The sequence below is a fragment of the Paenibacillus flagellatus genome (assembly GCF_003217775.1).
GTDB lineage: Bacteria > Bacillota > Bacilli > Paenibacillales > NBRC-103111 > Paenibacillus_AB > Paenibacillus_AB flagellatus.
On the sequence record NZ_QJVJ01000015.1, the window covers coordinates 115,344 to 162,180 of the forward strand.

Genomic DNA, 46,837 nt, shown 5'->3' on the forward strand with positions numbered 1-46,837 from the left:
ATTTACCACGGTCTCGAAACGAAAAAAGGAAAGGGCGAGCTCGCGATCCGCTGGATGAGGGAGGACGACCGGCTCGTGTACGAGGTGGCCGACAACGGCGTCGGCATCGAGCCCGCCAAGCTCGCGGAAATCCGCGAGTCGCTCGGCAGCCCGGAGCTGATCGGCGGCGACGAGGGCTGCTTCGCGCTGAAAAATATTCACTCCCAGCTGAAGCTCGCTTACGGCGAAGGGCACGGCCCACATATCGAGAGCGAGCGCGGGACGGGCACGGTCGTCCGGTTGACCGTACCGCTGCGAAAGTGACAAAAATAGCACACAATATCCAAATTCCGGAACGTACCGTCCTTGACATGGAAGCGGATACAATGGGGGTGTCGATCCAAATCCATGTCAAGGGAGGAACGGAGATGAACGAAGAGCGCGGCGCAAAGCGGCGAATCGGCCCCCGGTGGCTCGTCCCGGCCGTCGCGGCGGCGGTATTGCTGTCGACGGTGATGGCCGGGTGCAGCAAGGGGAGCGAGACGACGGCGGGTACGAAGGAAGGGGGGAACAGCGGCGAAGGAAGCGGGAGCCCGGTGACGATCGACTTTTGGTTCCCGTGGGGCGGGGACTACCAGAAAGATTTCAAGGCGAACGTCGTGGACCCGTTCGAGAAGAAGTATCCGAACATCAAGGTGAAAATGACGTTCGTCGAGACGACCGGCAGCACGCAGGCGTCCGACAAGCTGCTGACCGCCATCGCGGGCGGCAATCCGCCGGATGCGGCGCTGTTCGACCGGTTCTTGATCGGCCAATGGGCGGCGAAAGGCTCGCTCGAGGACTTGACCCCGTTCGTCAAAGCCGACGGCATCCAAGAGAGCGACTATTACCCCGGTCTCTGGGCGGAAGCCGTCTATAAGGGCAAAGTGTACTGTCTGCCTTGGGGGACGGACAACCGGGCGATGTATTACAACAAGACGCTGATGAAGGAGGCGGGTCTCGACCCGAACGCTCCGCCGAAGACGATCGAGGAGCTGGACGCGGCGGCCGCCAAAATATTCAAGAAAGGCGGCAATGGCAAATACGAGACGATCGGCCTCATCCCGTGGATGAACCAGGGCTATCTGTATACGCACGCGTGGAACTTCGGCGGGAAGTGGGAAGCGAACGGGCAGCTGACGCCGAACGATCCGCAAAACGTCAAGGCGCTCGAATGGATGGCCGGCTACGCGAAGAAGTACGACATCGCCAACCTGCAAAGCTTCTCCGACTCGATGGGGCAAACCGGCATGAACCCGTTCTGGACCGGGAAGGTCGGCTTCGTGTTCGACGGCAACTGGATTCTGAACGACTTGGCGAAATACAAGCTGAACTTCGAATGGGGCGTCGCCCCGATGCCTTCCGCGGCGGGGCAGCCGCAGGTGACGTGGGCGGGCGGATGGTCGTACGTCATTCCGAAAGGGGCCAAGCACGTCAAGGAAGCGTGGGAGTTCGTCAAATTCGTCGCGCATAAGGAAGGGACGCTGCTGTGGGCGAAGCGGACGAACGCCGGCAACGACATTACGGCGATGCCGGCCGTCAACGAGGAGCTGAAGCTGGCCGAGAAGCCGGCGCTGAAAGTGTTCCTCGACCTGATGCCGAAGGCGTATACGCGGCCGGTGACGCCGGTGGGCGGCTACATGTGGAACGAGGCGATCCGGGTGCAGGATTTGGCCATCAACGGCAAGGGCGAGCCGAAGGCGCTGCTCGACGAGGTGAAGAAAAACGTGGATGCGGAGCTAGCCAAGTCGCAGCCTTGATCCGAAGCCGCGGCCAAGGAGCGGGAGACGGAGCGGCGGAAGCTCCGCCCCCTCCGGGTCCGGGGCGCAACCATCATTAGCAGAACGGAGGGAGACGATTGGCCGAACCGCGTACCGCGTCCGTCCCGGCTTATGCCGATTCGCGGACGTCGCGAAAGACGAAATTCGAGAAAAAACTGCGGCTGTTCGGCGTCCTGTTCGCCCTGCCGTGGATCGCCGGCCTGCTGCTGTTCCATCTGTACCCGCTGGCCGCTTCGCTGTACTACAGCTTTACGAGCTACAGCATTTTGGAGCCCGGTCAATGGGTCGGCTTGGACAATTACCGGGAGCTGCTGCATGACGGCACGTTTCGCACGAGCATCTACAATACGCTGTATTACACGTTTCTGTTCGTCCCCTTGAGCATCGTCTTCGGCGTGGCGATCGCCCTGGTGCTGAATATGAAAATCCGCGGCCAAGGGGTGTACCGGACGCTGTTCTTCATCCCGAGCCTCGTGCCGCCGGTGGCGACGACGATCATATGGCTGTGGCTGCTCAACCCGCAGTTCGGGCTCGTCAACTATTGGCTGGAGCAGATCGGCATTCCGGGCCCGCCTTGGCTCGGGAGCGAGCATTGGTCCAAGCCGTCGCTCATCCTGATGAGCCTGTGGGGGATCGGACAGGCGATCGTCATTTATTTGGCCGGGCTGCAGGACGTTCCGCAGGACTATTACGACGCCGCGGAGGTGGACGGAGCCGGCACGCTGCTGCGCTTTCGCCATATTACGCTGCCGCTGATCACGCCGGTCATCTTCTTCAACCTGATCATGGGAATGATCGGGGCGCTGCAAAATTTCGCTTTGCCTTATACGCTCACGAACGGCAAAGGGACGCCGGCCAACTCGATGATGTTCATGGTCATGTACTTGTATACGAACGGCTTCGGCTACTTGAAAATGGGCTACGCCTCGGCGATGGCCTGGGTGCTGTTCCTGATCGTCATTACGCTGACCGCCGTCCTGTTCGCGACGCAGCGGCGATGGGTGTTTTACCAAGGCAAAGAGTGAAGGAGGCTGCGGCATGAACACGTGGAGCGGCGGACGCATGGTCCGTTCCGTACTGGCGCATACGTTTTTGATCGGGATGGGGGCGTTTTTCCTGTCGCCGTTTCTATGGATGGTGTCCACTTCGCTCAAGTCGGACGCCGAGCTGTTCCTGTGGCCGCCGAGATGGATTCCGTCGGTGCTGGAATGGCGCAACTATCCGGACGCGATCGACTATATTCCGTTTTTCACGTACCTGGGCAATTCGGTTCTGATCGCGGTATTGGCGACGGCGGGCGTGCTCGTCTCGTGCCCGCTCGTCGGCTACAGCCTCGCGCGCATTCCGTGGAGAGGCTCGAAGGCGCTGTTCGCGGCGACGCTGGCGGTCATGATGATTCCGGGACAGGTGACGATGATCCCGATCTTCATTACGTTCAAGCATCTCGGCTGGGTGAATACGAACATTCCGCTGTGGCTGCCGGCGTTTTTCGGCGCCCCGTTTTATATCTTTTTGCTGAAGCAGTTTTTCATGGGTTTGCCTAAGGAGCTGGAGGACGCGGCCCGGATCGACGGAGCGTCGGAATTCCGCATCTATGCGCAGATCATGCTGCCGCTGTGCCGGCCCGCCCTGCTCTCGGTGGCGCTGTTCCAATTCCTCGGCAGCTGGACGGATTACCAGGGGCCGCTCATCTACTTGGCCGAGGAGTCGCAATATACGATGATGGTCGGCGTAGCGGCGTTCCGCTCGCAGCACGGCGCGGAGTGGCAGATGATGATGGCGACGCTCGTCATGATTACGCTTCCGGTCATCCTGCTTTATTTTTTGGTGCAGAAGGCGTTTATTCGAGGCATAACGTTCTCCGGTATCAAGTAAGGTGGGAGTAGGACGATAGTCGAGAGGGAGGCGTCGGGCGAATGGGGAAACTGCGCTTCGGCATGATCGGTACGGGCAACATATCGCAATGGCACGGCAGGCAGCTTCTGGAGCTGGACGGCGAGGTCGAGCTGGCGGCGCTGGCCGATCCGGACGAGGGCGGACGGGAACGGTTTATCGGCAAATTCAGCCTGGGCGGCATCACGGCGTACGACGATTACCGCGACATGCTGGAAGCGGAAGAGCTGGACGCGGTCGTCATCTGCTCGCCGCATACGCTCCATTACCGGCAGGCGTCGGATGCGATGAAGGCGGGCTGTCACGTGCTCGTGGAGAAGCCGATGACGTGCTCGTCGCGGGAAGCCGAGGCGCTTCTCGACGTCGCCCGGGAGACGGGCAAGCTGCTGCAGGTGTCGTACCAGCGGCATTTCCAGCCGTCGTTCCGGTATATCCGCGACGCGATCCGGGACGGCCTCATCGGCCGGCTGACGTCGGTCACCGCCTCGCTGTACCAGGATTGGAGGCAGCTGACGGTGGGGACGTGGAGAGTCGACCCGCGGCTGTCCGGGGGCGGCATGCTGATGGATTCCGGCAGCCATATCGCCGACGTCCTGCTCTGGACGACCGGGCTGACGCCCGCGGAGGTAAAACCCGTCATGCACCGCCAAGGCTCGCCGGTCGAGATCGACTCGTTCACGGCGATCCGGTTCGAGGAAGGGCCGGTCGCCGGTCTGAACATCGTCGGCCATGCGCCGTGCTGGCACGAGACGTACGTGTTTTGCGGGGAGGAGGGAGGCCTGTTCTACGACAACGGGCGGATAACGGTCCGGAAGCCGGGGGAGGACCCGTTCGTCCCCGAGCTGCCCGAAGCGACGACGAATCAGGCTAAAAGCTTCGTCGACGCCATCCGGGGGCGGCAGGACGTGGCCGTGCCCGGCGAATTCGCGCTCCGGGTCGTCCGGCTGACCGAGATGATCTACGAGGCGGCGGGCTGCGAGCCGCTGCGGGAGGCGGAAGGGGAGCGAGCGGAGTAGCCGGCGGGGAGCGGGTGCTTGCCGCCTAACAATCACGAACCGTCCGATCCATGTCGGGCGGTTCGCTGCATCAGGGGGGGCCGGATGGCGGAAGGCTTCACACGAATCGCCCTGAAATCCCGATAGGGTGCTGTAGGCTCAATGCCCGCAGCACCCTATCTTTGTTTGTCGGATTTTTGCCGTTCCGCGATCATGCGCGGAGCCGTAAGGCCCGGGCTCCCGCAATCAAGCGAGCGGGAACTGCAGCGGATTCCACTCGCGCAGCTCGAGCGTGCGCGCGCCTTCGGCCACGACCGGGTCGGCTTCGGCCAGCTTTTGCGCTTCTTCCGCCGAATCGGCGCGGTAGATGACCATGCCGCCTTTTTTGTCGGCGAACGGACCGGCCATGACCACTTTATTTTCCTTGTACAGCTTGTCCAGGTAGTCGAGATGGGCGGGGCGGACTTTGGCGTTCAAGTCGGCGTCGACGATCGTGAGCAGGGCGACGTAATGCATGCGGGATGCACTCCTTTCGATTGGGCGTTTCGTTTTCTCTTGCATTGTACCTTGCCGGCCGCCCGCTGAAAAGGGCGAATCGGCCCCGATTACGGGCTCCGGTCCGGACGGGAGGGCGGGAGCGCTTTGGCGAGCTGGGTCCGGTTTTTCAGCCCGTACTTTTGCAGCATGGCTTTGACGTGCTTCTTGACGGTCGGCACGCTCATATAGAGAGCGGCGGCGATATCCGCGTTCGTAAAGCCTTGCGCCAGCAGGGCGGCCACCTCGCTCTCGCGCGGGGTCAGGACGGGCTCTTCGGACGGCGGCTCGGCGTCGGCGGGCGCGGCGAACGCGGGGAAGGCGCCCCCGCTCGATCCGGTTACGCGGGCGAGGAACGCGAGCATCCGCTCGCCGCGCGTATCGAGCGCGTATGTGGGCGCCGGACCGGCCCCGTCGTAGTCGGTATGCTCCGCGCCGGGAACCGGCTCGAAGCCGAGGCTGAGGTGCCCCTCCTCGTAGTACGGGAACGGCGGCGGCGAAGCGATCAGCAGCGCTCCGCCGAGCATATGCTCCAGCTTCAGCCGCACGAGATCGCTTCTCAGCTCCTCCCGCTCGTAGTCGTCCGCGTCCGCGATGTACAAATATCGCACGTCGCTGTCGCGGGGCGGCTTGCGCAGCGCTTGCAGCCGCTGCGGCGGCAGCGCGCGGAAGTAAGCGCGGGAGACGGGCGCTTGCGCCAAAAAGTCGAGCGTGCCCTCGTGAACCGGCACGATGGCGACGAGCCCGACCGCTTCCCCGTCGGGATTGCGCAGCAGCGTGACCGCCTGCTCGCCTCCGCGCTCGACCAGCTCGCGGATCGGCAGCCGGGTCAGCGCCAGCAGGCTGTGGCCGGCGGCGAGGGCGAACCGGAACGGCTCCCCGGTCTCCGGATCGGAGCAGCGGATGTTGAAGTCGCGCGCGCGGGACAGCCGGCGGCGGACGTAGGCCTCTGCGTCGGCGACGTTGTGCGGGCCGACGGTTTCCCAATAATTGCGGGAAGCCCGGGAGTGGCGGAAATGCGCGCGCACGATCGGGTTGCCGATATGGCCGAGCAGCTCCGCCGCCTCGCGGGACATGTCCCGGCCGTCCCGAAGCGCGGCCGTAATCCGGTCGCGCAGCGAGCGGATCGTCGACGCCCGGTACTCGGCGAACCGGTCGGGCAGCCGCTCGCGGAACGACTGGCGCACCGTCTCCCGGGCGAGCTCGTGCATGTGCCACCCGCCGGCGCTCCGCTCGACGAACGACAGCCGGACGAGCCGCTCGAACAGGGAGGGCGCGATCGGCCGTCCGATCAAGGCGGAGAGGCTCTCCTGATGGAACGTGCGAGGCACGGACGCCGCCATGACGAGGTCGCGCAGCTCGTCGTCGGGCGCTTCGCGCAGCCAATGGCGGACGAGCTCCTCGAAGCGGACGTCGAGCCGCTCCGGCAGCGAGGCGGCCGACCGTCCCGCGCCCGGCGCGGCGGCGGACGCGGCCATCGACAGCGAGAGCGGATGGCCGAGCGTCTGCATCCAGAGCCGGTCGGCGAGCGGCTCGTCGGTGACGCCGCAGCGCGTCAAATACGTTTTGGCGTCGTCGTAGCTCCACTCGGACACCGGGAGCGCGACGACCAGCTTGCGCCACGCGGGCGACAGCCGCCAAGGGCCTTCGAGCGGGTAGCGGCCGGCGATGACGACGAGGACGTTCGCGTGCAGCTTCGGCAGAAACGTTTCCCGCAGCCAAGCGTCGAGCGGGCCGACCTCTTCGTAATGGTCGAAGGCGAGGACGACCCGCCGGGACGCGGCGATCCGGTTGAGCGCCGCGGCGGCGGCGTCTGCGGCCTGGCCGGCCGGCGCGGCGGGGGCGTCATCGGCCTCGGCGGCGTCCGCGTCGGCGGTCTGCGAGCGGACGATCGCGGCGATGTGCCCGGGGTCGCCGGACACGTCGCGCAGGTCGACGAGCGCGAAGCGGGCTCCGAAGCGGACGGCGATGGCGCGGAACCGCTCGAGCAGGACGGTTTTGCCCATGCCGCCCGTCCCGTGCACGTTCACGATCCGCTCCGTCCGCTCCGGCAGCCGGGTCAAGTAATCTTCGAAAAAGCGCAGCTCGAACGTGCGGCCGACGAAGTCGTCGCCGCGAAGCCGGTCGAGCCGCTCTCCGATCGTATCCGGCGCGTCATGGCGCCGTTCGTCTTCCGGTGCCGCATTCATCGGCGATGCTCCTTTCCGTTTAGGATGGTGTAGGGCGGGGATGCGGAGATAAGGTGCGTTTGTACGTGATGGGGCGCTCCGCCGCCGTCGGCGGACGAAATTGTGTACCAACGTACCTTATTTCCACGGTCCCCCTCACCGATCGAGCCGGATAGTGTACAAACGTACCTTATTTCCGTGAAAAATCGGCCGGGCAGGGCTAATCCAGACAAAATAGTGTACAAACGTACCTTATTTGTGCCAATCCCTCGCCGATCGAGCCGGATAGTGTACAAACGTACGTTATTATTGCAAAACCTCAGTCAGACGGGGCTAGTGCAGACGGAATCGTGTAAAAAACGCACCTTATTTGCGGCCGACTACGGGATTCGGCCGTCGCCTTCGCCGCCACGCCCGCTTCAGTCGCCGCACCGCACCGTGCCCGCGCCGGTAACTTTTTATCACAAAGTATACTATCAAAGTAACCCAAAGGATAGTACATCGTCCCCCGCGGACATGGTACCGTTACGGTAAACGATCCGAAAGGGGAACGACCGCATGAACGATTCAACGCTTCAACGGGGGGCCGCCGCGGCTGCCGCCGCCGAACGGGAAGGCGGAGGCGACCGTCATCCGTCGGCCGGGGGAGGGAGCACGTTCTCCGCCGCCCCGATCGCCGATCCCGCATTTCGCGAAAAGCTGCTACAGCCGGACCGGGTATCCGGGTCCGAAATTTTGCTGCGCTCGCTGCTGCTCGAAGGAGTCGAATGTGTATTCGGCTACCCGGGCGGCGCCGTTCTGTACATTTACGACGCGATGCACGGCAACGAAGGCTTCCGGCATCTGCTGACGCGCCACGAGCAGGGCGCGATCCACGCCGCCGACGGGTACGCCCGCTCAACCGGCAAAACCGGCGTCTGCATCGCCACGTCGGGACCGGGGGCGACGAACCTCGTCACCGGCATCGCCACCGCGCACATGGATTCGGTGCCGCTCGTCGTCGTGACCGGCAACGTCGCGACGTCGCTCATCGGCACCGACTCGTTCCAGGAAGCGGACATCGTCGGCATTACGCAGCCGATTACGAAGCACAGCTTCTTCGTCCGGCGCGTCGAAGATTTGGCGCGCATCGTCCGCGAGGCGTTCCATATCGCCGGTACGGGACGCAAGGGGCCGGTGCTCATCGACATTCCGAAGGACGTGTCCGCCGAGGAGACCGAATTCCGCTGGCCCGAGACGATCTCGATCCCCGGCTACGCGCCGGAGGCTCAAGTGCGGCACCCCGGGCTGCCGGAGCAAATCGGGAAGCTGCTCGCGGCGCTGGAGACGGCGGAGCGGCCGCTCCTGCTCGCGGGGGGAGGCGTCGTCGCCGCCGACGGCTCCGCCGAGCTGATCGCCTTCGCCGAGCGCGCGAACGTGCCCGTGACGACGACGCTGCTCGGGCTCGGCGGCTTCCCGAGCGGACATCTGTTATGGCTCGGCATGCCGGGCATGCACGGCACCGTGGCGGCGAACCGCGCGCTGCTCGAATGCGACCTGCTCATCTCGGCGGGAGCTCGGTTCGACGACCGCGTCACGATGCGCCTCGACGGCTTCGCGCCGCAGGCGACGATCGCGCACATCGATATTGACGCCGCCGAGATCGGCAAGCTGGTGCCGACGTCGATCCCCGTCCAGGGCGACGTCAAGGACGTGCTCGCGTCCGCGCTCGCCCGGATGGGGAGCCGGAAGGCGGGCGTCGGACGGACCGCCGAATGGCTGGGGCGGCTGGCGGCGCTCGCCCGCGAGCATCCGCTCCGGTACGCCGACGCCGAGAAGCCGCTCAAGCCGCAATACGTCATCGAGATGATCTCCGAGACGACGAACGGCGAGGCCATCGTGACGACCGACGTCGGTCAGCACCAGATGTGGACGGCGCAATTTTACAAATTCAAGCGTCCGCGTTCCCTGCTCACGTCCGGCGGACTCGGCACGATGGGCTTCGGCTTTCCTTCGGCGATCGGCGCGCAAGTAGGCAACCCGGACCGGCTCGTCGTCTCGATCAACGGCGACGGAGGAATGCAGATGTGCGCTCAGGAGCTGGCCGTATGCGCCATCCATAACATTCCGGTCAAAATCGTCGTCATCAACAACCGGACGCTCGGCATGATCAAGCAGTGGCAGGAGCTCATCTACGACGGCCGATACAGCCATATCGACCTGTCGGGCAGCCCGGATTTCGTCAAGCTGGCGGAAGCTTACGGCGTGAAAGGGCTTCGGGCGGACAACAGGCGGGACGCGCAGCTCGTCTGGCGCGAAGCGATGGAGACGCCGGGGCCGGTGCTCATCGATTTCGTCGTCTCGAAGGACGAGCTCGTCTTCCCGATGGTTCCGCAAGGAAAAGCGCTGAGCGACATCATCACGGGGGAGGCGTAACCGCAGTGGAAAAGCATACGATATCCGTCCTCGTGCGCAATCAGCCGGGGGTGCTGCAGCGCATCTCCGGCCTGTTCGGACGCCGGGGCTACAACATGGAGAGCATTACGGTCGGCGCCTCCGAGCGGGAAGGCTTGTCCCGCATTACGATTACGACGGCCGGGGACGACCGGGCGGCGGAGCAAATTTGCAAGCAGCTCGACAAGCTCGTCGACGTCGTGCGCGTGGCGCTTCTGCCGCGCCGCACCGTCATCGCGCGCGAGCTGATGCTCGTCAAGCTGCGGGCCGAGCCGCAGGCGCGTCCCGATATTTTCGCCGTCGTCGATACGTTCCGCTGTTCGACCGTCGACGTCGGGCCTCATTCCGTCGTCATTCAAGTCGTAGGCGATCCGGACAAAAACGACGCCCTGCTCCACCTGCTCGGCTCGTACGGCATACTCGAGCTGACGCGCACGGGGGAGACGGCGATGCTGCGGGGCGATTAAGACGCCGCGGCGGCGGCGAAAGTAGGGGAAGGGATTCCGTTTATGCTACAATGGCATAAAGACGGAATCCCTTTTTCCGCTGTGTACGAGAGGGGAGAGTGAACCGCATGACCGACGGACATAACGACGAGAAGCTCAAGCTGGAGCGGGCCGCCGTCCGCGACTTCATCCGGCTGTACAACGCGCGCCACGACGTCAAGCTGCGCCTGCTGTATCAGCACGACCGTCCCGACGCGGTGCTGCAAACGTCTCGCGGCGGCAAGCTCGGCGTGGAGATCACGCACTTGTTCTACGACGCCGCGGAAGCGAAGGCGCTGCTCGGCCGGCCGGACGGCACCGTATCGGGCCCCGTCACGTTGGCCCATCTGATCGCCCAGCTGAACGAGCTGGTCCGCCGCAAGGAATCGAAAAGACAAGCCTACGACCCCGCTTATCCGATCTCGCTGCTCATTCGCAATTCGTCGCCTACGTTCCGGCTGACCGAGATTTGGGCGGCCCGCGAGCATATCCATAAGCCGAACGACGTGTTTGTGGATACGTGGTTTTTGACGCGAGACGGTACGCCGGATTGGAAGCTGGTCAATTTGGACGACATATAGAGCGCCTTTAAGGGAAAAGATCCGCCCGGTGCAAGCGCGCCGCCGGCGGAGATAGACCCGGTAAACGAGCCGCGGAGCGCCATGCTTCGCGGCCGGCGGCGCTGGAACTCTTGCTTTATGTCGGGAGAGGGGGCCGGATGAGCCCAATCGATCATGCGGACGGCGGGAAGGAGCTGATATAATAGATTTGCTGGAGCAAGGGGAGGTGATAACGATTTACTTGGAAGCGCTTTCCTTGTGCGCACAAGCGGAAAGCGAGGAAACGCTTCGTCAAGAACGGCGAGAAATGCAGGTTTGCCGAACTCGCGAAACCCGTAAATTTCGTAAAAACGCGGAACTCGCAAAATCGCGCAAACCGGGTAACCCGTGCAGCGGATTCGAAGATTTTGAACGGTAAACGGTCCCAGACTCGCGGATTTGCAGATTCGAAGGCTTTGCACACTCGCAGACTTGCACACTCGCAGACTTGCACACTCGCAGACTTGCAGACTTGCAGACTTGCAGACCCTAGGACCCACCCAATCGCGTTACCCACAGAACCCGGAATCCGGCCCTCGGGCCCCCGGAAACCTCACCTCGCCGCGTCGCAAGTCCAGCAACCGATGCCGGCGATCGGAACGTCCCGAATCAACGCAGACTCGATCAACCAGAAGATGGAGGAATCCGAAATGAAACGCGATTCGCGTCTCCGCCCTGCCAGGGGCTTCTTTGCCCTCCGATTGACCGTCCTGATCGCCATGATTCTCTCGCTTCTGCCCATTCCCGCTTATGCGGCGAAAGACCGGAAAGCCCCCTCCGCCCCGACCGGGCTTCGCGTCGTCCAAAAGACGGACGTCTCGGCTACGCTCGCCTGGACTCCGTCGACCGACAACGTGGGCGTCGCCTCTTATCTCGTTTACAAAAACGCAGCGTTAGCCGGAACGTCGTCCACCCCCGGCTTCGCCGTCACGTCGTTGTCCCCGTCTACGACGTATACATTCACCGTAAAAGCGAAAGACGCCGCAGGCAACGTATCTTCCGCCAGCACGCCGATTTCCGTCACGACGTCCGCCCCGACAGCGCCCGCTCCGACACCGGCTCCGGGTGCCGCTCCCAAGCTGATCGGCTACTACGGAGGCTGGTCGACTTATACGGGCAGCCAAATCGCCGACGTCGACGGCTCGAAGCTGACGCATCTGTTCTATGCATTCGCCAACATCGGCGACGATTGGAAGGTGCAGGTCGGCGATCCGTATGCCGATACGGAGAAAACGTTCCCGGGCGATACCGGCTCCGAACCGTTCTGCGGCAACTTCAATCAGCTGCTCAAGCTGAAGCAGCGTTATCCGCATTTGAAAACGTACATATCGGTCGGCGGCTGGTCGTGGTCGGCGAAATTTTCCGACGCCGCGGCTTCCGACGCCGCCCGAACGGCCTTCGCGGACAGCGCGGTAGCCTTTGCCGCGAAATACGGCTTTGACGGCGTCGACATCGACTGGGAATATCCCGTATCGGGCGGCATGGCGGGCAATACGCACCGTCCGGAGGACAAGACGAATTTTACGCTGCTTATGCAAAAGCTTCGCGAAAAGCTGGACGCCCAGTCGACCCGGGACGGCAAAACGTACGGCCTCAGCTTCGCCGGCGCGGCCGGCGCGTATTATGCGGCCAATACGGAGCTCGGCAAGCTGCAGGCCGTTTGCGATATCGTCGGCATCATGACGTACGACATTCACGGGACGTGGGACGGGATAACGGGCTTGAACGCGCCGCTGTACCGCGATCCGAACAGCGGCTTCGCCTCGGATTGGAGCGTCCATGACGCGGTTCGGCTGTACGTCGGACAAGGCGTGCCCGCGAGCAAAATCGTGCTCGGCGTTCCGTTCTACGGCTACAAGTACGACAACGTCGCCGGGACGGCCCGAGGCGGCTTGTACCAGCCGTTTTCCGGCGGCAAATCGGTAAGCTACGCGACGATCGCCGCTTCCTACGCTCCGGCCGGATCCGGCTATGCCCGGTCGTTCCATGCCGATTCCAAGGTGCCGTCTTTGTTCAACGGGACCAGCTTCATCAGCTACGACGACCCGGAATCAGTCGCGTTGAAGGGAGCTTATGCGAAGGCGCAGGGGCTCGGCGGGGCGATGATTTGGGATTTGGGGCAGGATACGGCCGGACACGACCTATTGAACGCGCTGTACGCGAGCATGCGGTAGTTTGTCGCCCGGGCGGCGGCGTGGTATACTGGCAGCGAGTACGCAAGGAAGCTGCCGAACCGGCAGCGGACCGGAAAGCGAGGAAAGGCGTCATGTCCGCATCAAGGATAACCTCCGCGCACGTTGCCGCCTGGCGGATGTCCCGGCAAGGGCTGCTGCGGCGCGCCGGCAAAGAAGACTGGCTGGATACCGTCCGGCGAATCGGCGGCCTTCACGCGCAGGTGATGTCGGCGGCCGAGCTGAGCGTCTGGGCGAGAGCCGACGGCGTATCGCCCGACGACGTGAAGCGGGCGCTGTGGGAAGACCGGACGCTCGTCAAGACGTGGGCGATGCGGGGAACGCTCCACCTGCTGCCCGCGGACGAGCTGCCGACGACGGTCGCGGCGCTTCGCGAAACCGTTTCGACGTTTTACCGCAAGCCGTCTTGGCTGAATGTTCACGGCATCACGCTCGAGCAGCTGGACGCCGTCATCGAAGGGATCCGGCGCTCGCTCGGCGAAGAGCCGCTTACCCGCGAGCAGCTGGCCGACGCGCTGGTCGCCCATACGGGACAGGAGAAGCTGCGCGAGCTGCTGCAATCGGGCTGGGGTTCCCTGCTCAAGCCCGCAGCGCACGAAGGGGCGTTGCTTTTCGGCCCGAGCCAGGGGCAGAACGTCACGTTCGTCCGGCCGGACCGATGGCTGCCCCGATGGACGAGCCCGTCGGTCTCTCCCGAGGAAGCGGTGCGCGGCGCCGTCCGCCGATATTTGTCCGTATACGGTCCGGCCACTTACGAAGATTTCGGACGCTGGTGGGGCGTCGACGTATCGAAGGCGAAGCGGCTGTTCCGCAGTCTCGACGACGAGCTCGTCTCCGTACGCGTCGATGGCCGCGAAGGCTGGATGCTGCGGGACGACGCCCCCAGCCTCGAAGCCGCTTCGGTCCCGGACGGGACGGTCCGGCTGCTGCCGCATTTCGACCCGTATACGGTGTCGATGTCGCACCGGACCCAGCACGTGCTGGCGGAGCCGTACAAGCCGCTCGTCTACCGCAATCAAGGCTGGATTTACCCGGTTGTCCTCGTGGGCACGCGGATGGCCGGCATTTGGGAGACGGAGAAGAAGCGGGGGCAAATCGAGCTGAAGGTGGAATGGTTCGAGCCGCCGAAAGGCAAGCAGGCGGCGGCGACAAGAGCGGGGCTCGAGGAAGAAGCGTCGCGGCTGGCCGCCTTTTTCGACGCCGATATCGTGATGAGGGGGTAACGACATGGAGAACATAACGAGCGCCGAGCAATTTCGGGAGCTGATCGGGCAAGACCGGGTGACGATCGTCAAATATTACACGACCTGGTGCCCGGATTGCAAAAATTTGGACCGCTTCATCGGGGACGTCGTCGCCGACCACGCGGACAAGCAGTGGTTCGAGATGGACGCCGAGCAATTCCAGGACATCGCCGAGGAGAACGAAGTGCGCGGCATTCCGAGCCTGCTCGCCTACCGCAACGGCCGGAAAATCGCGCATCTTCACAGCAAATTCGCGAAGACGCCGGCGCAAATCAAAGAATACTTGGACGGGCTGCCGCGGGAATGAAAGCCGGCGGTCCCATACAACAAGCGATCCGCCTCCTCCTTAGGGGAGCGCGGATCGTTTTTTTTCTTGCACGGGCCGCGGCGGAACTCTTCGTTACCTTGGAGAAACGAACTGAAAACAAGATCACTCCTTTTCAATGGAAACCGGGATGCTTATAATCGCATTAAAGTTGAAACAATAGGGAACATACCCGATAACAGGAGGAACCTTCATGAACCGACTGGACACGCCTTTCGCCCATAAAAGCTTGCAGCTTCGCAACCGCATCGTCATGCCGCCGATGTGCCAATACTCGGTCGAGGCCAAGGACGGCAAGCCGAACGACTGGCACTTCGCCCACTACGTCGCGCGCTCCGTCGGGGGAGCCGGGCTCGTCATCGTCGAAATGACGGACGTCGAGCCGGACGGCCGCATCTCCGATTACGACCTCGGCCTCTGGTCCGACGATCACATCCCGGCGTTCGCCCGCATCGTGTCCGCCGTCCGGTCGCACGGCGCCAAGATCGGCGTGCAAATCGCCCACGCCGGCCGCAAAGCCCAAGACGCCGAAGTGCCGGTCGCCCCGTCCGCGATCCCGGTCGACGCGCAATCGAAGACGCCGCGCGCCTTGACGACGGAGGAGACGAAGGCGATGGTCGGCAAGTTCCGCGACGCCGCGGTGCGGGCGATCGCCGCCGGCTTCGACACGATCGAGCTGCACGCCGCCCACGGCTATTTGATTCATCAGTTCCATTCCCCGTCGCTCAACCGGCGCGAGGACGAGTACGGGCAAGACTTGGCGCTGTTCGGCGTCGAGGTCATCCGCGCGGTCAAGGAAGCGATGCCGGCGGATATGCCGCTTCTGCTGCGCATTTCCGCGATCGAGTATATGGACGGCGGCTACGACCTCGACCATTCGCTCGCCATCGCCCGCCGATACTTGGAAGCGGGCGCGGACATCTTCCACGTCACGACCGGCGGCGAAGGACCGGCCGGCAAGCGCAAGCCGGGCAACTACCCCGGCTACCAAGTGCCGTACGCCCGCGCCTATAAGGAGGCGCTCGGCGTGCCCGTCATCGCCGTCGGCATGCTCGAGGACCCGGCGCTCGCCGACGCCACCGTGGCGAACGGCGACGCCGATTTGGTCGGCGTCGCGCGCGGCATGCTGCGCGACCCGTATTGGGCGCACCATGCGATCCGCGCCGTTACCGGCCGAAACGCCGACTACGTGCCGAAGCCATACGCCCGCGCGTTTTAAGGGACGGCGGACCGAGAGTGCGTCCGGCGCCAACCGATTTCGCGGCGCAAGCCGCCATCCCAAGCCCGCCCCCGTACCCGATGGGGGGCGTTTTTTTATTTGCGGAGCGATTTGTCCCTATAAGCAAGCTAGAATAAAATTTCATATAATTATATACTTAGAGAAATTATTACCGCAGACCGAGAACGGACGGACCGGCATTTGGCCGGAAAATGTTGGAAACCGGAGGAATGCAGCCATGTCGACCGAAAACCCGCAATCCAAAAAACGAAACGAAGCGCATCTGAGCCAGTTGGCCTCCGTCGGACAAATCGCGGCGGGCATCGCCCACGAAGTGAAAAATCCGCTCACCGCCGTCAAAGGTTTTTTGCAATTGCTGAAAGAGAAAAACGACGAAGCGTATATCGAGATTGCCCAGACGGAGTTGGAGAACGCGCTCGGCATTTTGCAAAATTTGCTTCACGTGTCCAAGCCGGATCTCGACGACGAGCCGTTCGAATCGATCGACTTGACCGTCGAGCTTGAAATGCTGACGCAGCTGTTTCAGGATCAATTTTACCGGGTCGCCCTGATCAAGCGGTTCGAAGATCCGGGCAACTACATTTACGCCAAGCGCAATCAATTGAAAAAAGCGTTTTTCAATCTGCTCAAAAACGCGTTCGAGGCCATCCCCGACAAAGGTACGATTATAGTCGCGCACCGGAGCACGGGAGACGCCGTCACGGTGACGATCGAGGACGACGGACTCGGCATTCCGAAGGACAAGCTCGAGCTTCTGGGCACTCCATTTTTTTCGACCAAGCCGAACGGGACCGGTATGGGACTTACGCTCGTGTTTTCCGTCGTCTATCAGAACAACGGGTTTATCGAGGTCGAGAGCGAGGAAAACAAGGGAACCAAGTTCACGATAACGTTTCCGAAGGAGAACGGATCGAAAAAAAACAAAGAGGTGGTTCGGTTGAGTCTCAAGACTCCGCTGGAAGACAATTTGAAGGAGTTTTTCGTCCTGAACCGTCCCGAGTTCGAGGAACGGCTATTGTTGGAAGCGGTCAACGTCCGGGACAAAATCGACGAAATTCTCGAAGTCGGCAAAATCAATTTGCTCGACAACGCCCACAGGCTCGTTCTGTATATCGTCGAGGGCAGGGAGCACGAGGTGATCTCCTTCGCCAGGGCGGAGGGCGTCACTTGGGCGAAGCATTCGCTGACGCTCGCCTTCAAGCTGGAATGGATTCAGGCGCTGCGGCGCGTCCTATGGGACTTCCTGTATAACTACGACCGGGAGCGAGGGTTTGTCCACACCAAGGAGGACTTCTTCGCACTGGAAAAGCGGATCAACGAGCTCATGGACCTGTTCCTCAATCATCTGTTCATCAGCTATTCGCAATATAAGGACGATCTGATCCGGGCCCAACGGGAAATGGTGGAGGATCTTTCGGTGCCGATCATCCCGCTGACGCATTCGATTTCGATCCTGCCTCTCATCGGCGCGATTGACGCTACCCGTGCCAGCACGATCGAAGACAAGGTGATCACGCAGATCGGGAAAGAACGGATCGAAACGTTGATCATGGACTTGTCCGGCATCATCGAGACGGATATCGGATTCATCCAGAAGCTGATCGGCGTAATCGACGGGGTGAGGATGATGGGCTGCCGCGTCGTCATAACCGGAATCCGGGCGGAAACAGTCAAGCTGATGATTCGATCCGGCTTATCGTTCGAGCAAAAAGCGATTATGAAAGGAAACTTGCAGCAGGCGCTGGCGGACCATATTCGAAGCGAGACGCCGCCGAGCCTGTGATACGGGGGAAAGCCCCGGGAAGGGGGGGACGGACGATGACCGCCAAAGTCAAGCTGGCGCTAATGGCCGTATTCGCCGCGGCCGTGCTGTTGACCGGCTGCGTGAAGGACGGCAAGTGCGGCTGCGTCGACGAGCCCGCCGAGCCGAATGCGCCGGCCAAGACGGAGTCCGTGTCTTAAACGGCTCGGGAACGGGGCGAACGGAAGCGGATTCCGGACGTTAAGCGGAACCGAACGAATCTTCAATCGATACTCGAGACGGAGGAGGTCTATCGTGAGCGGGAATACAGGGAACGGGCGGCCGGATTACGGCCGTCTGCGGGATTCGCTGCGGCGGCTGTTCCGGGATGCGGGGTACGTCGACGGCGAGCTGCTGGAATGGGTCGACGCGGCCGAACGGGATGAAGCGGAGCGCGAGACCGCGGAGCGGCTGCGCGCCGAGAACGAGCGGCTGCGGCAGGAGCTGCGCAAGCTGCGGGCGGTCCAGGCGGCCGGTATGTCGAGCCGTCTGCGCGACGCGCTGCGGGAGTAAGCGGTATTATGAAATAAGATGGGCGGCGCAAAAACGGCGAGCTCGAGGGAGTCCCTCGAGCCCGCCGTTTTTAGTTGTGCCCGATGTTGGATTGCGGGTGAACGAAGGCAAGCGTCATAGCCGTCACTCGACGTGCCGGATCGAATCGACGATCGCGAGCCGATTCAGCCTTCGCAGCGGCAGGATCGCGGACAGCAGGATGATCGCGGTCGTCCCGGCGAGGGCGAGTGCGACGGAGAGCCAAGGGAACCGCCAAACCGGCACCATATCCGGAAACTCCGCCGATAGGAAGCGGTAAACGGCCCAGGTGGAGCCGACGCCGAGCAGCGCGCCCCAGAAGCCGCTGTGCAGGGCGTACAGGAGGCCTTCGGTCCGGACCATCTTCCGCAGCTGCCGCTCCGACATGCCGATCGCCCGCATGACGCCGAATTCTTTGGTGCGCAGGACGAAATGGGTCGTCATCGTATTGACGATGCTCAAGGCGCCGATCGCCGTCACGATGGCGATGAAGGCGTACAGCAGGCGGGTCGCCTGATCGAACTCCGCGCGAATTTGCTCCTTCTTCCGCTCGAACGAGACGAATTGGCCGTTGTTCGACTTGGCGATCCGCTTCAGCGCGTCCTCCGCGGCGGCGCGGTCCGCGCGCTCGTCGAGCCGGACGTCGATTTTCCGGTACAGCGTACCGCCGGAGAACGATTCGTAAAAGCGTTCGTGTCCGACGGCGTGCAGCCCTTCGGGCATCGCCCCGACCTGCGGAAACTTCTTCACGACGCCGCCGATCCGCACGGTCCGCGTGTCCGGGGCGTAGCTCCAATTGTCGTTCCTCGGTCCGTCCACGAGCTGCATATGGCCGAGCTCGATCGTGTCGCCCGCCTTCAGCAGCGTCTTCGGCTCGTCTCCCGATTGGATGAGCAGCATGTCCTCGCCCCGAGCAAGCCTCTCCTTGTCGATTCGGCCGTCGATCAAGTACGACTCCGCTTTGTCCAGCAGCTCGTCGGAATAAAAATACGCCTTCACCATCGTCGTGTACGAGCCGTCCCGGGCTCGCGGATTCGCGAGGTAATCCTGCTCGCCGTCCAAGATCGTCCGGAAGTCCGGCGTCAGCCGGTCCGGGGCCAAATACGTATACCCGTAGCTGATCCGGGTCGGGAATACGTCGCGTACGCCTTCGATCGCGCGGACGGACGCCAGATCGGCTTCGTCGAAGCCGCGTCCTTCCCGGTTGCTGCCGGCCGACAAGTAATAGTCGGCTCCCCATAGAAATTGGTGCCGGATGCTCGCGGCGGGGTCTTGGATGGAGACGAAATAATGAACGCCGACGAACAGCGCGATCGCCACCGACATGGACAGGACCGTAACGGCGAATCGGGACTTGCCGCGGCTTACGCTGCGATGGGCGAGCAGGCCCGCCAAGCCGAGCCACCGCCCGTACGCCCGGCCCGGCTTCGCCCGGAAGCCCGACGGCGGACGGCTCCCGGCGGCGGCTTCGCGCAGCGCTTCCAGCGGCGAGACGCGTCCGGCGACGATAGCCGGCCGAAGCGCCGCCAGCAGCACCGTGGCGAGCCCGACCGCCGCCGCCAAAGCCGGCACCGTCCACGGCGTCACGAGCGCGGGCGCGGGCGAGCCTTCGAAGACAAAGGAGGCGGCGGCTTGCAGGGCGCCCCATCCGAGGGCGATGCCGGCAGGGATGGAAACCGCGCATAGCAGCAGCGCCTCCCCGATAATGAGCCGGCGAAGCTGCCGCGCATTCATGCCGATGGCGCGCAAAATGCCGAACTGCTTCAGCTTTTCCAAAACCGACAGGTGGAACATGTTGTAAATGGCGATGACGGTCGCGGCGGCGTCCACCAGCACGATCGCCAAGGACGGCAAGTCCCGCCCCTTGTACGACCCGTATGCTTCGATCCAGCCGTCGTTATGGTTCAGGGCGGTTTTCCCGATGCCCGCCGCGTCGCGCAGAACCGCCGACCGGGTATAGACGTCGTCGGGGCCTTCGACGAGCCGATCGTGGAAACGGACGTAGACGCTGCGCTCGATCGGGCCTCGAGCCAGTCCGAGAAGCGTTTCGGGGACGACCGCGCCAGCCGTTTTGGCGTCGATCCACGTGCTTTTCGGATTGCTCATAATGCCCACGAGCCGAAACGAGCGTCCGCCGGCCTCGATCGTCTGGCCGAGCCGCGGCTCCATCCGCATCGCGGTCAGCGCCCATTCCGCCAGCGCCACCTCGTCGGCGCGCTCCGGGGCTTTGCCCTGCACGTACGTCAGCGGCAGCATGGAGGCGGCTCCGTCGTTCTCGACCGCGAACAGCGACACCGACGTACCGGCGACGGGGGACGGGACGTCGGCCGTCAGCAGAGCGCCCGACGTCCGGACGCTCGGGTGCAGGCGGATCGTATCCGCCTGGCGTTCGTCCGAGCCGATGAAGCGAACGTGATACGAGCCGTAAACCCGCTCGGCCGTCCGGAAGTTGATCTCCTTCAAATTGACGACGAACAGCGTCATGAACGTCAGCAGCGCGACCGACAGCGTGATGCCCGCAGCCGTGAGCAGCGTCCTTCGTCTTTGATGGCGCAAATACCGGGGAATCAAGCCGGCGTACGATTTCATGCGCTCACCGTCCTGTCGTCGACGACGGCGCCGTCGTCGATGGTGACGATCCGGTCCGCCGAAGCGGCGATCTGAACGTCGTGCGTAATCATGACGAGCGTCTGGTGGTATTTGCGGATGGACAGCCGGAGCAGGTCGAGCACCTCCTGCGTCATGTTCCGGTCCAAATTGCCCGTAGGCTCGTCTGCGAAAATAATCGAAGGCTTGCAGGCGAGCGCCCGCGCGATCGCCACCCGCTGCTGCTGGCCGCCCGACAGGGCGGACGGCAGATGGGAGCGCCGCTCCGTCAGGCCGAGCCAGCCGAGCAGCTCCTCGATATAGGGGCCGTCCGGCGTTTTGCCGTCCAGAAGGAGCGGCAGGACGATATTTTCCTCGGCCGTCAGCACGGGCAGCAGGTTGTAGTATTGGAAAATAAAGCCGAACTTGCGCCGCCGCAAAACGGCCATCTCCTCCTCGCCGAGTCCGGTCATTCGCTTGCCTTCCAGCAGGATGGAGCCGGACGTCGGCCGGTCGAGGCCGCCGAGCAGGTGGAGCAGCGTGCTCTTGCCCGAGCCGCTGGCGCCGACGATCGCCACGAATTGGCCTTGATGAAGCGTCAGATCGGTCGGCTTCAGGGCGTGAACGGCCGTCGCGCCTTCGCCGTACGTTTTGGTCAGTCGGATCGTTTGAAGCAATGGTTCCATAAGCGTGTCCTCCTCGCGTGCATCGCCTGGTTGATAGGATCAGAATAGCGGAAGGAGCTTACGGTCCGATGCAGGGGAAGCTTACGTTTTCGTAAGACGGCGTCAGCCTTCGGCCGACGGGCCGAACAGCGGAAACGTCATCGTGAAGACGGCGCCTTGCCCCGGCTCGCTTTCCGCATGCAGGCGGCCCCCGTGCTTGTCGGCAATCAGGCGGGCGAGCGAGAGGCCGATGCCGGTGCCGCCGCGGCCGGAACGCTTGGCCGACTTCCCTTGGTAAAAGCGGTGAAACAGAAACGGGAGATCCTCCGGATCGATCCCGGGACCGCTATCCCGGACGGCGATCGACAAGGACGCCTCGGTCGTGCGGACGGAGACGCGGATCGAGCCGTCCTCGGGGGTAAAGTCGATCGCATTGCCGATCACGTTGCCGAGCGCCTCCCGCAGCCAGAACGGATCGTGGCGGAAGGAAGCCGGCGGTCCGGACGTATCCAGCGTCAAGTCGATCCGTTTCCGCTCCGCTTGCGGCTTCCAGGTATCGAGGAGGGGGGCGATCGTATCGACGACGTCCGTCGCCTCCATCCGCAGCTCGATGATGCCGGCTTCGAGCCGCGACATCGTGAGCATCGAACGGATGAGGCGCTCCATCCGGAACAGCTCGCCCTTGCTTTTCTCCGAGAGCGTCTCGCGCTCCTCGGCGGACAAGCCCGCATCCGACAGCAGCTCCTGGAACAGAAGCAGCGAGCTGAGCGGCGTTTTCACTTGGTGCGACACGTCGGAGACGAGCTGCCGGAGGCGCTCCTTCTCCCGGTCCAGCTGATGCAGCGTCAGCTGGAGCCGGTTCGACAGCTGATTGAACTGGTGGCCGAGAATGGACAGGTCGCCCTCTTCGCCGTCCGGGAACCGGACCCGGAAATCGCCGCGCATCAGATGGTCGGCGCCGGCCGATACGTCCCGGACGGTCCGGTAAATGCGGCGGAAGGCGAGCCACGCCGCGGCCCCGGCGGCGGCGAACAGCAAGCCGAAGACGATGGAGACGCCGAGGAACAGCCGGCCGGGGGACATTCGCGCCTCGCGATATTCCGCCATCGGCAGGCTGTCGATATAGCCGAGCGCCCCGGCGATTTCCATGCCGCGGAAGAAGTCCGCGTCCGTATAGCCTTTGCCGTACAGAGACATGAGCTCCTCCGCCGCCTTCGGATCGATGGACGAGACGCGTCCGATCGCGGCCAGGTCGGCGCGGGTCTGCTCGCGATTCCAGCCGTCCCAGACGAACTGCATCCAGAACAAGGAGACGACGATCGCCCCGGCGAACAGAAGCGCGGCGGCGACGATTAATCGCTTCATCTCGCGGTTGCGCAGCAGCGAGCCGTTCATGACCGCTCGCTCCTCGCGTCCCACTTATAGCCGACGCCCCGGACGGTGACGATATAGACGGGGGCGGACGGGTCGGGCTCGATTTTCTCGCGAAGCCGGCGGATGTGGACCGACAGCGTATTGTCGTCGATAAATTCGCCGCCCGCGTCCCACAGCCGCTCCAGGATGACCCGGCGGGTCAGCGTCTGCTGCGGGTGACGGACGAGTGCGGCAAGCAGCTTGAATTCGGTCGGCGAGACGGCCGTCTCGACGCCGTTCAGCCTTACTTGGTGCCGGGCCAGGTCGACGGTGACGGGGCCGGAGCGGATCGTGTCGCCGTCAAGCGCCGCGGCTTGTCCGGCGTGCATGTCCGCCCGGCGGAACGCCGCGCGTATGCGCGAGACGAGCTCTTGGACGCGGAACGGCTTCGTGATGTAATCGTCGGCTCCGCTTTCGAGGCCGAGCACGATATTCACCTCTTCGTCCGAGGCGGTCAGGAAAATGACCGGCACGGTGGACCGGCTGCGGACGTCGCGGCACAAGTCGATGCCGAAGCCGTCGGGAAGACGGTTGTCGAGCAGCAGCAGATCGAACGCCCCGTCCCGGAACCGCTCTCGCGCCTCGCCGATGGACCGGGCGGAGGCGACGCGCCATCCTTCGCGCTGCAGCGTGAAGGAGACGCCGTACTGCAAAGATTCGTCGTCTTCGACGAAAAGAATCGTTTTCATATGCGCGTATCACCCAGAATCAATTATAACGAAATGCTCCATGGAACCCTACAAGCAAATCGTTTATGATGAAATCAACCTTCGGAAAGGAGTGATGCTACGCATGAACAACAAGGTGATTTCGGTATAACCGAAACAGACCGGCCACGGCGGAAACGCCGTGGCCTCTGACTTTTATAGAGGATATGAAGGAGTGCGAGCGAATGACGGTGGAACGATACAGGGAGTACGAGAGCGGGTTTCTGACCGAAGCCGGCAAACGGTACGGCGTGGCGCCGGAGCGGTTCCGGCACGTCGGCGGCTTCGAAAATTTGATTTACGGCTTCGAGCGGGACGGGCGCGAGTATATCTTGCGCGTCACGCACGAGTCGCACCGTTCGGCGGGCGAGGTCGCGTCCGAGCTTCATTGGATGCGCCATCTCGCGGAGCATGACGTCCGCGTCGCCCGCCCGGTCGAAGCGGCGGACGGGCTGCTGCCGGGGGACGTGCGGACGGAAGCGGGAACGTTCCTGTTGAGCGCGTTCGAGAGGGCGCCGGGCGGTCACGTCGATGCGCGCCGCCCCGAATGGGGGCCGCGGCTGTTCGAGCGGTGGGGCGAGCTGACCGGCCGGATGCACCGGCTCGCCGCCGGCTACGAGCCGCCTCCGGGATTGTCGCGCCGGCGCGGGGGAGAAGCCGAGATCGGGGAGGCGGCCGATTTCGCGGCGGAAGCGTTGGAGGCCGCGCTCGGCGACGGAGCGGACCAGGCCGACGCCGCGACGCTCGAGGAACTGGCGCACGCGTTCGGCCGAGCGGTGGAGGAGGCGGAGCGGCTGCCGAGAAGCGCGGACGGCTTCGGCATGTGTCACCGCGATCTGCACCACGGCAACTTTTTCGTGGACGGCGAAGGCGGGATGACGGCGTTCGACTTCGACGATTGCGGATACGACTTCTTCATCCAAGACGTCGCAATGCCGGTTTACTACGGGGCGGTATTCGGGGTATGGGAGAAGCCGGAGTTCGATCCGCGCGCGGCGTCGGCTTCGGCGGAACGGATCCTCGACTCGTTCCTGCAAGGATACGGGCGGGAACGGACGATCGGGGCGGACTGGCTTCGGCGGCTCCCGCTGTTCGTGGAGAAGCGGAGGGTAGACCTGTGCCTCGTCCTGTTCGGCGAATGGGGCCCCGGACATTCGAACGAAGCGCAGCGGGCATGGCTCGCCTGGAATGCGGACGCGATTCGGCAAGGCGTGCCTTGCCTGGAGCTGAAGCTGTAAAGGCGGATGACAAAACGGACGGTTCTCCGTGATATAATGGAAACATACGGAAATCGTATGCATTCCTGAATTGAATCGGAGGTGGACGCACCGTGGTCGATGGGTGGATCAAGGCCGGGACGGTGGAGGAGCTGCGCCGGGAGGGCGCCAAGGTGATCAAGGGCGGCATCGCCGTCTTCGCTCGCGAGGAAGGCGTGTTCGCGCTGGACAATCGATGCCCGCATATGGGCTTCCCGCTCCATATGGGCAGCTTGTGCGACGGGATGCTGACATGCCATTGGCATCACGCGCGGTTCGACGTCTGCACGGGCGGTACGCTCGACTTGTGGGCGGACGACGTGCCGGCGCACGAGGTGAAGCTCGAAGGGGACGTCGTCTGGGTCAATCCGAAGCCGGCGCGGGCGGGAGGAGCCGAGAGGCACGTCCGGCGCCTTAGGGAAGGGCTGGAGCAGAACTTGTCGCTCGTCATCGCCAAGTCGGTCGTCGCGCTGCTCGAGGCCGGCGTCCCGGAGCGGGACATCGTCCGGATCGGCGTCGAGTTCGGCACGGCGAACCGGTCGGACGGCTGGGGCTCCGGCTTGACGGTGCTGACCGCGATGGCGAACGTGCTGCCGAAGCTGGACGGCTACGGCCGGATGCTCGCCCTGTTCCACGGGCTGCGCCGGGTCGCCTCCGATTGCGCGGGGCGTCCGCCGCTGTTCCGGCCGGAGCCGCTGCCGGACGGCGGGCGCGACCCGGCCCGGCTCGCCGCCTGGTATCGTCAATGCGTCGAGGTGCGCGACGCCACGGGAGCCGGCCGGGTGCTGCTGACGGCGATCCGCCAAGGCTTCGAGCCGCCCGCGCTGGCGGAGATGATGCTGGCCGCGGCGACGGACCATTTTTATCTCGACGGCGGCCATACGTTCGATTTCCATAACAAGGCGTTCGAAATGATCGAGCTGCTCGGCGGGGACGCGGCGGATACGGAGCGTATTTTGACGTCGCTGGTCCCGCTGCTGCGCAATCCGTCCCGCAGCGAGGAGAGCCACAGCTGGCGGCACCCGGTCGATCTGGTCGAGCCGGTCCGCCGGGCGATCGGCGAATTGGAGCGTCACGGCATCGGAGTCGGCGGGGCGGTGACGGCTTCGGCTACAGCTACGGCTGCGGCCGGGCAGCCGTACGGGTTCGACGCGGAGCGCTTCGTGTCGCTGCTGCTCGGCGACGAGCCGCTCGAGACGATCCGGGCGATGACGGAGGCGCTGCTCGGCGGCGTGCCGCCCGCCGCTCTCGGCAAGCTGACCGCCTATGCCGCCGCCGAACGGGTGAGCCGGTTCCATACGCAAAACGAATTCAGCGACTGGATCGGCGTGCTTCATACGTTCACCCACGCGCATGCGGTCCATGTGCGGCTCCGCCAAGGCGGCAGCGGGCCGGAGGTGCGGGCGCTGTACCATGCCGCGGTCGCCATTTACTTGGACCGGTTCCTGAACATTCCGCCGGCCCCGAAGCCGAAGCCGGAGCAGTACGGCGGCCGGGGGTATACGACGGATACCGGCGAACTGCTCGCGCTGCTCGACCGGCGGCAGCAGGTCGCCGAGGCGGCCGATTGGGCTTCGCATTATATGGACGCGGGCGGCGACGCGGCGAAGCTGTTCAATGCGCTCGGCCATGCGCTGCTCCGCGAGGATGCGGACTTCCATACGTTCCAGATGGTCGAGGCGGCGCTCGCCGAGTACGATCTGTGGGCGGAGGAGGACGACGGACCGCCGCTACGGGAGCGCGCGAAGCGCACGATGGTGCTGGCGCTCGTCCGGTATGTGGCGGCCCATGCGCCGACGGCGCGGGAAATCCCGCACACCGCCCGCATCGCCTGGCGGCTGCAGCGCGGCGAGAAGTTGTTCGAAGAGGAATGACGTCTCGCATCGGCCATGGCGGATATGCTGCAATAACGAACATACGGGAAAGGCAAACGGATCGCATCGGGCGGACCGTTTGCCTTTTTGTCTTTGTTCGACCGGCGTGTTAGGCGTCTTCCTCCGGGTATGCTACAATATCCGCGAAACCGTTCGCCTGTCGAACGAACCAAGAAGGAGGCGCCGCTCATGCTGCGTTTGGGCGTATTGGACCAGAGCCCGGTCATGCCGGGGGAAAGCTCCGCGGACGCGCTGCACGATACGATAAGGCTGGCCAAGCGGGCCGACGAGCTCGGCTACGCCCGGTACTGGGTGTCCGAGCATCACGATTCGCCGTCGCTCGCCGGGTCGTCGCCGGAGGTGCTCATGGCGGCGATCGGAGCGCATACGAGCCGTATCCGGATCGGTTCCGCCGGCGTGCTGCTGCCCCATTACAGCCCGTATAAGGTCGCGGAACATTTCCGCGTGCTCGAAGGGCTGTACCCGGGGCGCATCGACCTCGGCATCGGCCGGGCGCCGGGCGGGATGCCCGCGGCGACGCGGGCGCTCCGCTACGGCAGGCCGCCCGAGACGGCGGAAGCGTTCGTCGAGGCGCTGACGGAGCTCGCCGGCTACTTGCGGCCGGAGGAAGGCGAGGCCGGAACGGACGAACGGCCGCCCAAGCTCCGCGCCACGCCGCTCGTCCCGACGAGTCCGGACATATGGCTGCTCGGCTCGAGCGACTACAGCGCGGCCCGCGCGTCGGAGCTGGGCGCGGCGTTTTCGTTTGCGCACTTCATTAATGGCGAAGGCGGCCAAGAGGCGGTTCGCCGCTACTTCCGCGACTTTAGGCCGGGACCGCTCGGCAGCGAGCCGCGCGCGAACGTCTGCGTCATGGTCTTGTGTGCAGACTCCGACGAGGAGGCCGACCTGCTGGCCGCTCCGCTCGACTTGAAGCTGCTGCTCCTCGAACGAGGCCAATTCGGACGCACCGTGACGCAGCGGGAGGCATTGGACTATCCGTACACGGACGAAGAGCGGCTGCGCATTCGCCATAACCGGAAACGGATGATCGTGGGGGGCCCGCGCGGGTGAAGGAAGGCTTGCTTCGCTTCGCCGAATCGTACGGCGTCGGAGAAATCGTCGTCAATACGATTACGCCCGACTTCGCTTCGCGGCTGCGCTCCTACGAGCTGGTGGCCGGCTTGTTTTGACCGGCCCCGCTTTGCCGGTCTCCGGTGCGACCGGCGGCCGCGGGTTCTGCCGCACAACGAGCTCGCGAAAAACATTTCGACTTATATTGACACCATACGACATCTATCCCATAATAAAAATAGGTAAAATATCCTTGTGTATAAGCGTTCGGATGGTGAAAGACGATAGAGGCCATCCTGCCGCAAGGCGGCGCCGCCAAGCTGCGGACCCGCCCGGCCCCCGGGACCGATTTGACGGCCGGGCTCCCGAACGCCCCGTCCTTTGGGGGCGGGCCTTGCCGCATTCGTGCGGTTTTTTTGTTATCCGACGAGACGGAAGGGGCGGTGTTGAAGCTGGACAAGCCAATGCGCGACGGCATGATCCGATTCTTTATCCGGCTGGCGGCGGTGAGCCTGCTCGCCACGATCGCGCACGATCTCCTCCTGCACCGGCTGCCGTTTCTTCGCGGGAGCGGCCATATGGTCGGAGGAGCGCTTCATTTCGCGATTATGCTGCTGTTCTCCGCCCCCATCGTACTTGTACATATCCGGCATATGAGAGAAAGCCGGGAGAAAGAGCGGGAAGCCTACGAGCGGCTGAAAGGGAGCGAGACGCTGTACAAACGTCTCGTCGAAACGATGTCCGATGCGGTGCTGATTCATGCCGACGGCGTCGTCGTCTATGCCAACCCGGCCACGTTCCGGATGGTCGGCGCCGACCGGGAGGAGCAGCTGCTCGGCTGTCCGGTGCTGGACTTCGTCCCGGACAGCTTCGCGGAGTCGATCCGGGAACGGATGCACAGGCTGTATCGCGGCGAAACGCTCCCGGCAACGGAGCTCCAGTACGTGAGGCTCGACGGCTCGTGCCAGGACATGCATTTGGCCGATACGCCCATCGAATGGAAGGGCCGCCCCGCCGGCATCGCCGTCGTTCGCAACGTGACCGACCGCAACCGGACGCGGCAGGCGTACGAGCGGATCCAGAGCCAGCTGTCCAACTTGATCGACAACGTCGACGTCGGGCTCTGGTCGGTCGATCAGGTGGAGAACCGGGTGCTGTTCGCCTCCTCGGCCGTCGAGCGATTGTACGGGACACCCGTGGAGCAGTTGGTGGCGCAGCGCGGCAAGTGGCTGGAATTCATTCACCCGGACGATGTGGATCGCGTATTGGCCGTTCAACCCGAGCTGGAGAAAGGCCGGACCGTCCGGCACCAATACCGCCTCGTGGCCGGCGATACCGGCGACATTCGTCATGTCGAGGACCGGACGATACCGGTGCTGGACGAATGCGGCCGCGTGACGCGGCTCGACGGCGTCATTATCGATATTACCGATCGGGTCGAATTCGAGCGCAAGCTGGAACGCGCCGCATACCGCGACGAGCTGACGGGGTTGTGGAACCGCAGGGCGTTCCACGACCGGCTGCAGGACGAAATTCGCGAAGCCGAACGGCTCGGGCGGAAGCTGGCCGTCGTCTACATGGACCTGGACAAGTTCAAAAAAATCAATGACTCGCTCGGCCATTATGCCGGCGACCGGTTTTTGCGCGAAGCGACCGACCGTCTCACCGTTGCGCTCGGCGACAAGGACGTGGCGGCCCGTATGGGGGGAGACGAGTTTACGGCCGTTCTCCGGGAGGCGGAAGACCGCGGGGCGATCGTCGAGACGCTGGAACGGATGCGGCGGCTGTTCCGGGAGCCGTACAAGCTGGACGGGTACGACTTCTACGTCGGCGTCAGCATGGGAGTCTCGATTTACCCGGACGATTCGGAGGACGGGACCAACCTGCTGAACTACGCCGATTCCGCCCTTCTGTTCGCCAAAAAAACGAGGGGCGGGTACCGGTTCTTCGAAAAGACGATGTCGCTCTCCGCGGTCGAAGGCGTCATTCTCGAAACCGATTTGCGCAAGGCGCTCGAGCAGGGCGAGTTCGAGCTCCATTACCAGCCGCAGTACGAGGTTCGGGGAGCCGGTAAGCTGGTCGGCGCCGAGGCGCTCATCCGCTGGAATCACCCGCAGCTCGGGCAAATTCCGCCGGCCAAGTTCATCCCGCTTGCCGAGGAGACCGGATTGATCGAACCGATCGGCGAATGGGTCATCCGCGAAGTTTGCTTGCGCTTGAACGAGTGGAAGGCGAAAGGATGGGCGTTGCCGATCGCGGCCAATTTGTCGGTCAGCCAGTTCCGGAGCGGGACCTTGGTCGACCGGATTCGGGGCATCCTGGATGAGACGGGCGCCGACCCCGGCTTGCTGGAGCTGGAAATTACCGAAAGCATGGCGATGGACGCCGGGCAGGCGTATACGGTACTTCACGAGCTGAGCCGCCTCGGGGTGCAGATCAGCATCGACGACTTCGGCACCGGCTACAGCTCGATGGCGTATTTGAACAAATTCCCGATTCACCGGCTCAAGATCGACCGGTCGTTCATCGACGGCATCGACCGCAACGGGGATAACGCCGCCATCGTATCGGCGATCGCGACGCTCGGCCACCATTTGAACATGAACATCGTCGCCGAAGGCGTCGAGACGCGGGAGCAGGTCGAGCTGCTGAACCGGATCGGCTGCGACGTCGCTCAAGGGTACTACTTCAGCAAGCCGCTGCCGCTTGACCGCTTCGAGGCGCTGGCGGGCAAGGCGGCTTGGGACAAGTAGCGCGCTCCCCGTTTATGAAAAGACAAAACACCGGGCCGGTTCCCGACCTCGTTTCGGAGGACCGGCTCCCTTCCTCAACGATACGCCCCAAACCATCATGCAGCCCCTGCAAGCCGACGGGTAACGTGTCGTCGATTTTCGGCAGCGCATGGATCGTCGGCCTTTTCCCAAAGCAATGCCGCTCCACTCCCCGTATGCCTTTTACAAAATACCCCTCCCACGCTCTCTCATGTCCATAGTCGGGACTTTGCTGCGACATTCCTCCATTCGGTTGGTTCAGCCGGACAGGAAGAGGAGCCGATCGGACAATCGCTCCGGTACCGTTTTTGGTACGCTGGCGGCCGCTCTCCGTTTTCTTGTTGTTGGCGATGACAATAGGTGATATTTTTAAGGAAAATCGAATTTCCGGAATATGAGGCCCGCTGATGAAAAACGTTCTGTTGTCGATGACGCTGCTGCTCGTCCTGGCCTGCGCCTTGCCGGCTGTCCGGTCGTCCGCCTCCGAAAGGCATCCGGCCTCGCCGGGAACGATCGACTTGACCGGCTGGGACGCCGGGAGGGACGGAACGCTGGAGCTGAAGGGCGAATGGGAGATGTACTGGAGCCGGCTCCTCGCGCCGGAGCAGCTTCGGAGCGTCGCGCCCTCGGAAGCGCTGCACGTCCCGGTGCCCGGTCAATGGGGCGAATACCGGCCGAACGGCGAGCCGCTGCCGAACGAAGGCTACGCCACTTACCGGCTGACCGTCCTGCTGCCGGACGACGTCGGACGCGAGACGCTCGCCCTGTACGTCCGCAGCGTCGCCACCGCATACCGCCTCTGGGTGAACGGCGAGCCGCTCGCCGCGAACGGCGTCGTCGGAACGGCGCGCGAGGAGATGGTCCCCGCCAATTACCCCAAAACCGTCTCGTTCGTTCCGCGTCCCGGGCCGAACGAAATCGTAGTGCAGGTCTCCAACTTCGTGCAGCGCAAGGGCGGCCTGTGGGAGGCGATCCGGCTCGGCGAGTCCGGGCAGATCGCCCGCGAGCGGGGGATGCGGATCGGCTCCGAGATGTTCATCGTCGGCGCCATGCTCGTCATGGGGCTGTATCATGTCGGGCTTTACGCGTTTCGCCGCCAAGAGCGCTCCCCGCTGTACTTCGGCGTCATGTGCCTGGCGCTCGCGGCGCGAACGCTCGTGCTGGGCGAGACGCTGGTGCCGTACTGGTTCCCGTCCGTTCCTTGGGAGCTGGCGGTCAAGGCCGAATATGCGTCCGTCTGCGTCGGCTTTACGGCGCTTGTCCTGTTCATCCGCAACGAGTACGTGCGCAAGCCCCGCAACGGCGTGTTAACGGCCTACCTCGCCGTTCAGGCGTCCGTGGTCGCGCTCGTCTTGACGACGCCGGCCCGCGTGTACACTCTTATCATGCTGCCGTACCAGCTGGCGGTAGTCGTTCCGGTATTGGCGTACACGATGTACGTCTACGTACGGGCGTGGATTCGCAAGCAGGAAGGGTCGGCCGTCAATATGGCCGGCTTCGTCGGCTTCGGGGCGTCGGTGGCGGGCGACATTTTGTTCTACAACCGGATCGTCGCCGTCGGCACGATTATCCCTTACGGCATCCTGCTGTTTCTGTTTACGCAATCGGTTCGTTTGTCGTTGACCTTCGCCCGAACGTCCCGCCGGGCGGAGGCGCTGTCCGTCCAGCTGCAAGCGGCGAACGATACGCTGGAGCGGAAAATCGCGGAACGGACCGCCGAGCTCCGCCGGACGAACGGGGAGCTGGAGCGGGCGAACGACGAGCTGTCCCGGATGCAGACGGTCCGGAGGCGGCTGCTGTCCGACATTTCCCACGAGCTCGGTACGCCGATTACCTCCATCAAGGGCTACTCGGCGGCGATGATGGAAGGCGTCATAACGGACGACTACGGCAAGTACGCCCGTCGCATTTACGAGCGGACCGCGCTGATGGAGCGGCTCATCGACGATTTGACCGAGCTGACGAAGCTCGAGACGGGGCAAATCGCGTTCGATTACAAGGAAGTGGAGGCGGCTTCGTTTTTCCGTCTGCTGTACCGCAAGTACGAGCCGGAGCTTCCCGGCGACTCGTACGACTACGGCTGGGAGGAGACGGCCGTCGGGCCCGGCGAAGCCGATTCGGCGATCGTGAAGCTGGACCCGATCCGGATCGAGCAGGTCGTGTCGAACATGATGTCGAACGCGTGTAAATATACGCCCGCGGGCGGGCGCATCCGCATGCGGCTCGAGTTGCGATGGGGCGGACCGGGCCAGGGAGCGGGCGAGGCGGTCGTGTCCGTCATCGATTCGGGACCGGGCATACCGGAGAGGGAGGCCGAGCTCATCTTCGACCGGTTTTACCGGGTGCAGCGAACGGGGGCGGCTTCGGCCGCCGGCAACGGCCTGGGGCTCGCCATATGCAAAGAAATCGTGGGGCGCCACGGCGGGCGTATCGGCGTCGACAGCAAGCCCGGGGAAGGAAGCCGATTTTACTTCGCGCTGCCGATCCGGGAGAGCGCCGTGCCGATGGCGGCCCCGTACGGCCGGAAGGAGGCGTGAGACATGGCAGGAACCGTTCTGGTAGTAGAGGACGACGCCGACATCGGCGAAATCGTGGCGTTGTACTTGCGAAAGGAAGGCTTCTCGGTCGAGCTGGCGCCGGATGCGGGGACGGCGCTGGCGTCGTTCGCCCGCTCCGCGCCCGATCTCGTCCTGACGGACATTTTGCTCCCGGATACGGAGGGGACGGAGCTCGTCCGACGCATTCGCGAAAGGTCGGACGTGCCGGTCATTTTCATGAGCTGCAAACGGGAGGCGCAGGACGTCATCGACGGCCTCGAGCTCGGAGGCGACGACTATATTACGAAGCCGTTCGAGCCGAGCGTCGTCGTCGCCCGCGTCAAAGCCCACATCCGTCGCGCGCGGGGCCGTACGGCCGACGTCAAGCCGCCGGAGCCGGTATGGAAGGACCGCCGGCTCAAGATCGACCCGGTCAGCTGCGACGTGCGGGTGCGGGGGGAGCCGGTGACGCTGTTCGCCAAGGAACGGCAGCTGCTGCTGTTTTTGGCCGAACGGCCGAACCAAGTGTTCAGCGTGGAGCAGCTGTACGAGCAGGTTTGGGGATGGGACAAGCAAAGCGACATGCGCACCGTCTTCGTTCATATTCGCACGCTCCGCAAAAAAATCGAGCCGGACCCGGCCTCCCCGCGGTATATCCAAACCGTTCGGGGATTCGGCTACAAGTTTTGCTGGGCCGAGCCGACGGACGGCGGTGCCGCTACAAGCGGGGCATGACCGGACCGCAGGACGATTGACAAGGCGGTAACGCGAATGATACCATATGGGTCAATGCACCATCATGATTTCCGGGTCATTTCCGATCTTTGAAAACTCGATAAGTACGAAAGGACTGGGTGGATATGAAGCACGTTATCCGGCAGTTTCCCAACCTCGCGTTCACGGAGGAGGCCTGGGCCGCATCGGTCGGCGGCCGCGGTCTCGCCTCGGAGGATCGGCTCGGCATGTTCCGCGCCTTGATCGCCCTCGATCGGTTCGGCTTGGACGAATCGTTCGTAAGCGGTCTTTCCGAGACGCCGGACGGCGGCATCGAGCTGGCGTTTCGCGGGAAGTCCCGCAAAACGTGGGCTTTTCGAGCCGTCGCGGACGCGGGCGCCCCTTCGAAATTCGTCATCGTTCGGTTTTATGAGAAACCGGACGGCGACGCGTGACGGATAAGGGCGGGGAGACGATGGGTAGGGATCGGGAGGCGTTGGCAGGGTGCGCCCCCCGGTCGGGAATCCCACGGTCCGACCTATCGTACGATCGAGTGAACGGGAACGGAAATTCGCATACGGCTAACAATCGGAGGAAAAGGAGAGGATGGATGGGAGGAAGCAGCGCGTACGCGTCCTAAACGATCGACGGAAAGCAAGGCAAGGCGAAAGGAGAACAACATCTTGAAAACCGGAAAACGGGTTGGGGATCATGTTGTTCACGAGTTGGACCAGTTGGAAGTGCCGCCCGAATATGAAGTATTGATCCGACCGAAAATCGAAATTGCGCAAGCGATCAAACGACAATTGGAAAACAGGCGGATGTCCGTCCGCAAGCTCGCCGAACGCACCGGCATGCAGCACCCGCAAATCGTGCGCGTCACGAGCGGAGATACGAATTACAACATCGATACGCTGTTGAAGCTGCTGGATGCATTGGATTTGGAAGTCGTCATTCAAGAAAAGAAGCTTTAAAAACGAATCAGACCATATGTTTATTTCGTTATGCCCGAAACCATGAAAATACGGGTAAAGGAACGGCCGATTTGGTATTGAAGCGATCGCTTTTTGCGGTCGCTTTTTTGTTTGATTTGGATCTCTCCCGGGTAGTGGGAATCCGAATTTGGCGATTTGGTCGCAAATTTACCCGAATTTTCGGTTTTGCTGGATTTAAATCAGGGTTTCGGTCCAATATGTAGAGAATGGGTGTCTTTTTCAAATAACGCCTAAGAAGAAAGACCATTTTATAGCCTTTGCTGTTGTGATGCTGTTAACAAGCTGGATCATCCATTATGGGGGGCTAACTCCACAGCCGTTTGGAAAAAAATACGAAACGGCCACCTTATATTTCCTCTCTTTTTTCCTTCACTGAGTCAACCCGTTCTAGCCGACACTTTAACTTTTCCGAGGACCCGATCCAAGTCCTCAATTGACTCGTCCAGCAAAAGCTACCTATTGCCGTTTAGGAAAGTTGTCGTTCGCCCGTCAGCATATTCAAAATAGCTAATATCAGGAACACATCCGGATGTCGAAAGCAAATGATAATTTACAATTTTTTATATTTTTTTCTGCATTTTTATTTTTTTTATATAATAGGAAAACAGGAAATATGAACTATGGAAGGGAATTGTTAAATAATGGTATTATTAATGTGTAAATGGGATGGAGTGGTTTTAACGATTTTCCGGCCGGATTATCAAATACAACTATAAGGAGGATTCCCTTTTGAAAAAAGCTATATCGTTATTTCTTACAATAATGTTTACACTTTCGTTATTTTCAGTAGCCTCGGCCCAGACGAACCCAGATGATGTGCTACGTCAAAAAGGATATCCTCAAGAAATACTTGATATTTTAAGCTATAATGATAAACAAGATCTTATTTCGAATGGTGTCGTCAAATTTGAAGGTAGTTCAACAAAAGAATACTATTATAATGACCAAGGTAACCTAGTCCAAAAGGGCGAACTCTCTACACTTGGTACAATTCCTACAACCGATTTATCTCTAGTCACGCTTTATTCCGGATTAGATCCGGCACCAGATGGTACAAAACGTTATCGTATTACTACGAACTTCCGATGGAAGAATAAGCCTCAAATTCGCGATGATGACAAAATCGGATTAGCTTATAACGAATACTTTACAACTGATCCTATTACAAACGGGAATTACTACTGTTCTCACAATACCGTTTTAAATGGCCAGTATTACCAGCACGTTAGTAACTGCGGTGGTAGACCTTCCGATATCTCAAATTCTGGCGCTGGCTGGACTATTGAGTTAACACCAACCTACCTCGATGCAGGTACAGTTTCTATGAACATTAAAGCGAAGGAAGCTGCTACTGGAAATAAAACCGCGGTAGCTCTTGGAAAGTATGGTCACAACAAAGCAGCAGGATCGCAGCTTCAAATTAATTTTGTACTCGGATCTATCACATTTACCGGGAGTTTTGATGACGCAGCTTCTCAAGCATCGTGGACATTCTAAAATGAATAGAAGGATTAACAAGGAAGCCATTTATTGGCTCTCCTTGTTTTCATTTTAAGAATAGGGGTTGACATTTTGATTTTTTCTAAAAAAAGACGAGTAGCTACTCTAATAATTGTCATATCGACGATTGTATTATGCGGATTTCTCATACTGAATAGTTTTAATATTGATTCGAATAATAATATTGAAATATCTACAACCGGATTCTATCAAATAAGTAATAAAGGGAAGCTCAACGAAATGTTATGGATTGATGCCATCGATGCAACAAACAATGTCATTAGAATAACTGTAGACGAGGCTGAGGTGTGGGAGAAGATCGAAATTGGCGGAAAATTCACAATACATTTTAAAAAATCAGGAAATAATAATTTTTCTTTAGTATCCATTCATCCTGAGACATACAATGGAAGAATAGATTAAATAGTTTAAGCATATCCGAACAAGAGATCGGGGCCCCCAGTCATACAATCTGTCAAATCAATATTTCCGATAGGCCCCTGCACGGACCTAGCCGCCGGCTCAGATTTAGCTAGGTCTAGTTTCATATTTCCAAAAGTTATTTTAACAGATTTGTTTGGAAGTAAGTCATGTGAAACTCATTTTGGCAGGCATACTAATTCTTATCGGTTTGTTCGTTATATACCGAGGGTTTACAACATTAACGTTCAAGGCACGTGGAGAAACGATCCCTGTGCTTGGATTTTTAATTCCAACTCAAGATTGGTCATTATATACCTTCGGTGCTGCTTTCGTTCTGTTGGGCATCGCTAATACTGCTTCTCCACTCAGGGCTCAAAAAATCATGCGTCGCGCTGCGTACTGATCGCCACGGCTTTCCGTGGGCTTCTTTTCCTCCCCCACTTCCCACTTATCCAATAAATGTGAAATCCCGAACTTGCTTCTGCATGCAACTTCGTCTGCTCTTACTGGAAATGGAGAAACTCATAGAAAAAACAGCAGATGGTAGGACATTGAATGGGTTGCCCTTGGGGGAACCCGGGAATCGCGAAGAATGGTTAGAACGAGTGCTCATTCCGGAACTAAATAGAAAGGTATTGCCGGTGGGTGCTGTACGAGTACCAGCGAACGCAGGGCGGCGACTATCTCCGAAACTTCCTGGGCCGGGTTGACGGCTACCTACATATTGATGACTACGCCGGTTACCTCAACGTGGCCAAGGTGAAGCTTGTCGGCTGCTGGGCGCATGCACGCCGGACGTTCGACGAAGCTCTGAAGGCGGCGCCGCCGGAAGCTCGAAAACCGGGCAGTGTCACCGGCCAGGGTTTGGCTTATTGCAACCCCTGGGTGAAGAGGAACTAATTCCAGTATATCTGAACCCTGCTCCCGCCGTTAGGTGGGGGCTATTTGACACTCGCGTCCTCTCCATTTTCGTACTTCCAGAGACGATTTAAATTCCAGCTTGGCGCTGTTATTTGACTTTATGGTAATATACATGATACCATTTTGGTAATTTATATAATACCAATTACGTTTCGCGAATGGAGTGGATCAGCTCGTGTACGCCGTATTTTATCGGAGCCGACGATTGACCCGTCCGGGGCCGTTGACGCTCGCGCAGATCGATTTGCTGCGGTTGAAGGACGTTTTGTTGAACTTGGAGATCCGGGAATGCCGAGGCGGCGTTCCGACGCCGCCCGGAGAGCGGACCCGGATCGAACGGACCTATGTCGAACGGACCAATGTCGTTCCGTTCCCCGCCGGACCGGAATTCGCGTGACTTCCGGCGGGACTTTATGCCGAGTGTTTTGCACTAAATTGTCCTCAGGCGATAGAGGGTTCGGAAGTTTTTTTGTCGAATAGTAGTTCTTTGGTAGCGACAATGACAATCCGAGTATGGGAGAAAGGGTGCGCAAGTTGAACCAACCTGACGATTCTTTGCTGCAGCAGCTGGTCGGCCAAGCCGACCGGCTCAGCGAACGGCTGCACGAGGCCGGATACGTACTGCGTTCGAAAGGAACGCTTCCCGAGCGGAAGCTGGCGGAGGACATCCTCGAGCTGCACGGCTTGTTCAGCCGGCTGTACCAGGAGATGCAGGCGGCGTGGAAGGAGGTCGGCGCGCCGCTGACCGAAGCGCCGCAGACGATCGGCGACCTGAGGGAGCTTCACGACAAGCTGGAGCGCGAGCGGTCGCTCCGGCAGCTGGCGGTTTGGCCGCTCCGGGCGGCGCGACTTCAATCGTCGCTAGCCTCGGACGAAGCGGCGGTCGCCGCCGTGCGCGAACAGGCAAACGAGCTGTATGCGCGCGCCCGGAGCGGGCAATCGTTCGCGGAGGAGGACGTCGCGCCGTTCATCGCGCTTGTCCGCCTGCTGACCGAAGGCGATTCGCTGTCCGACGAGGAATGGACCGATTACGACGGCTTGGTGCGGCAGCGGCTCGGCCCTTCGATTTCGCTCGCCTTGACGCGCAACCGGCTGAGCTTGGCGGATGCCGGCGAGGAAGCCGAAGCGTCGTCGCCGGCGGCAAGCGCCGAGTCTGCCCGGGACCCGGCGCCGGCCGAGACGCCGCAGGCGAAGCCGGATGAGACGGCTGCCGCCGATCCGGCCGAAGCCGGACAGGCGGAGGCCGAAGCGGCAGCGACGACGGCGCCCGAAGCCGCACCGGCGGAGGGGGCAGCGAAGGCGTCGCCGCAGCCGCGGAAGCTCGCGGAAGCGGTCGCGGATGTCCGGCCGAAGCCGGCCGATCCGCTCGCGGCGCTTCCGAAGCTGAGCTGGGACAACGACGCGCTCGGCGCCCGCCGGCTGGACATGGACCGGCTGCTGAACGCGCCGGCCGAACCGGCGGCGGGGGCCGCCAAGCCGATCAAGAGCGTCTCGCTCGCGCGGAAGAAGAAGGGGGCGCCGGTCGCATCGGCGGACGCCGCGGCAGCCGCGGAGCCGGCCGAATCGCCCGCGACGGACGATGCCGCCGCACGCGCCGCATCCGCCGATGCCGCGCCCGAGGCGCCCGAGGCGTCCGTCGCCGCGGTCGCCGATGCGAGCGAGGCTCCCGAACCGGCGGAGGCACCGGAAGCCGTCGCCGATGTTACCGATATCGCCGAGGCCATTGCCGAGGCGGAGGCGCCGGAAGCGATCGCCGCCGAAGAGCCGCCCGCCGCACCGGAGCCCCCGGCTCCCGCGGCCGTCCGCCCGGCCGAGCCCGCACCGGCCGCAGCCGAGGGCGGCTGGACCGGCGGCACGATCGGCGAGCTCGCGAGCGTCGCGCTCGCCCGCCTGACGGCCGGCGCCGTCCCCGACATGGCCGAGCTGCTCTGGCGGCTGCTGGCCGAAGACCGGCTGAACGCCGCTTACCGGATCGCCGAAGCGATGGAGAAGGGCGGCGCCGGGGCGCCGGTTCCGTCGCGGCTCATCCGCGCCATTATGCTGTCGCAGCACGTGCGCCATAACTCCGGCTACATCATGCACTTGCTGAAGGAGGATATCGAGCACGTCCTGGCGGATTCGGCTCTGCCGAACGGCAAGGAGTGGGCGGGGTATTTGTTCGCCGCGGCCGCCTACCGGACGACCATCCTCGCGCCCAGCACGAACGGCTCGCAGCTGCTCGGGAAGCTCGGCTTCACCGGCAAGCTGTACGAGCTGAATAAAGAAATTCGCGAGTTCGGGCAAAACTTCATCCCGCTCGATCCGCACCTGCTGCGCACCATCCGCTCCGAGGCGAGCTGGCAGGCCGATCTGAACGATTTGCGGACCCGGGTCGAGTCGGACATGGTCCGGCTGTCGAACATCCGCATCTTGTTCCAGGCCGCCTCGAAGGTGTGGAAGCGGTGGATGGAGAAGGGCGGGCTCGTCCATTCGATGCTCGACCCGATCCGCCGCAACGATACGGAGAGCATCCCGTTTCTGAAGGAGCAGCTGGAGCTTTACTCCGATCCGTCCGAGGTGCAGCGCATGGTCGACTATACCGACCGCACCGAGCTCGGACGCTACACGGGCAGCACGATTACGGCGCGGGCGCTCACGCAAATCCAGACGCACTTCGGGGAAGCGTTGAATCTCGTGCGCGAATGGATCGAGCTGATCGATACGCAGCCGGGCCACTTGAACCAGTTCAACCAGCGGCAGGCGAAGGCGCTGCAGACCGGCCTGCTATCGCGCCGCGACGCGGTACACGGCGAGCTCGACGCGTTGGCGGACGAGGACAAGCCGCTGCCGGTGCGCGCTTCGATCGCCGTGCTGCGCCGCGCGCTCGACAACGTCTATTCCCTGTTCGATCCGAATACGCCGCTGACGAACCGCGAGCCGGACCCGAACTACATCCTGAACGGACAGTTTTTGGCCATTCCCGATATCCCGCTTCAGCCGAACTGGGAGCCGTATTACCCGGACCGGTTCCCGGTCGCTCCGCTTCTCCGCTCGATGACGGAGCCGCCGAAGGATATCGTCGAATCGTTCCACAGCCGTCTCGAGCTGCAGGATTTGGAGGGCGCGCAGCTCATCCTGAAGCTGCTCGGCCAGCAGCCGGACGCGGGCGTCTCGACCGACCTGCTGGACGATTTGCAGAGCCGTTTCGACCGGCGGGGCAAAGATTGCCAAGACTCGCTTCACCTGAATATCCGCGACTGCATCAAGAGGGTCGAGCAGGATTTTACGCTGAACCTGCTGAACGAAACGGACCGCTCCAACCATCTCGCGGAGCTCGAGACGATGACCCGGCAAGTGAAGGAGACGCTGTACTTCCCCGAGCCGATCGAGAGGCTGGACCGGCTGCGGGCGGAATTGGGACGCGTCCGCGAGAAAGCCGCCGAGCAGGCGTGGGGCCGGTTCCAGGAGGCGGGTGTCGACGAGAGCCACCCGGACTACGACAAAATCCGCAAGGTGCTGAACGACGGCGACCTGCACACCGCCAACGACTACTTGCTCCGCCTGCAAAGCAACGAGCCGATCGATCTGGACGAGCAAACCCGCGAGCCGATGCGCGAATATTTCGATCCGAAGTTTTTCGCCGACATCATGGACTATTTGGAGCGGGCTAATGTCCGGAAAATCGTGCAGGAGCTGAAAAAACGCGACGCCAAGCCCAACCAGACGCTCGGCCCGCTCTCGATCGGCCGCGTCCCCGGCGCGCAGAAGGATCAGGCCGCCGAAATGGTCGAGGCTTGGTACGCCGCGAAGAAAACGCAGACCGGGCTGCTGGCCGACGAGAAGCATCTGCGCACGATTTTGAACGGGGTCGGTCTGCAGGTGCGTACGGTGACGAAGCACAGTACGGTACGCAAAGGCCGCCCGTATCAGACGATCCAGACCGAGATCGTCTCCGAACGGACGCGTTGTCCGATCCCGCTGTACGGCTCCGAGGCGAACGGGCAATACCGGATTTACAGCTTCTGGGAGCGGCTGACCGAGGAGGACATCATGCACGAGATCGGGGAGACGAGCCGCAGCGAGCCGCCGGTCATCGTGCTCTACTTCGGGCGGCTGACCGCGCAGAAGCGGCGCGACCTGGCGCGTTTGTCCCGGGAGCGGAGACGGACGTTCGTCATTCTCGACGAGACGCTCATGTTCTTCTTGTGCGGGGAGCGCGGCTCCCGCCTGCCGGTGTTTTTCAAATGCGCGCTGCCGTTCACGTTCACGGAGCCGTATACGATTACCGGATCGATTCTGCGCGCGGAAATGTTTTACGGCCGCCAGTACGAGCTCGATTCGATATTGGAGGGCAAATCGGGGCTCGTCTACGGCGGCCGCCAGCTCGGGAAGACGGCGCTGCTCCGCGCGGCGGAGAGACGGTTCCACAATCCGGAGGAAGGCAAATACGCCGTCCTGATCGACCTAAAGGCCGAAGGGATCGGCTCGGACAAAGCGCCGGACGACATCTGGGGGCTGATCGCCCGCGAGCTGAACCGGATCGGCGTGCAGGAGATCAAGGCCGGGCCGTCCACCGCCGACAAGCTGTGCGAGCAAATTTTGACCTGGATTCGCCAAGACCGGAGCCGGCGGCTGCTGCTTCTGCTCGACGAATCCGACCGCTTCCTCGATATCGACGCGAGCGAATATGGCCGGGCCTCGGAGGACTCGAACCGGGGCAAGGAAGGCTTCATCCGCTGCTCGAAGCTGAAGGGCTTGATGGAACGGTCCGACAAGCGGGTCCATATCGTGTTCGCCGGCCTGCACAACGTACAGCGTTCGTACAAAAACCAGAACGACCCTCTCGCCCATCTGGGAGAGCCGATCTGCGTCGGACCGCTGTTCGCCAAGGAAGAGTGGCGGGAAGCCTGGGCGCTCGTCGAGCGGCCGTTTGCGGCGATGGGCTACTTCTTCCAATCGCGCGACCTGATCACGCGGATTTTGTCGCAGACGAACTATTACCCGAGCTTGATCCAGCTGTACTGTCACCAGCTGCTGCGCCATATGACGGAGCACCGGGCGCTCGCTTCGTTCTCGAAAAATACGCCGCCGTACGAAATTACGTCCAAGCACGTCGACGAGGTGTATCAGGACCGGGAGCTGCAAAAGGCGATCCGCCACCGGTTCAAGCTGACGCTGCAGCTGGACGCCCGCTACGAGCTGATCGCCAATATCGTCGCGTACGAATCGCTGACGGACGAAAGCGCGGCGAAGCACGGCATGTCGACGAAGGACATCAAGGAGAAGGCGCTCGAATATTGGCATCAAGGGTTCAAATCGCTCGACTCGTTCTGGGTGCTGCTCGACGAGATGGTCGATCTCGGCGTGCTGCGCCGGGTGCGGGAAGGCTACTTTGCGCTCCGCAATCCGAACCTGCTGTCGCTGATGGGCTCCGAGGAAGAGATCGCGGACGAGCTGCTGCGCGAGCGGGTCGTACAGGGCGAGTACAACGCCTCGCATTTCCGCGCGGCTTATTATTACAACGGCCAAGGCGAAAATTTGTCGGTGCGAAGCCCGCTTACGGCCGAGCAGGATTCCGAGCTGCGCCGCCTGCCGTCGAACAACCGGGTGTCCGTCATTTTCGGCAACCGGGCCGCGGGAATCGGCGACGTCGCCAAGTTTCTCGAGATGAGCTACGGCAAACATTTGCTGGCGTTGAACGGCGTTCTCGAAATGCCTGCTTTTATCCGCGGGGTCAAGGAGTTTGTCGATAAAAAAGCGGGCCAAGACATCCACGTCGTGGTCGGCGTCGATTGCGCCTGGACGCCCGAGTGGGTCCACGAAGCGGGGCGGCTGCTCGGAAGCGCCAAGATGGACCGGGTGCGCATCAGCTTCCTGTCCGATCCGGAGCAGACGCTGGCGCTCGTCAAGTCGAACGACGCGATCGTCGACGAATTTACGGAAGCGGGCGTCGTCATGCTTCATTTGCAGCCATGGCACATGAACACGCTCGCCCAATGGCTGAACGACTGCGATCTGGAGAAGTCGGGTCCGGTGCAGGCCGAAATTTCATCGGTCACGGGCAACTGGCCGTCCATTCTCATGCGGCTGTACGACAAGGCCCGGGCCAATCCGCACCAGCTGAGAATTCAGCTGCAGAAGCTGAAGGCGGACATGCTCGACAGGAAGAACGCCGCCGACATGCTGGACGAAATGGGCGTCAACCGGGCCGATTGCCAAGCGCTGCTGACGGCGCTGTCGTTGGCCGAATCGACCGCGACCGATTTGGCCGCCTTCTGCGACATGCCGGAGAAGCTCGTGCGTTCCGTCCTGCGATGGGCCGAGCTGATCGGCATCGTCCGTTACTTGGGCAAAGACGGCTGGACGATCGATCCGACCGTCGGCGGGCTGCTTCAGGCGGTCGAGGGGGAAACGGCATGAGACTGTTTTGGTGGACGCTTCCCGGTCCCGCCGATTTTTTGGCCAAGGTGGCCGACGACTTGAAGTACGGCAACCAGGTGTGCCTGATGCTGCCCGTCACGTTTCCTTGGAACTTGAAGGCGTACGTCCGGGAGCTGATCCCGGACGGCGGCGGGTGGGACTGGCAAAGCTTGCGGCTCGACGAGTTCGGAGAGGACGCGCGGAATCCCGCCGCTCTCTTGTACGGCATCTACTTGCCTCGCACGAAGCCCAGCGTCGTGCGCGATGCGGCCAGCCTGCTGCGCGAGGAGGAGTTTTACGGCAAAGTCGTCTGGCTGGAAGGGATGACGTCCGAGCTGTGGCCGGTATGGAAAACGTTTCTGGAAGATTACGCCGCCCTCAGCCGCAAAATCGACGCCTACGATCAAACCCGATTCGTCGTGACGCTGACCGGCGATCTGACGGAGGATCCGCCGAAGCCGGACATGGGTCTCGCGATTCACGAGTGGCGCGGAACGATGGACAAGCTCGACATGCGGCTGTACTGCTCGGGGCAAATCCGCAACCGCCCGGAATCGCGCGTGAAGAAGGCGCTGCTCGTCGAGCTGAGCGCGCACTTGGCGCAGTGGGATTTGCTTCTGGCGGAGCAATTGAGCTATGAGGAGCTGGAGGAGCTGGTCGAGCCCCGCGCCCTGCTGCTCGACTACGCCCGGCAGTTCGAGTGGGAGGCGTCGGCTTCCTCGTGGAGCCAAGGCTCCGCGAACGTGCTGGAGGACCGGATATCGATTCATTCGGCGTTCATGACGCTGTCCGGCGACCATGCCGGCGTGCGCCGGCGCGTCTGGGAAGCCCAGCTCGCCGTTTTGTTTCCGCTTATCGAGGAATGGCGCCTCACGCTGATCGATTTTTTGCGGCCGGTGCTGACGGTTCCGTTTCAGGTGGACAACCGGTGGGTCCACGATGCTTATGCGATGGAGATCAATCATGTGGACTACCAAATCCGCGATTCGGCACTCGTCGACGCCGGCTTGAAAAATTGCGTGAAATATTTGAAGATCATCCGCAACCGGTTGGCGCATCTGAAGCCGTTAACCCGAGCGGACCTGCATTGGATCGACGCCTTCGACGCGCTTCCCGGGCTGCTGGTCGAGGAAAAGCGGCCGGTACTGCCCGCGCCGGTTTCCGCCGCTTCGTCCGCCGCGTCGGATGGGGCCGGTGCCGACGGCTCCGGAGAAGCGGCCGCCGTACGCGACGCGAGCGCGTAGCGTTTAACGCGAGTCGCGGCTTCGGTTCGCGAACCGGCCGTTTTTCACACGGGCATTTCCGTTGTTCCGGTCCCTCAAAAAACGCAAGCGATGGTGTGGGACTGCTGTTACTGGTTCGATTTTTACTACAAGGTGACCAGCGATTTGGATTTCGCCGAGCATGGTTATAAGGTTTGTTTAAGTCAGCGTTATGGATAAGTATGCGTTTGCTGCGCGGGCCGCGTCGGGGAAATTCCTCGCCGCGGCCCGTTTTTTTGCGCGCGACTTGACATTGCGATTTTTTTTAATGCGAGTAGGGAATCCAATCGATGACAAGCGGAGGCGAATGGCCACGTTCGGTTCGACGGTCGGTTGGCGATCGAGGACGTTTGGGCAATGGCGGAGGAAGGAGGCGAGTTATGAAAATCTTAATGATTTCTTATATAAGAACTCATAAATATAGTTACCGATTTTAGTAAAATAGTAGGATGTCGCGTTCTGTCCGAAAGGAGCTGAAAATGATGTGCGCTAACGTTCTCGTTGTGGACGATGAACATGAAATAGCGGATTTAATAGAAGTGTATCTGCGAAATGAAAATTATGAGGTGTTCAAGTTTTACTCTGCGAAGGAAGCTCTTTCCTGCATGGAAGCGGCGGAGCTTGATCTTGCCATTCTGGACATTATGCTGCCGGACATCAATGGTTTTACGCTTTGCCGGAAAATACGGGAACAGCATACCTATCCCATCATTATGCTGACGGCCAAAGACGAAGAGACGGATAAAATTACGGGGCTAACCTTGGGTGCCGACGACTATATCACAAAACCGTTCCGTCCGCTTGAGATGGTAGCGCGTGTAAAAGCACAGCTGCGGCGTTATAAAAAATACAACACGACGCAGTCGGCGCCCGTCGCCGAGCCTGTAATCGTCCATTCGGGTTTGGTTATGAATGTAAACACGCATGAGTGTCTACTGAATGAAAAACCTCTCGAACTGACGCCCACCGAGTTTGCCATACTCCGCATTTTACTGGAGCGAAAGGGCAGGGTGGTGAGTGCCGAGGAACTATTTCATGAGATTTGGAAGGACGAGTATTACAGCAAAAGCAACAATACGATCACCGTCCATATCCGTCACTTGCGCGAAAAAATGGGCGACACTGTAGAAAAGCCAAAGTATATCAAAACCGTTTGGGGGGTCGGCTATAAAATTGAAAAGCAATAGGAAGGGCCATTATGCCATGCTGAAGCGAAAAGCTTTTTTACAGATGCTGCTGATTACGGTCACCGCCGCCGCTACCGTCCTTTTGTTGCGGGATATTTTGCGTGGACAGATTGGAGATCGCATCGTTCAATATCTGATTAATACGTTTCATCTGGACCATTCCGATGCGCAGACCATCTATCATTATCCTGAATTTCGAAAGCGCATAAGAATGCGGTGGCGATCATCCAGGAGCGGATCAACAACTGTGAATAAGTGGGAGTGGGACCAGCGAAATTTTGAAACCAATATCCACATGGGGATAACTCCCCCCT

The 46,837-nt window shown here is 61.8% G+C and carries 37 protein-coding genes and 1 pseudogene (1 of these 38 running past the window's edge); 32 read left to right on the forward strand and 6 right to left on the reverse strand.

Annotated elements, in window-relative coordinates:
* The 5 genes from DLM86_RS27070 to DLM86_RS27090 form a co-directional block, all read left to right on the forward strand.
* A protein-coding gene (locus DLM86_RS27070; RefSeq protein WP_158289682.1) for a cache domain-containing sensor histidine kinase crosses the window boundary here: on the forward strand, positions 1 to 303 show its 3' portion. 1,563 nt of this gene lie to the left of the window's left edge; only the last 303 of its 1,866 coding nucleotides appear in the window; its start codon lies off the left edge, out of view; it ends in the stop codon at positions 301 to 303.
* Positions 304 to 407: 104 nt separating this feature from the next.
* Positions 408 to 1,778 carry an ABC transporter substrate-binding protein gene (locus DLM86_RS27075; RefSeq protein WP_146250306.1) on the forward strand — a complete coding sequence of 457 codons (1,371 nt, stop codon included), beginning with the start codon at positions 408 to 410 and terminating at the stop codon, positions 1,776 to 1,778.
* A gap of 98 nt (positions 1,779 to 1,876) precedes the next feature.
* Positions 1,877 to 2,824, forward strand: a complete 948-nt coding sequence (locus DLM86_RS27080; RefSeq protein ID WP_110843187.1) for a carbohydrate ABC transporter permease — start codon at positions 1,877 to 1,879, stop codon at positions 2,822 to 2,824.
* A gap of 13 nt (positions 2,825 to 2,837) precedes the next feature.
* Complete coding sequence (locus DLM86_RS27085) at positions 2,838 to 3,674, forward strand: carbohydrate ABC transporter permease (RefSeq protein WP_110843188.1); 837 nt, start codon at positions 2,838 to 2,840, stop codon at positions 3,672 to 3,674.
* 41 nt (positions 3,675 to 3,715) lie between these two features.
* Positions 3,716 to 4,708, forward strand: coding sequence for a Gfo/Idh/MocA family protein (locus DLM86_RS27090; RefSeq protein WP_110843189.1), 993 nt, complete (start codon positions 3,716 to 3,718; stop codon positions 4,706 to 4,708).
* Positions 4,709 to 4,933: 225 nt separating this feature from the next.
* On the opposite strand, the gene DLM86_RS27095 is transcribed toward DLM86_RS27090, so the two are convergent.
* Positions 4,934 to 5,203, reverse strand: coding sequence for a YciI family protein (locus DLM86_RS27095; RefSeq protein WP_110843190.1), 270 nt, complete (start codon positions 5,201 to 5,203; stop codon positions 4,934 to 4,936).
* Positions 5,204 to 5,292: 89 nt separating this feature from the next.
* Positions 5,293 to 7,410, reverse strand: a complete 2,118-nt coding sequence (locus tag DLM86_RS27100; RefSeq protein ID WP_110843191.1) for a LuxR family transcriptional regulator — start codon at positions 7,408 to 7,410, stop codon at positions 5,293 to 5,295.
* 537 nt (positions 7,411 to 7,947) lie between these two features.
* On the opposite strand from DLM86_RS27100, the gene ilvB reads away from it, so the two are divergent.
* The 10 genes from ilvB to DLM86_RS27145 all read left to right on the forward strand — a co-directional run bounded on the left by ilvB (position 7,948) and on the right by DLM86_RS27145 (position 18,221).
* On the forward strand, positions 7,948 to 9,804 hold the full coding sequence (gene ilvB, locus DLM86_RS27105) for a biosynthetic-type acetolactate synthase large subunit (protein WP_110843192.1): 1,857 nt from the start codon (positions 7,948 to 7,950) through the stop codon (positions 9,802 to 9,804).
* A gap of 5 nt (positions 9,805 to 9,809) precedes the next feature.
* Entirely contained in the window at positions 9,810 to 10,289 is a 480-nt protein-coding gene (gene ilvN / locus DLM86_RS27110; RefSeq protein ID WP_110843193.1) for an acetolactate synthase small subunit, read from the forward strand.
* A 107-nt stretch (positions 10,290 to 10,396) separates the two neighbouring features.
* Complete coding sequence (locus tag DLM86_RS27115; RefSeq protein ID WP_110843194.1) at positions 10,397 to 10,888, forward strand: hypothetical protein; 492 nt, start codon at positions 10,397 to 10,399, stop codon at positions 10,886 to 10,888.
* A 668-nt stretch (positions 10,889 to 11,556) separates the two neighbouring features.
* Entirely contained in the window at positions 11,557 to 13,080 is a 1,524-nt protein-coding gene (locus DLM86_RS32235; protein ID WP_245954957.1) for a glycosyl hydrolase family 18 protein, read from the forward strand.
* Between the two features lie 92 nt (positions 13,081 to 13,172).
* Positions 13,173 to 14,321, forward strand: a complete 1,149-nt coding sequence (locus DLM86_RS27125) for a winged helix DNA-binding domain-containing protein (RefSeq protein WP_110843195.1) — start codon at positions 13,173 to 13,175, stop codon at positions 14,319 to 14,321.
* A gap of 4 nt (positions 14,322 to 14,325) precedes the next feature.
* On the forward strand, positions 14,326 to 14,649 hold the full coding sequence (locus DLM86_RS27130; protein ID WP_110843196.1) for a thioredoxin family protein: 324 nt from the start codon (positions 14,326 to 14,328) through the stop codon (positions 14,647 to 14,649).
* A 211-nt stretch (positions 14,650 to 14,860) separates the two neighbouring features.
* Positions 14,861 to 15,886 (forward strand): NADH:flavin oxidoreductase/NADH oxidase, encoded by a 1,026-nt coding sequence (locus DLM86_RS27135; protein WP_110843197.1) that lies wholly within the window; start codon positions 14,861 to 14,863, stop codon positions 15,884 to 15,886.
* Between the two features lie 238 nt (positions 15,887 to 16,124).
* Positions 16,125 to 17,690, forward strand: a complete 1,566-nt coding sequence (locus tag DLM86_RS27140; RefSeq protein ID WP_110843198.1) for an ATP-binding protein — start codon at positions 16,125 to 16,127, stop codon at positions 17,688 to 17,690.
* Between the two features lie 35 nt (positions 17,691 to 17,725).
* Positions 17,726 to 17,869: a hypothetical protein gene (locus tag DLM86_RS32240; protein ID WP_158289684.1), complete on the forward strand. Its 144-nt coding sequence runs from the start codon at positions 17,726 to 17,728 to the stop codon at positions 17,867 to 17,869.
* Positions 17,870 to 17,963: 94 nt separating this feature from the next.
* The gene (locus DLM86_RS27145; protein ID WP_110843199.1) at positions 17,964 to 18,221 is read left to right on the forward strand and encodes a hypothetical protein; all 258 of its coding nucleotides are present in this window, start codon (positions 17,964 to 17,966) and stop codon (positions 18,219 to 18,221) included.
* Positions 18,222 to 18,344: 123 nt separating this feature from the next.
* Here the strand turns inward: DLM86_RS27145 and DLM86_RS27150 are convergent, their stop codons facing one another.
* The 4 genes from DLM86_RS27150 to DLM86_RS27165 form a co-directional block, all read right to left on the reverse strand.
* The gene (locus DLM86_RS27150; protein WP_110843200.1) at positions 18,345 to 20,828 is read right to left on the reverse strand and encodes an ABC transporter permease; all 2,484 of its coding nucleotides are present in this window, start codon (positions 20,826 to 20,828) and stop codon (positions 18,345 to 18,347) included.
* Positions 20,825 to 21,511, reverse strand: coding sequence for an ABC transporter ATP-binding protein (locus DLM86_RS27155; RefSeq protein WP_110843201.1), 687 nt, complete (start codon positions 21,509 to 21,511; stop codon positions 20,825 to 20,827). Before DLM86_RS27155 ends, DLM86_RS27150 begins: the two co-directional genes overlap by 4 nt.
* A gap of 102 nt (positions 21,512 to 21,613) precedes the next feature.
* Positions 21,614 to 22,885 (reverse strand): HAMP domain-containing sensor histidine kinase, encoded by a 1,272-nt coding sequence (locus DLM86_RS27160; protein WP_110843202.1) that lies wholly within the window; start codon positions 22,883 to 22,885, stop codon positions 21,614 to 21,616.
* Positions 22,882 to 23,592 carry a response regulator transcription factor gene (locus DLM86_RS27165; RefSeq protein WP_110843203.1) on the reverse strand — a complete coding sequence of 237 codons (711 nt, stop codon included), beginning with the start codon at positions 23,590 to 23,592 and terminating at the stop codon, positions 22,882 to 22,884. Before DLM86_RS27165 ends, DLM86_RS27160 begins: the two co-directional genes overlap by 4 nt.
* A 203-nt stretch (positions 23,593 to 23,795) precedes the next feature.
* Between DLM86_RS27165 and DLM86_RS27170 the strand changes: the two genes are divergently transcribed.
* The 17 genes and pseudogenes from DLM86_RS27170 to DLM86_RS32540 all read left to right on the forward strand — a co-directional run.
* A complete protein-coding gene (locus DLM86_RS27170; RefSeq protein WP_158289685.1) occupies positions 23,796 to 24,848 on the forward strand; it encodes a phosphotransferase enzyme family protein in 1,053 nt (350 codons plus the stop codon).
* A gap of 92 nt (positions 24,849 to 24,940) precedes the next feature.
* On the forward strand, positions 24,941 to 26,740 hold the full coding sequence (locus DLM86_RS27175) for a Rieske (2Fe-2S) protein (protein WP_110843205.1): 1,800 nt from the start codon (positions 24,941 to 24,943) through the stop codon (positions 26,738 to 26,740).
* A 189-nt stretch (positions 26,741 to 26,929) separates the two neighbouring features.
* A pseudogene (locus tag DLM86_RS27180) lies at positions 26,930 to 27,933 on the forward strand (LLM class flavin-dependent oxidoreductase).
* Positions 27,934 to 28,260: 327 nt separating this feature from the next.
* Positions 28,261 to 30,567 (forward strand): putative bifunctional diguanylate cyclase/phosphodiesterase, encoded by a 2,307-nt coding sequence (locus DLM86_RS27185; protein ID WP_110843206.1) that lies wholly within the window; start codon positions 28,261 to 28,263, stop codon positions 30,565 to 30,567.
* A gap of 425 nt (positions 30,568 to 30,992) precedes the next feature.
* Positions 30,993 to 33,122, forward strand: a complete 2,130-nt coding sequence (locus DLM86_RS27190; protein WP_110843207.1) for an ATP-binding protein — start codon at positions 30,993 to 30,995, stop codon at positions 33,120 to 33,122.
* A gap of 3 nt (positions 33,123 to 33,125) precedes the next feature.
* The gene (locus DLM86_RS27195; RefSeq protein ID WP_110843208.1) at positions 33,126 to 33,857 is read left to right on the forward strand and encodes a response regulator transcription factor; all 732 of its coding nucleotides are present in this window, start codon (positions 33,126 to 33,128) and stop codon (positions 33,855 to 33,857) included.
* Between the two features lie 125 nt (positions 33,858 to 33,982).
* Positions 33,983 to 34,291 carry a hypothetical protein gene (locus tag DLM86_RS27200; RefSeq protein WP_110843209.1) on the forward strand — a complete coding sequence of 103 codons (309 nt, stop codon included), beginning with the start codon at positions 33,983 to 33,985 and terminating at the stop codon, positions 34,289 to 34,291.
* Between the two features lie 228 nt (positions 34,292 to 34,519).
* Entirely contained in the window at positions 34,520 to 34,810 is a 291-nt protein-coding gene (locus DLM86_RS27205) for a helix-turn-helix domain-containing protein (RefSeq protein WP_110843210.1), read from the forward strand.
* Positions 34,811 to 35,560: 750 nt separating this feature from the next.
* Positions 35,561 to 36,328: a hypothetical protein gene (locus DLM86_RS31825; protein WP_146250307.1), complete on the forward strand. Its 768-nt coding sequence runs from the start codon at positions 35,561 to 35,563 to the stop codon at positions 36,326 to 36,328.
* A gap of 243 nt (positions 36,329 to 36,571) precedes the next feature.
* Complete coding sequence (locus tag DLM86_RS31830) at positions 36,572 to 36,754, forward strand: hypothetical protein (RefSeq protein WP_146250308.1); 183 nt, start codon at positions 36,572 to 36,574, stop codon at positions 36,752 to 36,754.
* Positions 36,755 to 36,923: 169 nt separating this feature from the next.
* A complete protein-coding gene (locus tag DLM86_RS31835; RefSeq protein ID WP_146250309.1) occupies positions 36,924 to 37,157 on the forward strand; it encodes a hypothetical protein in 234 nt (77 codons plus the stop codon).
* A 242-nt stretch (positions 37,158 to 37,399) separates the two neighbouring features.
* Entirely contained in the window at positions 37,400 to 37,654 is a 255-nt protein-coding gene (locus DLM86_RS27215; protein WP_158289686.1) for an IS66 family transposase, read from the forward strand.
* 196 nt (positions 37,655 to 37,850) lie between these two features.
* Positions 37,851 to 38,072: a hypothetical protein gene (locus tag DLM86_RS27220; protein WP_110843213.1), complete on the forward strand. Its 222-nt coding sequence runs from the start codon at positions 37,851 to 37,853 to the stop codon at positions 38,070 to 38,072.
* Between the two features lie 137 nt (positions 38,073 to 38,209).
* Positions 38,210 to 44,074 carry a hypothetical protein gene (locus tag DLM86_RS27225; protein ID WP_146250310.1) on the forward strand — a complete coding sequence of 1,955 codons (5,865 nt, stop codon included), beginning with the start codon at positions 38,210 to 38,212 and terminating at the stop codon, positions 44,072 to 44,074.
* Positions 44,071 to 45,318, forward strand: a complete 1,248-nt coding sequence (locus tag DLM86_RS27230; RefSeq protein WP_110843215.1) for a hypothetical protein — start codon at positions 44,071 to 44,073, stop codon at positions 45,316 to 45,318. Before DLM86_RS27225 ends, DLM86_RS27230 begins: the two co-directional genes overlap by 4 nt.
* A 500-nt stretch (positions 45,319 to 45,818) precedes the next feature.
* Positions 45,819 to 46,523 carry a VanR-ABDEGLN family response regulator transcription factor gene (gene vanR, locus DLM86_RS27235; protein WP_110843216.1) on the forward strand — a complete coding sequence of 235 codons (705 nt, stop codon included), beginning with the start codon at positions 45,819 to 45,821 and terminating at the stop codon, positions 46,521 to 46,523.
* Positions 46,524 to 46,539: 16 nt separating this feature from the next.
* A partial coding sequence (locus DLM86_RS32540; protein WP_425454002.1) for a hypothetical protein occupies positions 46,540 to 46,837 on the forward strand: 298 nt, incomplete at its 3' end.

What these genes read in the sequence shown, in the direction of transcription:
- DLM86_RS27075 (WP_146250306.1), top strand. Translation starts at nt 408, where the DNA reads ATGAACGAAGAGCGCGGCGCAAAGCGGCGAATCGGCCCCCGGTGGCTC.
- DLM86_RS32240 (WP_158289684.1), top strand. Translation starts at nt 17,726, where the DNA reads ATGACCGCCAAAGTCAAGCTGGCGCTAATGGCCGTATTCGCCGCGGCC.
- DLM86_RS27085 (WP_110843188.1), top strand. Translation starts at nt 2,838, where the DNA reads ATGAACACGTGGAGCGGCGGACGCATGGTCCGTTCCGTACTGGCGCAT.
- DLM86_RS27165 (WP_110843203.1), bottom strand. Translation starts at nt 23,592, where the DNA reads ATGAAAACGATTCTTTTCGTCGAAGACGACGAATCTTTGCAGTACGGC.
- DLM86_RS27100 (WP_110843191.1), bottom strand. Translation starts at nt 7,410, where the DNA reads ATGAATGCGGCACCGGAAGACGAACGGCGCCATGACGCGCCGGATACG.
- DLM86_RS27170 (WP_158289685.1), top strand. Translation starts at nt 23,796, where the DNA reads ATGACGGTGGAACGATACAGGGAGTACGAGAGCGGGTTTCTGACCGAA.
- DLM86_RS27090 (WP_110843189.1), top strand. Translation starts at nt 3,716, where the DNA reads ATGGGGAAACTGCGCTTCGGCATGATCGGTACGGGCAACATATCGCAA.
- DLM86_RS27160 (WP_110843202.1), bottom strand. Translation starts at nt 22,885, where the DNA reads ATGAACGGCTCGCTGCTGCGCAACCGCGAGATGAAGCGATTAATCGTC.
- DLM86_RS27140 (WP_110843198.1), top strand. Translation starts at nt 16,125, where the DNA reads ATGTCGACCGAAAACCCGCAATCCAAAAAACGAAACGAAGCGCATCTG.
- DLM86_RS27125 (WP_110843195.1), top strand. Translation starts at nt 13,173, where the DNA reads ATGTCCGCATCAAGGATAACCTCCGCGCACGTTGCCGCCTGGCGGATG.
- DLM86_RS31830 (WP_146250308.1), top strand. Translation starts at nt 36,572, where the DNA reads ATGTTATGGATTGATGCCATCGATGCAACAAACAATGTCATTAGAATA.
- DLM86_RS27130 (WP_110843196.1), top strand. Translation starts at nt 14,326, where the DNA reads ATGGAGAACATAACGAGCGCCGAGCAATTTCGGGAGCTGATCGGGCAA.
- DLM86_RS27200 (WP_110843209.1), top strand. Translation starts at nt 33,983, where the DNA reads ATGAAGCACGTTATCCGGCAGTTTCCCAACCTCGCGTTCACGGAGGAG.
- DLM86_RS27155 (WP_110843201.1), bottom strand. Translation starts at nt 21,511, where the DNA reads ATGGAACCATTGCTTCAAACGATCCGACTGACCAAAACGTACGGCGAA.
- DLM86_RS27195 (WP_110843208.1), top strand. Translation starts at nt 33,126, where the DNA reads ATGGCAGGAACCGTTCTGGTAGTAGAGGACGACGCCGACATCGGCGAA.
- DLM86_RS27095 (WP_110843190.1), bottom strand. Translation starts at nt 5,203, where the DNA reads ATGCATTACGTCGCCCTGCTCACGATCGTCGACGCCGACTTGAACGCC.
- DLM86_RS27150 (WP_110843200.1), bottom strand. Translation starts at nt 20,828, where the DNA reads ATGAAATCGTACGCCGGCTTGATTCCCCGGTATTTGCGCCATCAAAGA.
- DLM86_RS27115 (WP_110843194.1), top strand. Translation starts at nt 10,397, where the DNA reads ATGACCGACGGACATAACGACGAGAAGCTCAAGCTGGAGCGGGCCGCC.
- DLM86_RS27230 (WP_110843215.1), top strand. Translation starts at nt 44,071, where the DNA reads ATGAGACTGTTTTGGTGGACGCTTCCCGGTCCCGCCGATTTTTTGGCC.
- vanR (WP_110843216.1), top strand. Translation starts at nt 45,819, where the DNA reads ATGTGCGCTAACGTTCTCGTTGTGGACGATGAACATGAAATAGCGGAT.
- ilvB (WP_110843192.1), top strand. Translation starts at nt 7,948, where the DNA reads ATGAACGATTCAACGCTTCAACGGGGGGCCGCCGCGGCTGCCGCCGCC.
- DLM86_RS27135 (WP_110843197.1), top strand. Translation starts at nt 14,861, where the DNA reads ATGAACCGACTGGACACGCCTTTCGCCCATAAAAGCTTGCAGCTTCGC.
- DLM86_RS32235 (WP_245954957.1), top strand. Translation starts at nt 11,557, where the DNA reads ATGAAACGCGATTCGCGTCTCCGCCCTGCCAGGGGCTTCTTTGCCCTC.
- DLM86_RS27190 (WP_110843207.1), top strand. Translation starts at nt 30,993, where the DNA reads ATGAAAAACGTTCTGTTGTCGATGACGCTGCTGCTCGTCCTGGCCTGC.